Annotated in this window: 39 protein-coding genes and 2 pseudogenes (1 of these 41 only partly in view); 21 read left to right on the top strand and 20 right to left on the bottom strand. The window is 60.8% G+C overall.

The features are described from left to right. The 3 genes from AOA59_RS22330 to AOA59_RS22320 form a co-directional block, all read right to left on the bottom strand. Positions 1-5,544 (bottom strand): amino acid adenylation domain-containing protein (locus AOA59_RS22330; RefSeq protein ID WP_371919081.1); only part of this gene is annotated, 5,544 nt, incomplete at its 3' end. Further along, the gene (locus AOA59_RS22325) at positions 5,541-15,200 is read right to left on the bottom strand and encodes a non-ribosomal peptide synthetase (protein ID WP_143522801.1); all 9,660 of its coding nucleotides are present in this window, start codon (positions 15,198-15,200) and stop codon (positions 5,541-5,543) included. The genes AOA59_RS22325 and AOA59_RS22330, both read right to left, overlap by 4 nt. 471 nt (positions 15,201-15,671) lie before the next feature. Beyond that, the gene (locus tag AOA59_RS22320) at positions 15,672-17,369 is read right to left on the bottom strand and encodes a cyclic peptide export ABC transporter (RefSeq protein WP_065931235.1); all 1,698 of its coding nucleotides are present in this window, start codon (positions 17,367-17,369) and stop codon (positions 15,672-15,674) included. 321 nt (positions 17,370-17,690) lie between these two features. On the opposite strand from AOA59_RS22320, the gene AOA59_RS22315 reads away from it, so the two are divergent. The 4 genes from AOA59_RS22315 to AOA59_RS22300 all read left to right on the top strand — a co-directional run bounded on the left by AOA59_RS22315 (position 17,691) and on the right by AOA59_RS22300 (position 20,804). After that, complete coding sequence (locus AOA59_RS22315; RefSeq protein ID WP_065931240.1) at positions 17,691-18,503, top strand: helix-turn-helix transcriptional regulator; 813 nt, start codon at positions 17,691-17,693, stop codon at positions 18,501-18,503. Between the two features lie 54 nt (positions 18,504-18,557). Beyond that, positions 18,558-19,997 (top strand): AdeC/AdeK/OprM family multidrug efflux complex outer membrane factor, encoded by a 1,440-nt coding sequence (adeC, locus tag AOA59_RS22310; protein WP_065931234.1) that lies wholly within the window; start codon positions 18,558-18,560, stop codon positions 19,995-19,997. Next, positions 19,994-20,239 carry a hypothetical protein gene (locus tag AOA59_RS22305; protein ID WP_065931233.1) on the top strand — a complete coding sequence of 82 codons (246 nt, stop codon included), beginning with the start codon at positions 19,994-19,996 and terminating at the stop codon, positions 20,237-20,239. The genes adeC and AOA59_RS22305 overlap by 4 nt, the downstream gene beginning before the upstream one ends. 133 nt (positions 20,240-20,372) lie before the next feature. Further along, entirely contained in the window at positions 20,373-20,804 is a 432-nt protein-coding gene (locus AOA59_RS22300; RefSeq protein ID WP_099489091.1) for a MarR family winged helix-turn-helix transcriptional regulator, read from the top strand. Here the strand turns inward: AOA59_RS22300 and surE are convergent. From surE to AOA59_RS22285, 3 genes are all read right to left on the bottom strand, one after another. Further along, positions 20,780-21,577 (bottom strand): 5'/3'-nucleotidase SurE, encoded by a 798-nt coding sequence (surE, locus tag AOA59_RS22295; RefSeq protein ID WP_099489090.1) that lies wholly within the window; start codon positions 21,575-21,577, stop codon positions 20,780-20,782. The genes AOA59_RS22300 and surE overlap by 25 nt on opposite strands. Positions 21,578-21,676: 99 nt before the next feature. Further along, positions 21,677-22,852, bottom strand: coding sequence for a cell wall metabolism sensor histidine kinase WalK (locus AOA59_RS22290; protein ID WP_065931230.1), 1,176 nt, complete (start codon positions 22,850-22,852; stop codon positions 21,677-21,679). Positions 22,853-22,857: 5 nt separating this feature from the next. Then, positions 22,858-23,547 carry a response regulator gene (locus AOA59_RS22285; RefSeq protein WP_065931229.1) on the bottom strand — a complete coding sequence of 230 codons (690 nt, stop codon included), beginning with the start codon at positions 23,545-23,547 and terminating at the stop codon, positions 22,858-22,860. A gap of 97 nt (positions 23,548-23,644) precedes the next feature. Between AOA59_RS22285 and AOA59_RS22280 the strand changes: the two genes are divergently transcribed. The 6 genes from AOA59_RS22280 to AOA59_RS22255 all read left to right on the top strand — a co-directional run bounded on the left by AOA59_RS22280 (position 23,645) and on the right by AOA59_RS22255 (position 32,382). Beyond that, positions 23,645-25,126, top strand: a complete 1,482-nt coding sequence (locus AOA59_RS22280) for an efflux transporter outer membrane subunit (protein WP_099489089.1) — start codon at positions 23,645-23,647, stop codon at positions 25,124-25,126. Next, positions 25,123-25,932 carry a MipA/OmpV family protein gene (locus tag AOA59_RS22275; protein ID WP_099489088.1) on the top strand — a complete coding sequence of 270 codons (810 nt, stop codon included), beginning with the start codon at positions 25,123-25,125 and terminating at the stop codon, positions 25,930-25,932. Before AOA59_RS22280 ends, AOA59_RS22275 begins: the two co-directional genes overlap by 4 nt. A 16-nt stretch (positions 25,933-25,948) precedes the next feature. Continuing rightward, a complete protein-coding gene (locus AOA59_RS22270; protein ID WP_099489087.1) occupies positions 25,949-27,067 on the top strand; it encodes an efflux RND transporter periplasmic adaptor subunit in 1,119 nt (372 codons plus the stop codon). After that, positions 27,064-30,132 (top strand): efflux RND transporter permease subunit, encoded by a 3,069-nt coding sequence (locus AOA59_RS22265; RefSeq protein WP_065931225.1) that lies wholly within the window; start codon positions 27,064-27,066, stop codon positions 30,130-30,132. Before AOA59_RS22270 ends, AOA59_RS22265 begins: the two co-directional genes overlap by 4 nt. Continuing rightward, positions 30,129-31,358, top strand: coding sequence for an alginate lyase family protein (locus tag AOA59_RS22260; protein WP_099489086.1), 1,230 nt, complete (start codon positions 30,129-30,131; stop codon positions 31,356-31,358). The genes AOA59_RS22265 and AOA59_RS22260 overlap by 4 nt, the downstream gene beginning before the upstream one ends. Before the next feature lie 304 nt (positions 31,359-31,662). Further along, positions 31,663-32,382 carry a type 1 glutamine amidotransferase gene (locus AOA59_RS22255; protein ID WP_099489085.1) on the top strand — a complete coding sequence of 240 codons (720 nt, stop codon included), beginning with the start codon at positions 31,663-31,665 and terminating at the stop codon, positions 32,380-32,382. Between the two features lie 211 nt (positions 32,383-32,593). Here the strand turns inward: AOA59_RS22255 and AOA59_RS22250 are convergent, their stop codons facing one another. Genes AOA59_RS22250 through AOA59_RS22220 form a run of 7 tightly spaced genes read right to left on the bottom strand, consistent with a single transcriptional unit; the run spans position 32,594 to position 40,348 of the window. Continuing rightward, positions 32,594-34,567 carry an SDR family NAD(P)-dependent oxidoreductase gene (locus AOA59_RS22250; protein ID WP_099489084.1) on the bottom strand — a complete coding sequence of 658 codons (1,974 nt, stop codon included), beginning with the start codon at positions 34,565-34,567 and terminating at the stop codon, positions 32,594-32,596. Positions 34,568-34,591: 24 nt separating this feature from the next. Next, complete coding sequence (locus tag AOA59_RS22245) at positions 34,592-35,212, bottom strand: hypothetical protein (protein ID WP_099489083.1); 621 nt, start codon at positions 35,210-35,212, stop codon at positions 34,592-34,594. Between the two features lie 10 nt (positions 35,213-35,222). Then, positions 35,223-36,704: an aspartate aminotransferase family protein gene (locus AOA59_RS22240; RefSeq protein ID WP_065931221.1), complete on the bottom strand. Its 1,482-nt coding sequence runs from the start codon at positions 36,702-36,704 to the stop codon at positions 35,223-35,225. Further along, positions 36,701-37,378: a class II aldolase/adducin family protein gene (locus tag AOA59_RS22235; RefSeq protein WP_099489082.1), complete on the bottom strand. Its 678-nt coding sequence runs from the start codon at positions 37,376-37,378 to the stop codon at positions 36,701-36,703. Before AOA59_RS22235 ends, AOA59_RS22240 begins: the two co-directional genes overlap by 4 nt. After that, positions 37,375-39,003, bottom strand: coding sequence for an FGGY-family carbohydrate kinase (locus AOA59_RS22230; protein ID WP_099489081.1), 1,629 nt, complete (start codon positions 39,001-39,003; stop codon positions 37,375-37,377). The genes AOA59_RS22235 and AOA59_RS22230 overlap by 4 nt, the downstream gene beginning before the upstream one ends. A 10-nt stretch (positions 39,004-39,013) precedes the next feature. Further along, positions 39,014-39,895, bottom strand: a complete 882-nt coding sequence (locus AOA59_RS22225; RefSeq protein ID WP_069787444.1) for a TorF family putative porin — start codon at positions 39,893-39,895, stop codon at positions 39,014-39,016. A gap of 27 nt (positions 39,896-39,922) precedes the next feature. Then, positions 39,923-40,348 carry a DUF2147 domain-containing protein gene (locus AOA59_RS22220; RefSeq protein ID WP_099489080.1) on the bottom strand — a complete coding sequence of 142 codons (426 nt, stop codon included), beginning with the start codon at positions 40,346-40,348 and terminating at the stop codon, positions 39,923-39,925. Positions 40,349-40,510: 162 nt separating this feature from the next. On the opposite strand from AOA59_RS22220, the gene AOA59_RS22215 reads away from it, so the two are divergent. The 3 genes from AOA59_RS22215 (at position 40,511) to AOA59_RS22205 (ending at position 44,204) form a co-directional block, all read left to right on the top strand. Beyond that, positions 40,511-41,188 (top strand): TetR/AcrR family transcriptional regulator, encoded by a 678-nt coding sequence (locus AOA59_RS22215; protein ID WP_065931216.1) that lies wholly within the window; start codon positions 40,511-40,513, stop codon positions 41,186-41,188. A gap of 182 nt (positions 41,189-41,370) precedes the next feature. Continuing rightward, on the top strand, positions 41,371-42,624 hold the full coding sequence (locus AOA59_RS22210; protein WP_178076281.1) for a pectate lyase: 1,254 nt from the start codon (positions 41,371-41,373) through the stop codon (positions 42,622-42,624). Further along, on the top strand, positions 42,624-44,204 hold the full coding sequence (locus tag AOA59_RS22205; protein ID WP_099489079.1) for a rhamnogalacturonan lyase B N-terminal domain-containing protein: 1,581 nt from the start codon (positions 42,624-42,626) through the stop codon (positions 44,202-44,204). Before AOA59_RS22210 ends, AOA59_RS22205 begins: the two co-directional genes overlap by 1 nt. Before the next feature lie 112 nt (positions 44,205-44,316). Here the strand turns inward: AOA59_RS22205 and AOA59_RS22200 are convergent, their stop codons facing one another. Further along, positions 44,317-45,027 (bottom strand): glycosyltransferase family 2 protein, encoded by a 711-nt coding sequence (locus AOA59_RS22200; RefSeq protein WP_099489078.1) that lies wholly within the window; start codon positions 45,025-45,027, stop codon positions 44,317-44,319. A gap of 191 nt (positions 45,028-45,218) precedes the next feature. Here AOA59_RS22200 and AOA59_RS33185 point away from each other — a divergent pair, with 191 nt between their 5' ends. Together AOA59_RS33185 and AOA59_RS22190 are read left to right on the top strand one after the other, a co-directional pair. Next, complete coding sequence (locus AOA59_RS33185) at positions 45,219-45,473, top strand: hypothetical protein (protein WP_083221786.1); 255 nt, start codon at positions 45,219-45,221, stop codon at positions 45,471-45,473. Between the two features lie 15 nt (positions 45,474-45,488). Beyond that, positions 45,489-45,767 carry a hypothetical protein gene (locus AOA59_RS22190; RefSeq protein ID WP_099489077.1) on the top strand — a complete coding sequence of 93 codons (279 nt, stop codon included), beginning with the start codon at positions 45,489-45,491 and terminating at the stop codon, positions 45,765-45,767. Positions 45,768-46,005: 238 nt separating this feature from the next. Here AOA59_RS22190 and AOA59_RS22185 read toward each other — a convergent pair. After that, a pseudogene (locus tag AOA59_RS22185) lies at positions 46,006-46,191 on the bottom strand (CinA family protein); the annotation flags it as partial. Between the two features lie 187 nt (positions 46,192-46,378). Between AOA59_RS22185 and AOA59_RS22180 the strand changes: the two are divergent. From AOA59_RS22180 to AOA59_RS22160, 5 genes and pseudogenes are all read left to right on the top strand, one after another. Beyond that, positions 46,379-47,140 (top strand): OBAP family protein, encoded by a 762-nt coding sequence (locus tag AOA59_RS22180; protein WP_099489076.1) that lies wholly within the window; start codon positions 46,379-46,381, stop codon positions 47,138-47,140. A gap of 151 nt (positions 47,141-47,291) precedes the next feature. Further along, positions 47,292-47,573, top strand: coding sequence for a hypothetical protein (locus tag AOA59_RS22175; RefSeq protein WP_074854553.1), 282 nt, complete (start codon positions 47,292-47,294; stop codon positions 47,571-47,573). Between the two features lie 100 nt (positions 47,574-47,673). Continuing rightward, entirely contained in the window at positions 47,674-47,928 is a 255-nt protein-coding gene (locus tag AOA59_RS22170; RefSeq protein WP_099489075.1) for a DUF6555 family protein, read from the top strand. Continuing rightward, the gene (locus tag AOA59_RS22165; protein ID WP_069787438.1) at positions 47,928-48,167 is read left to right on the top strand and encodes a hypothetical protein; all 240 of its coding nucleotides are present in this window, start codon (positions 47,928-47,930) and stop codon (positions 48,165-48,167) included. The genes AOA59_RS22170 and AOA59_RS22165 overlap by 1 nt, the downstream gene beginning before the upstream one ends. Positions 48,168-48,182: 15 nt before the next feature. Beyond that, positions 48,183-48,536, top strand: a pseudogene (locus AOA59_RS22160) (transposase); the annotation flags it as partial. 62 nt (positions 48,537-48,598) lie between these two features. Here the strand turns inward: AOA59_RS22160 and AOA59_RS22155 are convergent. Both AOA59_RS22155 and AOA59_RS22150 read right to left on the bottom strand, forming a co-directional pair. After that, complete coding sequence (locus tag AOA59_RS22155; RefSeq protein ID WP_099489074.1) at positions 48,599-49,543, bottom strand: DMT family transporter; 945 nt, start codon at positions 49,541-49,543, stop codon at positions 48,599-48,601. Between the two features lie 79 nt (positions 49,544-49,622). Beyond that, positions 49,623-50,351, bottom strand: coding sequence for an AraC family transcriptional regulator (locus tag AOA59_RS22150; protein WP_099489073.1), 729 nt, complete (start codon positions 50,349-50,351; stop codon positions 49,623-49,625). Between the two features lie 491 nt (positions 50,352-50,842). Between AOA59_RS22150 and AOA59_RS22145 the strand changes: the two genes are divergently transcribed. After that, the gene (locus AOA59_RS22145; RefSeq protein WP_099489072.1) at positions 50,843-51,616 is read left to right on the top strand and encodes an alpha/beta fold hydrolase; all 774 of its coding nucleotides are present in this window, start codon (positions 50,843-50,845) and stop codon (positions 51,614-51,616) included. Between the two features lie 272 nt (positions 51,617-51,888). Here the strand turns inward: AOA59_RS22145 and AOA59_RS22140 are convergent, their stop codons facing one another. The 3 genes from AOA59_RS22140 to AOA59_RS22130 all read right to left on the bottom strand — a co-directional run. Then, positions 51,889-52,650 (bottom strand): SDR family NAD(P)-dependent oxidoreductase, encoded by a 762-nt coding sequence (locus AOA59_RS22140; RefSeq protein WP_074854555.1) that lies wholly within the window; start codon positions 52,648-52,650, stop codon positions 51,889-51,891. A gap of 419 nt (positions 52,651-53,069) precedes the next feature. Continuing rightward, a complete protein-coding gene (locus tag AOA59_RS22135) occupies positions 53,070-54,164 on the bottom strand; it encodes an alkene reductase (protein ID WP_099489102.1) in 1,095 nt (364 codons plus the stop codon). Between the two features lie 41 nt (positions 54,165-54,205). Continuing rightward, positions 54,206-55,167, bottom strand: the 3' portion of a protein-coding gene (locus tag AOA59_RS22130) for an NAD-dependent succinate-semialdehyde dehydrogenase (RefSeq protein ID WP_099489071.1). It continues 448 nt past the right edge of the window; the window shows 962 of its 1,410 coding nt (coding positions 449-1,410); its start codon lies off the right edge, out of view; its stop codon occupies positions 54,206-54,208.

Below are 55,167 nucleotides of genomic sequence, written 5' to 3'. Positions count from 1 at the left end.
GGCCCGGGACAACAGCGTGTCCTGGTCGACCACCACCACCGCGCCGCCGTTGAGCAAGGGCGCCCACACGTCGAGGGTGCTGGCATCGAACGCCGGGTTGGAGGCAAAGGCCACACGGTCGTGCTGATTGAAATCGGCGTAACCGTTGTTGATCACCAAGCGCGTAATTGCCCGGTGCGGCACCAATACGCCTTTTGGCGTGCCGGTGGAGCCGGAGGTATACATGATGTACGCCGCTGTCTCGGCCGATTGCTCCAGCGCCGGGTTGCAGTCGGGGGTGTCAGTGAAATCGAGGCGGTCCAGGTCCAGACGACGGGCGCCCTCGGGCACCTCGATCGACGCCAACGTGAGCAGCCACTGTGAACTGCTGTCCGCAACCATAAAGCCCTGACGGTCCAGCGGCGCGTTGATGTCCAGCGGGACATACACCGCGGCGCACTTGCTGATGGCCAACTGGCTCACCAGCAGGTCCAGCGAGCGCTCCAGCAGGATCGCCACGCGCTCGCCGGGTGCCACACCCAGGCCGAGCAAATGGTGGGCCAGTTGGTTGGCACGCCGGTTCAACTGCGCATAGTTCAATGACTGCTCGCCCTGCACCGCTGCCAGTGCCAGCGGCTGCGCAGCAGCATGCTCTTGGAACCGCGCATGCAGGGTCTGCGTGCGCGGGTAGTCCCTGGCAGTGGCATTGAACCCCTGTAGCACTTGCTCACGCTCGGCCCCAGGCAGCATGGAAATGCGGTTCAGTGGCGTGAACGGCGAGTGTTCCAGGGCGTCGACCAAGCGCTCGATGACCGTATTGAAGTAACCACAGATTTTCTCTGCACCGATCTCGGCCACTGCCAATGCACTCAGGCTGAACTGCTCGCCCAGGTCATTGACGCTGACACTCAACGGGTAATTGGTGCGCTCATGCACGTCAATTACCTCTATCCCACGCCAAGCATGTTGGTATTCGGCCAGCGCGGCCGCTGATGGCTCGGCGCTGTGCCGGTAGTTGAGCAAGGCACTGAATAACGGCGTGGAGTGCGCGACACTGCTGCAGCGCTGCGCCAGGGCCAATGAGGCATGCTCATGGCTAAGCAAGCCACTGAGGCTGGCGTGGGTGGCCTTGACCGCCGCTTGCACCGCTTGCGCGTCAATATCGACGCGCAACGGCAGTGTATTGATAAACATGCCCAGTGCCCGGTCGGCGCCGTCACCGCCCTGCAGGCGGCCCATCATCACTGTACCGAACACCACGCGGTCGTTCTGCGCGACCACGCTCAATACCCGCGCCCAGGCCAGGTGGAACACGCTGGCCGGGCTGACGCCCAGTTGCCGCGCACGCGTGCGCAAGCGCTGACTCACCGTCGCGTCGAGGGTCAGGCTGGCTTCTTCAATGGCCTCCCCGTCCCCCTCGACAGTGTGCAGGCCAAACGGCAGGGTCGGCTCGTCGATGTCCGCCAACATCGCGCAAAAAAACGCCTCGTGTTCCTGCTCACTGACCCCCAGGCGCGCCTGGGCCACATAGTTGCGATACGGCACCGCCGCTCCCAGGCGGTCGGCGTGCCCGAGCAGATAGGCTTGCATTTCATGCTGCACCACCTCCACGGCGGTGTGATCAAGCACCAGGTGGTGGAACAGAAAGAACGCGACGACTTTTGCGTTCGCCGAGTCGTCGGCGTAGACCACGCGCATCAGCGGCGCCTGGTTCAAATCGAGGCGGGTATAACGGCGCTGCACATCCGCGCGCAACTGCTCGACGACCGGCACGTCGCCAAGGGTTGGCTTGAACGCCTCAACTGCCAGCTGGGCGTGACGCAACACCACCTGCATCGGCTGCTCGAGGCCCTCCCAGAGTACGGCCGTACGCAGGATGTCATGGCGCTCGATGACCTGTTGCAATGCTTGGCAAAACGCCTGCAAGCGCGCGAGGTCATCGAAGACGAACAGCGATTTGAGCAGGTAGGGATCACGGTGCGCAGCCGACAAGTGCAGGTAGAGAATGCCTTCCTGCAAGGGTGCCAGGGGGTAGATGTCTTGCACGTTGGCCACGCCACCGGGCACGGCTGCAACGATCAAGTCGATGTTGGCCTGGCTGAGCTGCGCCAGCGGCAACAGGTCCGGGGTGATGTGGCGCAGGCCCGGTACCAGCAGGTTGGCCGGCACCTGCACTTCGTGGCCACTGCCCACTGCCGCCGCGAGCGCTGCCAGGGTGGGTTGGCTGAACAGCACGCGTACGTCGGCATTGAGGCCGGCCTGACGCATGCGCTCCACCAGGTTGACGGCCAACAGCGAATGCCCGCCCAGCTCGAAGAAATGGTCATGGCGCCCTACTTGCTCGACCTTGAGCACCTGCGCCCAAATCTGCGCGAGGATGGTCTCCACCTCACCCTCGGGTGCGGCATAACCCCGATTGAGCATCGACTCCAGACCCGGCTCCGGCAGGGCCTTGCGGTCAAGCTTGCCGTTCGCGGTCAGCGGCAGGCTGTCCAGGCGCACATAAGCGCTCGGCACCATGTACTCCGGCAACTGTGCCTGCAACGCGCTGCGCAGGGTTTCGATGTCCACGGGTGATGGTTGAGTGGCGTATTCAGTGAAATACGCCACCAGCCGACCGTCGCGCGCCAATACGACCGCTTCGCGGATCTGCGCCTGCTCAGCCAGTCGGCTTTCGATTTCACCCAGTTCAATGCGCACGCCGCGGATTTTCACCTGGTCGTCATTACGCCCCAGGTACTCCAGGGTGCCGTCCTCGCACCAGCGTACCAGGTCGCCGGTGCGGTACATGCGTGCCTGCGGGTCGCGGCTGAACGGGTCCTTGAGGAAGCGTTCGGCAGTCATTTGCACGCGATTCAGGTACCCGCGTGCCACCCCGGCACCGGCCACATACAGCTCACCGGCCACCCCTTGGGGCAGCAGTTGCAGTTGCGCATCCAGCACGTAGACCTGCGCGTTGGCCACCGGTTTGCCGATGTGCAGGGTCTTGCCGGCTTCGATCAGGCCAGAGGTCGCGACCACCGTCGCTTCGGTCGGACCGTAGTTGTTGATCAGCTTGAAGCGCCGTGGCGTATTGAACTGGCGCAAACGATCGCCGCCGATCAGCAGGGTCTTGAGGGTCGGGTGTTCCAGTGACTGGCTGAAAGCGTACTCGGCCACCGGGGTCGGCAAGAAGCTGACGTCCAGCGGCTGATCCAGCCACCATTGCAGCAGCGCATCAAGGTCTTCCTGGGCGTGATGGGCGGGAGGCAGGTGCAGGGTCGCGCCGGCGCACAAGGCCGGCCACACCTCCCAGGCCATCGCGTCAAAACCGAAGCCGGCGACGCTGGAGGTATGGCTGCCGACGTGCAGGTCAAACGCATCGCAATGCCAGTTCACCAGGTTTTCCAGGGTCTGGTGTTCGACCATCACGCCTTTGGGTTGGCCGGTGGAGCCGGAGGTGTAGATCACATAAGCCAAGTGCGCCGGGGTCAGGCCGGGCACCTGGGGGTTGTCGGTGCAGGCGGCAAGCCAGGCCGGGGCGTCAAGGTCGATGATCGGTACCGAAAGCCCGGCGACGCACGCGGCGGTGGCCGACTGCACCAGCACCGCCACGGGGGCGCTGTCCTGCAACAGATAGGCAATACGTTCCAATGGGTGTGCCGGGTCCACCGGCACATAGGCGGCGCCAGCCTTGAGGATCGCCACCAGGCCCACCAGGGTGTCGACGCTGCGTCGAGCACAGATGGCGACGCGGTCATCAGGGCCGACACCCAGGTTGATCAAGTGATGGGCCAGTTGGTTGGCCCGCGCGTTAAGGTGCTGGTAACTCAGTCGCTGCTCGCCCTGGCACACCGCCAACGCGTGGGGCAGCGCCAACGCGCGGGCCTCGATCAAGGCGTGAATGGTCTGGCCGCGCGGGTAATTCCTGGCGCTGCGATTGAAACCCGTCACCTGGCGGGCACGCTCATCGTCGGGCACGATCGGCAACGCCTGCATGGATGTGGCATGGCCCTGTTCCAAGGCGTCAACCAGCGTGTGCAACGCGGTGAGCAAATAGCCGAGGATGCGCGGTAACGGCATGCTGGCCACACCTTGCAGCGTCAGGTTGAAGTCTTCACCGACGTCATCCACCGACAGCACCAGGGGATAGTTGCTGCGCCCCTCGCCGCCGAGCAACTCGATACCGTCCCATTGCGCCACGTTCGCCGTCGGCGCCAGGCTCTGGCGGTAGTTGATCAAGGCGCTGAACAACGGTGTAGGCGCGGCCACGCGACTGCAGCGCTGGGCCAGCGCCAACGGTGCGTGCTCGTGCCCCAGCAGGCGCGTCAAGCGCGCATGGGCAGCCTTGGTCGCGGCCTGTACGTCCAGCGCCCCGACATCCAGCCGCAGCGGCAAGGTATTGATAAACAGACCCAGCCCGCGCTCACTGCCTTCACTGCCGCCCATGCGCCCCATCAGCACGGTGCCGAACACCACGTCGTCGCGCCCACTGATCCGCCCCAGCACCTGTGCCCAGGCCAAATGATGCAGGCTGGCGACGCTGACCACCTGTTGCCGGGCCTGGGCCCGCAGGCGTCGGCTTAAGCCCGCGTCCAACACGTGAGCCAGCTCATGCACGTGCGCATCGCCCTGGACATCCTGATGGCCGAACGGCAGGGTCGGCTCATCCAGGTCGCCGAGCATGTCGCGAAAGAACCCTTCGTGCTCTTGCACCGTCGTGCCCAGGCGTGCCTGGGCCACATAGTTGCGGTAGGGCACCGGCGCGCCGAGTTGCTCGGCACGGCCGTACAGACAAGCGTGGATCTCCTCGTACACCACCTGCATGGCCACGTGGTCAATGGCGATGTGATGGAACAACAGCATCGCCACCCAGCGCTGGTTGCTCGGGTCTTCGCTGAAAACCACGCGCAGCAGCGGCGCGCGGTCCAAGTGCATGTGCATGGCGCGGGCGTCGAAGCGCTGGTACAACTGCTCGGTAACCGGCCCGTCGGCCGGGTCGAGCGCCACCTCGTCGATCACCAGTTGCGCCTGGCGCCAGACCACTTGCACCGGCTCATCCAGGCCCTCCCAGACAATACTGGTGCGCAGGATATCGTGACGATTGATCACCTGCTGCAAAGCCTGGGCAAACGCCTCCAGGCGTGGCCGCGTGGTGATCGCAAACTGTGAGCGCATCAGGTAAAGGTCACCTTGGCGCGCCGTCACGTGGTGATAGAAGATCCCTTCCTGCAGTGCCGCCAGCGGGTAGATATCCTGCACATTCGCCACGCCGCCGGGGACCTGGGCGACGATATGGTCGATGCTCGCCTGGCTCAGGTTCACCAGGGGCAGCATCGCCGGGCGAATATGGGTGCAATCGATAGCAATGGCATTGGCCGGCACGTCGATCTGCCCGGCGCGCTGCGCCGAGTAGTCGCCGGCCTTGATCAAGGCGATCAGCGCAGCCTTGTGTTCACGCAGCGAAGCCAGCACGCCCGGCTCGCTCAAGGCCAGCTTGTTGCCCTGCAACACCAGTTGGTCGCCTTTGACGGACAACTGCACGTCCTTTTCTTTCAGTGTCGCCAACAGTTCGATAACACTCACAGGACCATCTCCATTCTTTCCGTAATTGCGGCGTATTCCCACAGCGTGGAGTGTTCGAACAGCGCCTTGACGTTGGCTTCGATGCCTTCCTGGCGTAAGCGTCCGATCAGGCTGACCGCCAGCAATGAATGCCCGCCCAGTTCAAGGAAGTTGTCATGGCGACCGACGCGCTCGACGTTCAACAACTCCGTCCAGAGCCGGGCCAGGGTAGTTTCGATTTCGCCCTCGGGCGCTTCGTAGGCATGGCTGCGTAGCGCGCCCATGTCCGGCGCCGCCAGGGCCTTGCGGTCGAGCTTGCCGTTGGGGCTCAGCGGCAGCGCGTCGAGGTGCACGAACACCTGTGGCACCATGAACTCCGGCAATTGCTCCAATAAATGCGCACGCAAGGCCTCCGTGGCGGCCGGCACGCCGGTGTAATAGGCCACCAGGCGCTTGTCGCCCGGCACGTCCTCGCGGGCCAGCACCGTGGCCTCCTGGATGCCCGGGAATTGGCCCAGGCGTGCCTGGATTTCGCCCAGTTCGATGCGCACACCGCGGATCTTCACTTGGTCATCATTGCGGCCCAGGTACTCAATGTTGCCGTCCGGCAAATAACGCGCAACGTCACCAGTGCGGTAGATCCGCCCGGCGCTGTGCGGGTCCTTGAGGAAACGTTCGGCGTTCAGCTCGGGGCGGTTCAGGTAGCCACGGGCGACCTGCACGCCGCCAATGAACAGTTCACCGCTGACCCCCAGGGGCACCGGCTGCAAGTGCGCGTCGAGAACGTACATGCGCACGTTGCCTATGGGCTTGCCGATCGGGGTGTTGTCCGGCGTGACGGCGCCGTTGCAATCCCAGGCCGTGACTTCCACTGCGGCTTCGGTCGGGCCGTAGTGATTGAACAACGCACTGCCCGGCAATTGCGCCTTGAAGCGCCGCACCAGGTGGCCTGGCAACGCTTCGCCGCTGCACATGACCCGCACCAACCTGGCCGCCTGGCTGACGTCGCCATGGGCCAGAAATACATCGAGCATCGACGGCACGAAGTGCACCGTGGTGATCTGTTCGGCCTCGATCACCTCACACAGATACGCCGGGTCCTTGTGCCCGCCCGGGCGGGCCATCACCAGGCGCGCACCGGTGAACAGCGGCCAGAAGAACTCCCACACCGACACGTCAAAGCTGAAAGGGGTTTTCTGCAGCAGGGCATCCGAGCTGTCCAGGCGATAGGTGTCCTGCATGCACAGCAAGCGGTTGACCACCGGGCTGTGCTCGTTGATGACGCCCTTGGGCTTGCCGGTGGAGCCGGAGGTGTAGATCACGTAGGCCTGGTGTTGCGGGGTCAGCTCGGCAATCAACGGGTTGCCGGCAGGCTGGTGTTGCCAGGTGACGCGTTCCAGGTCAATCACCGGCACGTCGATGTCACCCAGCAAGGCGCGGGTGGCGCCCTGGACCAGGACCACGGCCGGCGCGCTGTCTTCCAGCATGTAGGCCAGGCGGTCCAGCGGATAAGCAGGGTCCAGCGGCACGTAACCGCCACCGGCCTTGAGGATCGCCAGCAACCCGATGACCATCTCGGCGCTGCGTTCGACGCAGATGCCCACACGCGACTCCAGCACCACACCCTGCTCGCGCAGATGATGGGCCAGGCGATTGGCGCGCTCGTTCAGCTCGCGGTAGGACAGGCGCTGGGCATCCGCCAGCAACGCAACGGCGTCCGGTGTGCGTTGCACCTGGGCTTCGAACAGGCCGTGAATTGTCTGCTGCAGCGGGTGATGCTTGACGGTGTCGTTGAAGTGCTCCAGCAGGGTTTCACGCTCCGCCGCCGGCAGCACCGAGAGTTGCTCAACGGCGGTGTGCGGCGCGGTCTCCAGCGCCTCCACCAAGTGTTGCAAGGCGGTCTGCATATAGGCCGCCACACGCTGGGCATCCACGCCGCAGGTTTGCACGCTGAGCAGAAAGCCTTCGCCTTGGTCGTCCACCGACAGCATGCACGGATAGTTGGTGCGCTCGCGCACCTCCAGCACTTGGGCACCGGACCAATACTGCGGCCCTTCACTGTCCTGCAACGGGCTGTGACGGTAGTTGAGGATTGAACTGAACAACGGCGACGCCGCCGGCACGGCGCTGCACCGCTGGGCGACCACCAGCGGTGCATGCTCGTGGCCCAGCAGCGCGGAGAGCCGGGCGTGCACGGCGCGTACCCCGGCCCGCACGCCTTGTTCGCCCACGCTGACTCGCAGCGGCAAGGTATTGATGAACATGCCCAAGGCACGGTCGGCGCCATCGCCACTTTGCATGCGGCCGAGCAACACGGTGCCGAACACCACCTCATCACGCCCACTGACGCTGGCCAGCACCCGCGCCCAAGCCAGGTGGTGCAGGCTCGCGGCACTGACGCCCAAATGGCGCGCCTGCGCCCGCAGGCGCCGACACAGCGGCGCATCCAGTTGGAGCTTGGCCTCCTCGGCCGACAGCCCATCGCCTTGCACTTGCTGCAAGCCAAACGGCAGGGTCGGCTCATCGATGTCAATGAGCATCTCGCGGAAGAACTGTTCGTGGTCAGCCTGGCTGACGCCCAACAACGCCTGCGCCACGTAATTGCGGTACGGCATCGCCGCGTCCAATTGCGCGAAACCACCGCTGCGGTAGGCGAGCACTTCTTCGCTGATCACATCGAGTGCGGTGTGGTCCATGGCAATGTGGTGGAACAGCAACATTGCCAGCCAGCGCTGGTTGGCTTCATCGTGCACATACGCCAGATGCAGCAGCGGCGCCTTGCTCAACACTAGGCGCGCCTGGCGCGGATCGAAGCGTGCGTGCAACTGCTCCAGCATACTGCCCTGGGCGGGGTCGAACTGCAGGGCTTCGCGGGGCAGTTCGGCGCGGCGCAGCACGACCTGCACCGGCTGTTCGAGGTCGTCCCAGAGGATCGCCGTGCGGGTGATGTCATGGCGATCAATCACCGCTTGCAGGGCCTGGGCGAAGCTGTCGAGTTGCGCGCGGGTTTCCAGACTGAACGTGGCCTGCAACAAGTAGGGGTCACCCTGCTCGCTGGTGATGTGGTGATACAAAATGCCTTGCTGCAACGGCGCCAGCGGGTAGATGTCCTGCACATTGCGCGCGCCGCCCGGCACCCGTGCGACGATGCGGTCGAGAGTCTCCTGGCTGAGGTCGATCAGGCTGAGCATGTCGGCACGAATGTGCGCGCAGTCAGCCGGGATACGGTTGGCCGGCACCTGGACTTCACTGCCACCGCCCACGGCTGCGGCCAGGGCCGCCAGAGTCGGCTGGCCGAACAGCACGCGTACATCGGCGCTCAGGCCCAATTGACGCATACGCTCGATCAGCTTGACCGCCAGCAGCGAGTGACCGCCCAGTTCGAAGAAGTTGTCCTGGCGCCCTACCCTGGCCACGCCCAACACCTGGCTCCACAACTCGGCCAGGGTGGTTTCGATGGCATTGTGCGGTGCTTCGTATTCACGGCTGGCAAAGGCCTCGACATCCGGCACCGGCAATGCGCGGCGCTCGAGTTTGCCGTTGGGCGACAGCGGCAGCGCGTTCAGTTGCACATAGGCCGCCGGGATCATGTAGTCGGGCAGCAGCGCTTGCAAATGCGCGCGCAGTTCGTCGGCCCCGCTGGGCGCCGCCCCGGCGTGAGCGGTGAAATAGGCCACCAGGCGCTTGTCGCCAGGGCTGTCTTCGCGCACCAGTACCGCCGCATCGCGTATACCCGGGTGCTGAGCCAGGCGCGCTTCGATTTCGCCCAGCTCCACGCGAAAGCCGCGGATCTTGATCTGGCCATCGTTGCGGCCCAGGTAATCGATCTCGCCGTTGCGTTGGTAGCGGCCCAGGTCACCGGTTTTATACAGGCGGCCCTGAGGTACAAACGGATCGGCCAGGAAGCGTTCGGCGGTCAGGTCATCGCGGTGCAAATAGCCACGGGCCACGCAGGCGCCGCCAATGTAGATCTCACCGGCGACACCCAACGGCACCGGCTGCAGGTGTTCGTCGAGCAGGTAGATACGCGTGTTGGCCACAGGCACGCCAATCGATGGCAACACCGGCCAGGACGCCGCATCGCCGTCCAGGGTCAAGGCGGTGGTGACGTGGGATTCGGTCGGCCCATAGTGGTTGTGCAGGCGGCAGTCAGGCAGGCGTTGGAACAGCTCACGCATCGGTTCGCTGATACGCAGTTGCTCACCCGCGGTGATCACATCGCTCAGCGCGCAGGGCAAACGCCAGAGCTCAGGCGTCTGGGCCACGGCTTCGGCCAAGGCTTGCAGGGCGATGCACGGCAGGAACAGACGCTGCACGCCGCGTTCGCAGATATGCCGGAACAGTTCGCGGAAATTGAGCCGCAGGTCGCCCGGAATCAACGACAGTTCACCACCGGCGCACAGGGTGCTGAAGACTTCCTGGAAGGCCACGTCAAAGCCCAGTGCGGCGAACTGCAAGGTGCGTTGGGCCGGGCGGCCATCGGCCAGGGTTTGCGCAATCTGCCAGTGCATCAGGTTAACCAGCGGCCCATGGGGCATGGCGACGCCCTTGGGCTGGCCGGTGGAACCGGAGGTGTAGATCACGTAGGCCAGGGCTTCGGCGCCCAGATCACTCACGTGCGGGTTGTGTGCAGGGTAACCATCGCCAACGTTGGCGGCATCGAGCAGCAAGATCGACACGGCGGACAGGCTGAAGCGCTGCACCAGGCGCTGCTGGGTCAGCAGGGCCTTGGGCGCGCTGTCTTGCAGCATGTACGCCAGGCGCTCATCCGGATAAGCCGGGTCCAGGGGCACGTAGCCGGCGCCAGCCTTGAGTATCGCCAGCAGGCCGGCGACCATTTCCACGCTGCGTTCGGCGCAGATGGCCACACGGTCATTGGCACCAATGCCATCGGCAATCAGGCGGTGGGCAATCCGGTTGGCCAGGGTGTTCAACTCGCCATAGCTCAGGGATTGGCCTTCATAGGTGACGGCAACCGCGTCAGGCTGACGCTGCGCCTGCGCTTCGAAGAGCGCGTGCACCGTCGCAGTGGCCGGGTAGTCGACCGCGAAGGCGTTGAAGTGGGCGAGCACTTCCTGGCGCTCGGCATCCGGCAGGATCGCGAGGTGCTGCAGAGGTTGTTCCGGCTGGTGCTCCAAAGCTTCGGCAATGGCTTCCAGCACACGGTGCATGTAGCCGCAGACGCGCTGCGGATCGACACCGGCCACGGCCTGCACGCTCAGGCCAAATGCGTCACCGAGGTCGTCCACCGACAACATCAGCGGGAAGTTGGTGCGCTCTTCGCCACCGGTCATTTCCACCCCGGCCCAGGTCAGCGCCTTGCCGGCATCCTGCGCCGATTGTGCACCGACCGCGGCATGGCGATAGTTGAGCAATGCGCTGAACAACGGTGTGGGCGCTGCCACACCGCTGCAACGTTGGGCCAAAGACAGCGGCGCATGTTCATGGCCGAGCAAGGCGGCCAACCGTGCATGGGTGGTCTTCAGTGCGTTTTCGACGCCTTGGTCGCCCGCTTCCACCCGCAGCGGCAAGGTATTGATGAACATGCCGAAGGCACGGTCAGCGTCCTCGCCACTGCTCAGGCGGCCCATCAGCACGGTGCCGAACACCACGTCGCGACGCGCGGCCAGATGCCCGACCACCTGGCCCCAGGCCAAGTGATACAGGCTGGCATTGCTCACCCCCAGGCGTCGGGCCTGGGCACGCAGGCGCTGACCGAGCAGTGGCGCCACGGGCAGGCTGGCTTGCGTGACACCCAGCCCGTCACCCTGCACATCCTGCAGGCCAAACGGCAAACTCGGCTCGTCAACATCGCCGAGCATCTCGCGGAAGAACGTCTCGTGAGCGGCCTGGCTGATGCCCAAGCGGGTCTGTGCCACGTAGTTGCGGTACGGCACCGATGGCGCCAGCTGATCACCACGACCTTGCGCCAGCGCCTCGATTTCCTGGCCCAACAGCGCCAGTGAGGTGGCGTCATCAATCAGGTGATGGAACTGCAGCACTGCCACCCAGCCTGCGCCCGGCTGGTCTTCGGCAAAATGCAGGGCCATCAGCGGTGCGCGTGTCAGGTCCATGCGCGTGTGACGCGGGTCCAAGCGTGTGCAGAGTTGCGCGGCAACATCACCCAGTGCCGGGTCGAACTGCATGTGCTGCACCGGTAGCCTTGCTTCGCGCCAGACCACTTGCACAGGTTCGTCCAGCCCCTGCCAAGCCATTGAGGTGCGCAAGATATCGTGGCGGTCGATGACCTGCTGCAGGGCGTCGGCAAAGCCCTGCACGTGCTCGCGACTGTGCATGCGCAACACCACCTGTAGCAGGTAGGGATCGCCTTCGGTGCTGGTCTGGTGATGGAACAGGATGCCTTCCTGCAACGGCACCAGCGCGTAGATGTCCTGTACGTTGGCGACACCGCCGGGGATGCCGGCGACGACGCGGTCGAGCTGTTCCTGTGGCAACTGCGCCAGGGGCAGCATGGCCGGAGTAATCCGCGTGCAACCGGCCGGGATCGCATTGGCAGGCACGTGCACCTGGTGTCGGCTGCCGGCGGCGGCGGCCAACGCCACCAGGGTCGGCTGACCGAACAGTACGCCCACATCCGCGTTCAGGCCGACCTGGCGCATGCGCTCGATCAGCTTGACCGCCAACAGCGAATGACCGCCGAGTTCAAAGAACTGGTCGTGGCGCCCTACCCGCTCGACACCCAGCAGTTCGCTCCAGAGGCGTGCCAGGGTGGTTTCCAGCTCACCCTGCGGCGCTGCATACTCGCGCCGCGCATAGGCCTCGGTATCGGGCGCCGGCAAAGCCTTGCGATCCAGCTTGCCGTTGGTGGTCAGCGGCAAGCTCTCCAGCACCACGAACGCGCTGGGCACCATATAGTCGGCCAGCGACGCCAACAACTGCGTGCGTAACTCGCCAGCCGAAGGTTCGGCACCCTCGCAGGCAATGAGGTAGGCCACCAGGCGCTTGTCACCGGGTGCGTCTTCGCGGGCAATCACCACCGCCTCGCGCACGCCGTCACAGGCAGCCAGGCGCGCTTCGATCTCACCCAGTTCGATGCGGAAACCCCGGATCTTCACTTGGTCGTCATTGCGCCCCAGGTAGTCGATGCTGCCGTCTGCCAGCCAGCGGCCAAGGTCACCGGTGCGGTACATGCGCGCACCCGCAGTGCCATCGAACGGGTCGTTGAGGAAACGCTCGGCATTCAATTCAGGCCGGTTCAGGTAACCGCGAGCCACCCCTGCCCCGCCCACATACAACTCACCTTCCACGCCGTGCGGGACGGGCTGGCCCTGGGCATCGAGGATGTACACGCGCAGGTCCGGAATTCGCCCGCCAATCAGGCTGGTACCGACCCGGCAGGCGTCTGCGGCGGCCAGCGCGCGATAGGTCACGTGCACGGTGGTTTCGGTGATGCCGTACATGTTCACCAGTTGCGTGCCGGCGTTGGCCATGCGCGCATACCAGGGTTTCAGAATGCCCGGCTCCAAGGCTTCGCCACCGAAGATCACCTGACGCAGGGAGTGCTTGAGCTCGCTCTGGCCCTGGGCCGCGATCAACGAACGAAAGGCACTCGGCGTCTGGTTGAGGACGGTGACGCCGGCGCTGCACAGCAGCGCATAACAGGCGTCCGGCGCACGGCTGGTGAGCTGCGGCACTATCAGCAACTGCCCGCCATGGATCAGCGCACCCCAGATTTCCCATACGGAGAAGTCGAAGGCAAACGAGTGGAACAGCGCCCACACGTCCTGATCATTGAAATCGAACCAGGCCTCAGTGGCGCTGAACAAGCGCACCACGTTGCGATGCTCAATCATCACGCCCTTGGGCTGGCCGGTGGAGCCAGAGGTGTAGATCACGTACGCCAGGCTCGCCGAGGTCAGGCCGGGCACCTGTGGGTTCATCACTGACTCGACTTGCAAGCCCGCCGAATCCAGGTCGATCACCGGCACCGACAACTCGGCCACCAGGGCGTGGGTCGCCTGCTGCACCAGCACCGCCACCGGTGCGCTGTCTTGCAGGGTGTAGCTGATGCGTTCCAGCGGATAGGCCGGGTCAATCGGTACATAACCGGCCCCGGCCTTAAGGATGCCCAGTAAACCAACGATCATTTCCAGGCCACGTTCGACGCAGATCGCCACGCGATCATCCGGGCGCACACCCAGGCTCAACAGGCGATGCGCAACCTGGTTGGCGCGCCGGTTCAGGTCGCCGTAGCTCAGGCGCAGACCTTCGAACATGAGTGCCGTCGCATCGGGGCGCGAAGCCGCCTGGGCCTCAAACAGCGCATGAATCGTCTCATGGCTGGGGTACGTGCCTGCGCCCGCATTCCAGTGCTGCATCAGCGCGTGGTCCGTCTCGGTGATCAACGAGAACTCACTCACCGTACGCTCGGCGTTCTCCAGCGCTTGCTCCAGCACATAGGTAAAGCGCTCGGCCAGGGCCTCGATTTCATCGGCGTCGAAATACGCTTCGTTATAGACGTAGTGCGCCCACGCCTTGTCCTTGTGGTTGCTCGCCCGCAGGTGAAACGCCAGGGGCATCTGCTCGTGGTTGTTGGTGACTTTGACTGTGTGGCCACGCTGCTCGGCAAACTGGTACAGATGATCGTCCTGTTCGTAGGACAGCGTCAGGTCGAACAGTGAACCCGCTTCGGCGCGCAGGTTCATGCCGCTCAGCGGGAAACGCTGATGGCGGTAGTCCTGCTTGAGCGCATCGCGCACGGCACCGACCAGGGCGCTGAAGGTCAGCTCGCGACCGAGGCTGAAGCGCACGGCGCTGACCTGGGTGAACATGCCCAGGGTGGACTTGAACTTGGCCGAGCGGTTGAGCAACGGCAGGCCCACCACCCACTCATCGCGCTGGGTCACGCGGGTGAAGTAGACATACATCGCCGCCAGCAACACATGAAACGTCGAGGCTTGGCAGGCTTTCGCCAGTTCGCCCATGCGATCGTGCAACACCACCGGGAACGGCCGAATGTAATGCCGGCCAGGGGCCTTGCCGTTGGCGTGCTGGTCCTGGTGACGCGGGGCAAACAGGCGCTCGGGCAGCGTTTGGTACTTGTGCTGCCAGTATTCGCGGTCCTTTTCATAACGGGCCGACTCGCGGTAGCGCGCGTCGTCATGGATGAAGTCGACGTAGGAGCTGGTCTCCATTTCGGGCTGCCGACCTTCAGCCAGGTCGCTGTAGATGTCGCCCAGCGATTGCAGCATTTCGCCGAAGGCCCAGCCGTCGAGAATCAGGTGATGGGCCTGGTTGGCGAAGTAGTAATGCGCCTCGCCCAGCTTGATCAGGAAAAAGCGAAACAGCGGCGCCTGGGTCAGGGAAAACGCCCGGCCCATGTGCTCATCCATCAATGCCAACGCCGCGCCGACAGGGTCGGCCTGTTCAGACACATCAAACAGCGGCACCGCCGTCGGCACGGTAGGCGCGATGCATTGCAGGGGGACGCCATCGGCATCGGTAGCGTCCAGCAGCGTGAGGCGCAAGGCATCATGCTTGGCCACCAGTACTTCGACAGCACGGTGCATCCGCTCCGGGCTCACCGGACCGTTAAGTTCAAGGTAGGTGCCGATGTTGTACAGCGGCGAATCACCCTGGCTGATCTGGTCCAGCCAGATCGCTTTCTGCGCGGCGGTCAGGGGGAAGGTCTGCGGTGGCTGCAGGGACGAATTCATGCGGTCACCTGCGCGACAAAACCGATTAAGGCAAGGTTGCATGACGGGATTTTTTTCGCGACAAAGTCGCCCATGGCCACTGCAGAAAAACGTTTCATAAATGCCTTCTCAGAGTTTTGTCAGTGCCGCCTGGGTCACAGCGCAGCAGCGAGGGAAGTTGAGGCGAACAAGATCAGGAAGTGTGGAAAAGGCCAGACTTAAAATTAATTAAAGTCCCGCACCCGACAGTTTAATTCCGATAAAAACAGCCGCCCACCCGTCACCTGACGACCTTATTGGCAAATTTAAGCACTGGCACTTTGGACTGTATGTCACCTGAAACCCGGACAATCGGCGGACATTGAATTATTTCGCAATTAAAAATTTAACTATCTGTTTTATATGATTTTTTTAAGATAAAAAAAGCACGAAACCGACAACCAAAAAGGTTGCCGGCGGCGTGCTTGGGGACAGGTTACGGCGATGCCAGGATCAGGCGCGACGGTCTTGGGCGACCAGGTTTACATCGGAGACAATATGGCCATCGACCAACTTCACAACGCGATCAGCCAATTGGAAGTATTGATCATCATGCGTAATGATCAGCACGGTCTTGCCACGACGTTTTAGTTCCGGCAGCAACTCCTCGTAGAAGAAACGCTTGAACGGTGGGTCTTGATCCGCCGCCCATTCATCGAGGACATACACCGGGCGGTCTTCCATGTAGGCACACACCAGCGCCAGGCGTTTTTGTTGACCGTAGGACAGCTCTTTGGTGGTGGAATACCCCAACCCCTCGATCTTGATTTTGTCGGCCAACCCCAAGGCGGCGAGGTACTTCTGAGCCAGTTCCGGATTAACCTCCTCGCCTTCCGGACCAATGAGCCGGTTGAACAAATGGAAGTCGCTGAACACGGCAGAAAACAGGTCGCGGTAATCACTGCGGGTCTCATCGTTGACGGCGACGCCATCGAGCAGGATCTGCCCGGCCTGGGGCACATATAGACCGCACAGCGCCTTGACCAGGGTGCTTTTGCCGCAACCGTTGCCACCGATGATGTAGATCAACTCACCGCTATTGATGGTCAGGTCGACTGGCCCCAGCGCAAAACCGCTCTCGGCATCCGCGCCGCGATAGTTCATCACTACGCCTTTGAGCGCGATCTGGTGCCAGTGCTTCTTGTGTTCCAGGCGCAGCACATTGGTGTTATCCGACTCGCCCTGCTCGGCATGGTGCTCGTTGATAAAGAAGCCAAACTCGGCGAGACGGTTGATCGCCACCCGGCCTTGCGCCATGACCGGCATGGTGCTGATCAACAAGCCCAGCGGTCCGAGGATGTACATGACGGTCAAGACGCTGGCGGTCAGCACCTGGCTGCTGGTGACCATCAACAATGGCAAAACGAAAACCAGGCTGCCAATCAGCAATGACTGGGTGACCAGCCCCATGTTCTCGGCACCGAGGTACCACATGTGCTCGATAAAGTTGAAGCGTGCGACCCGCGTGGACGACTCTTTGATGGCGGAGCGGCCAAACCAGCGCCGGCGAATGCCGTTGAGTTTGAGCTCCTTGAGGCCGAACACCAGGCCGTGGGTGTGCTCGTTGAACGCGGTGAACTCATCACGCACGCGGCCGGTGAACTTGACGCCGCCAAGGAACAGGAAGACGTACAGCATCGCGCCGACCGCCAGCAGTGCCAGGGTCAGCGCAAACACCGTCCATGACAGGTAAGCCAGGTAGGCCAGGCCGAACATGAACACTGTGGACTCCACCAGCATCACCGGCATTACCAGCAGCGTTGCATTGAGCTGCGGAATGTCGGTGGTCAACAGCGTCAGCACGTTGGGCGGGCCGCGCCGATCAACTTCTTCGAGGGGCGACGAGAGGATTTTCTGGCACAACGCAATGCGCAAGCGTGTCATCAACTTCATGTTGGCGTAGGCGGGAAACAAGGTCGCCCCGTTACGGAACGCCAGCGCCACCACACTCAAACCGACGAACCAATACAACAAGTGCACCCTCGACCCTTGCTCGTAGATCGCCAAGTTGATTACGTTGACCACCGCAATCGCCGCCACGCCGCTGATGATGCCAGTGACCAGTGAAAAGAAGGCCAGCCAGGGATGGTTTTGCCAAAGCAGGCGCAAGACCGAGCCCGGCTTGGGCGGCTTCTCATGCTCTTTGTTCATGGATTAACTCCTCAAATACACTCAAGACCGGGTCTGGCCCGTCAGGCAAAACACTGCATCCGGCCGGGGTGCCGGAGCCGCCAAGTGTACGGATTGCCCGCAAATCGGCTGTCCCAGAAAGCCTGTACAAAACACTGACCGAGGCAAATACGCGGTCGCCACGCCGGCGTGGCCTGAATGTCCCCGCTTTCCATTACAGACCGGCACACAATGAATGGGCCTAATACGGACCCGAGCCAGGCCCTTCAGGAGTGAACGATGGCAGCGCTGATCGCTCACCCCCCAACTTATAAAAACGTGGCTATCAAGGATGATTGCACTATGGATTTAAGCAGCATTCGAAATGCGGAAAGCCCGCACTTCTACTTCATCCTCGGTGAGCTGATTTCCAGCACCGATCAGGATCACTTTGCACTCAACATGCTTAAGCTGATCGACAAGCTTGTGCCGGTCACGGCGTTGACGCTCAGCGAATGGACCTTTGATAAGTCAAATACTCACCTGATCGATATCAAGGCCCTGGGCAGCGCCGGCGACCCTGCCGACATTCCCGCGCCCGACGCTTTGCGCCCCACCGCCAACGACTCGCTGCTCAAGGAGATGCTGGACATGGAAGGCTCGCTGCTGATCCGTCAGAAAACACGCACCAGAGGCGCGGCAAGCAAGGCCTCGCGGAATGCCACGCACCAGTGTGCGCTGGTGTCACGCGACGGCAACCGGCGCTGCGTGGTGAACCTGTATCGATCGCACACGCATAAAGACTATTCCCTGAGCCAATTGTCGCAACTCAAGAATCTCTCCGATGCCCTGCTGCCGCTGATTGAAAGTTATGCCCAGTTCAGTCGTCAGAGCACGCTGCGCAAAATGGGCAGTTGGATGGCGACCCCGATTGCCGATCAGGAACCGACGCACATTCAACGCGAGTTTCAAAAGCGCCTGGCCCTCTGCGACATCACGTTGTCGACCCGCGAACAGGAAGTTTGCCTGGGCTTGCTCAACGGCGGAACGGTGCCGGAAATAGCGCAAAAACTGCACCTCAAAAACAGCTCTATCGAAACCTATCTCAAGCGTGCAACCGCAAAGCTTGGGGTGAGCGGCCGACACGGATTGACCAAATGGATGGTCGGCGCCTAGCACCACTCAAGAAACGGGTTGTAACCCGTGCTCCCCTTCAAATGAGGCTGGCCAATGAACAAGTTTGCTTTCTCCCTGGTGACGGTTGCAGTGACGTTGGGGGGATGCTCGCTCATCCCCGATTACCACCAGCCTGCGGCGCCGGTCGCGTCTGAGTACCCACAAGGCCCAGCCTATGCCGCTGGCGCAGGCGCGGTCGGTCAAGACGCTGCCCGCCAGGATTGGCGCGCGTTGTTTCACGACCCGGCGTTGCAGCAACTGATTCAGACTGCCCTGACGCAGAACCGCGACCTGCGTGTGGCGGCCCTGAACGTCGAGGCGTACCGCGCGCAATACCAGATTCAGCGTGCAGATCTGTTCCCGGCTATTTCTGCGAATGGCAGCGGAAACCGTCAGCGGGTACCGGCGAGCATCACAAAGACAGGCAAGCCGGCGATAACCTCTACCTACTCGGCAACGCTGGGCATCAGTTCGTATGAACTGGATTTCTTCGGGCGCGTGCGCAGCCTCAGTGAACAGGCAATGCAGGAATACCTGGCCACTGAGCAAGCGCAGCGCAGTGCGCAACTGAGCCTGGTGGCCAGCGTCGCCAACGCCTACCTGACCTGGCGTGCCGACCAGGAACTACTGGAACTGACGCGCCAGACCCTGGCCTCCTACGAGGAAAGCCTGCGCCTGACCACGCGCAGCCTGGATCAGGGCGTGGCGTCCTCGCTGGACGCTGCGCAGGCGCAGACCAGCGTCGAGAGTGCCCGTTCCAACATGGCCCGCTATGAACGCCAAGTCGCACAGGACCGCAACAGCTTGACGCTGCTGGTCGGCACCGCGTTGCCCGAGTCCCTGCCGGTCCGGCCGCTGGCCGGCGACCTGATCGCCCAAGTGCCTGCGGGCCTGCCGTCGGATCTACTGCAGCGCCGACCCGATATCCTGCAAGCCGAATATCGGCTCAAAGCCGCCAACGCCAATATCGGCGCCGCCCGCGCGGCGTTTTTCCCCAGTGTCAGCCTGACCGCCAATGCCGGTGCGTCCAGCGCTCAACTGTCCAGCCTGTTCAAGGGCGGCTCGGGCAGTTGGACGTTCCAGCCGCAAATCAACCTGCCGATTTTCAACGCCGGCAGCCTGCGCGCGAGCCTCAACTACGCCAAGCTGCAAAAGGACATCGGCGTCGCCCAGTATGAAAAAGCCATCCAGACGGCGTTCCAGGAAGTGGCCGATGGCCTGGCGGCTCGCCAGACCTATAACGACCAACTGCGCGCGCAGTCTGATCTGGTGCGGGCAAACCAGACATATTACGACCTTGCGCAACGCCGTTATCGTATCGGCGTGGACAGCAACCTGGTATTTCTCGATGCACAACGCTCGTTGTTCTCCTCCAAACAGGCGCTGATCACTGATCGCTTGGCGCAGTTGATAACGGACGTCAATCTGTACACCGCCCTGGGCGGCGCATGGGGAAACCCGACGCAACTGGCCGTTGCCGAGACGCACCCGTGAGCACCTTCGAGCCTGGGCAATATGTGCGCCTGCGCTCGGGGGGCAAGAGAATGCTGGTCAAACCTGCACTGGACACCTCGCAATTGCCAAACACCGAGCTAGTGCTCTGCGAGTACGAAGAGAAAAAACGTAGGGTCCAGGGGTTCTATATCGCCGCGAACCTGACGTTGGTGAATGCTGCGCCGAACGCTCAAAATGCTGAACGCGAAGCGTCGCTGCGGAGCAAGATTGCGCGAGGGTGACCTTAAAATGAGTATGACCCTTGCGCTTCTCATCAAAGCCCTCGACGCGTCTAACCGGGCACGCGAAGGCAACCGCAGCGCACCGCGCCCGATTTGGTTACAATCTCATAGGTTTTTTCCACGGTACCGCAGCATGGATATTTCACTGTTTCGCGGGCGCTTGACGCGCTTGAACAAGCGTCTGCGCCAAGAGGCGCAGAATCATCCCGAGACCTGGTCGCAGATGCTGGTGCTGAGCGCGATAGATCAAATGGACGGCACGGCAACGCCGTCAAAAATTTCCGAGGCAGAAAACATTCGTTCGTCCAATCTTGCGGCGCTGTTGAAGGACTTGGAAGCACGAAACCTGATTACTCGCACGCCAGATACCGAAGATCGCAGGCGCACCTGGATCGGGCTGTCGGAACAAGGCCAGACCGTTTTGCAGGCAAGCCGTCAGCGCCGGGATGAGTGGCTGGCTGAAGCAGCGAACGCATGCCTGACGAGCGCGGAACGCAAGCAATTGGACGCGGCCGGGCTGCTGATGGACAAGCTCAGCCACTATGGCCGCGACGAGGAGCGCTGAAGCGTTTTTTCAGATACCACGCTTGCGATCGCGTGCGTGCGCTCAAACTGCAAAGGCGTTGCTGTAATGTGCCCCGCAAGATTTTCCGCCGTTTCGGTGCCTGGCTCATCAGCCCGCTGATGCCGCTCCAATTGAAGCCAATGGCATTCCAGGCCGCGCGGGTCATCTCCCGAGCGCACGGACACTCCCTCCAAGCGCCCCCTGCCCTGGCGCGTGATCTTAAGCGGCAGTACGGCACCGGGTGCACAGCTGGGAAAATTAACGTTCAGACAAACGTCCTGCGGCCATTCCATCGCCATGAGTTGCTCAATGACGGACGCGCCGTGGGTCAGCGCGTTTCCCCAAGGCACAGCGGTGCGGTCGGTAAACGCCTGGCTCAGCGCGAGGGAGGGAATCCCCGACAGTAACCCGGTCATCGCGGCGCCGACGGTGCCCGAAAACACCGTTTCCGTGCCCAGGTTCGCCCCGCGATTCACACCGGATAAAATCAGGTCCGGCTTGTCATGACTGAGCAGATGCCCGAGCGCTACGGCAATGCAGTCACTGGGTGTGCCGGTGACCGCAAACCGGCGTGTTCCGTGATAGCTCAAGCGCAGGGGGGCGTGCAGGCTCAACGAATGAGAGGTGCCGCTTTGATCAAGCAAGGGCGCGACGACCCAGACCTCATTCGCCAGTTGGCACGCGATACGCTCCAGCACCTTGAGCCCGGGGGCATCGATGCCGTCGTCATTGGTCAGGAGGATTCGCTCGAATCGATGATCACCGTTCGCCATGGCAATACTCCGTCAATGCAGGCGCTCGGATGACCGCCATTAACGGCATAATTACCTATATTTAAATAGTTATCCAGAAATAGCTATAAACCCGAAAAACTACAGCGGAAACTCCGCCCGGATCAGCGTGCCCCCTTCGGCGCGGTTGCTGGCGGTAACGGCCCCGCCATGGGCCTGGCAGATTGCACGAGCGATGGACAAGCCCAGCCCGCTGCCGCCCGAATAACGCGCCCTCGAGCGCTCCGCCCGCCAGAAGCGGTCAAATACGCTGTCCAGGTGCTGTGCCTCGATCCCTGGGCCACGGTCACCGATCTCTATCACTACACGGTCTTCGACGCGACGCGCCAGCACACTCAATTCGCCTCCCCCGGCCGCGTAGCGCAGCAGGTTATCCACCAGGATATTGATCACCTGGCCCAGGCGATCGCGATCGGCATGCAGACGAAACCCGTCGGCAATACTGATCTGGGTGCGCACGCCGGCCTCATCCAGCTGCGGCTGGAACCAGGCCAGGCGCTCGGCGACCAGGGCCGCCAGGGAAAAATCGCTGCGCTCCAGCACCAAACGGCCGGCCCGCGCCATCGACAACAAGTGCAGGTCATCCACCAGTTTGCGCAGTTGATCGAGCTGCCGTTTGACCATGCCCAACTGCGCGGCATCGCTGGGGAACACCTCATCGAGCATGCCCTGCACGCGGCCCATGGCGGCGTTCAATGGCGTGCGCAGTTCATGGGCGATGACCGCGCTGGACTCGCGTACATCACGCTCATAGCGCTGCAGTTGCGTGGTCATGCTGTTGAAGTCACTGATCAGGCGCTGCAGCTCATCGGGTGCGTCGCGGTGAACCGGCAGGCGCGTCAGGAAATCACCGCCGGCGACCCGCCGTGCGCCCTGGGCAATCGCCGAGAACTGGCTGGACAAGGGTCGCGAAAACCACAAGCCACAGACGATGATGATCGGAATAGCCGCCAGCACCAGGCACGCCAGAATCAGCCAGTCTCGGTTGGCCATGTCCGGTTGGAAGAATTCCACCGGATAATATTCGGCAACCAGTTGACGCAGACGTTTTTCGTTTAGCTGCGGTTCGGCGCGCAGCTGCAGCAATTCCTCGCGCGCCGCTGGCGGCAGGTGCTGCAAAAAATACCGGTCCGACAGCCTGAAGTTGATCCACATGCAAATGGCGATCACCACCACCGCGCCAATCGCCAGCAGGCTCATGCGCATGCCGACCCAGCGCCACAAGGGTTTGTCGTTGACCCGTGAGTTCTCAAGCATAGTGTTCACCTGAACCGATAGCCGATGGAGCGCACTGTCACCAGTACCCCGGCGATGCCATGGGTTTCGAGCTTGCGCCGCAGGTTGTGCACATGGGTGTCGACGACGCGAGCCAGGGCTTCGCTTTCCGGCAGGCAGATTTCCAGCAGCTCATCACGGGTGAACGCCTTGGAGGGTGTCTTCAGCAAGGTGACTAACAATTTGAACTCCGTGGGCGTCAGGTCCAGCAGTTGCGAGGGTGCATCGCGATGTTCAATGGCCGCGGTAAAGGCGACGAGGTCCACTCGCAGGTTTTCATGGCGCAACAGCTGTTCCACCGGCTGGCTGCCCATGGTGCGCCGCAACACCGCGTGCACCCGCGCCACCACCTCGCGCGGGCTGTAGGGCTTGACCACATAGTCGTCGGCGCCATAGCGCAAGGCGCCGAGTTTTTCCGGCTCGTCGCCCATGGCCGTGACCATGATCACGGGCGTGTCACTGCTGCGCCTCACCGCAGACAACACCTCAGTGCCACTCAAGCGCGGCAGCATCACGTCCAGCAGGATCAGATCGGGCCGCCAACTTTTGTGCAGGTCCAGACCGCGCTGGCCGTCTTCGGCCAGGGCCACCTCAAAACCGTCCCGCAGCAGATAGGCTTCGAGAATGTTGGCGCTGTCAGCGTCGTCTTCGACGATGAGGATACGTTTTCCTGACACAAAGAAGCCTCTTGATGAAACCTTGATAATTCGCGAACGGTTTATTGAGAGTCCACGGGCAGTATTGCCCTACGCCCGACTTTCGCGAACCGATCCTATGCCGACCACCGCCCCGCTGTCCAAGCCTATCCAGCCGCCCGAACGCCTCGGCGCGGTTTTGCTGCTGGTCGGCATGCTGACCGGCTGTTCGCTGGCGCCGATGTACCAGACGCCCGCGTTGCCGGTGCCGGACAACCTGCAACGCACACGGGTAACGGGCACCCCCTCCTCCACGATCAACAGCGTAGAAGCGCTTAGCGAAGAGGAAAAACAACTGCTGGCCGGCCTGGACCCATCGGCGCAGTTGCAGGTGATGGTTGAACAAGCCTTGGACTACAACCGTGACCTGCGCCTGGCGTTGCTGCGTGTAGAGCAAGCCCGCGCCCGGTACCGCATTTCCCGCGCCGATCGCCTGCCCACCGTGGCCCTGGGGCTGCAACGCAACCGCCAGCACTTACACGACAAGGCTGCCGACGAGCGTTATGGGCAGGACATCGCGGTGGCCTCCGTAGGCATCTCTGACTTCGAGCTGGATTTTTTCGGCCGGGTGCGCAGCCTGTCCGAAGCGGCGCAGCATGACTACCTGGCCACGCGCTACGGCGCCCTCGCCGCGCGCAATGCGCTGATCGTTGAAGTGGCGCGCCTGTATTTGCAGGAGCGCTTGCAGGCAGGCGTGCAGGCGGACACGCAGTCCATGCTCGACAATCAGAACCAGTTGCTGAGCGTTTTCGTCGGCCAGCAAACGCAGGGCCTCATCGCCCAGGACATGGTCGACAGCCAGCGCATGGAAGTTCGGCGTGCCACCCAGCAATGGCAGAACGCAAGCGCCGATCACGCCAGTGCACGACAGGCGTTGGCGTGGGTCAGCGGCTATCAGGCCGCGCCTTCGACCGCTACCGCGACAGACCCCGCAATTGACTTGGAGACTCCGCCCTGGCTGATCGAGCTCTCGTCCCAGCGGCTGTTGCAGCGCTTTGATGTGCGCCAGTGCGAACAAGCGCTGCGCGCCGCGAACGCCAACATCGGCGCCGCGCGTGCGGCGTTCTTCCCCTCGATTACCTTGAGCACCGGCGCGGGCATCGCCAGCCCGCGCTTGAACACCTTGTTTTCATCCGGCAGCGGCGCCTGGCTGTTCACCCCGCAACTGAACCTGCCGCTGTTCGACGGTGGCCGCAACCTGGCCAACCTGGACCTCGCCACCGCGCGCCAACAGTCCGCCGTCGCCCAATACGAAAAGACCGTGCAGGACGCCTTCCGCGAAATCGCCGACCTGTTGACTCAACGTCAGCAAGCGTTGGCCAACGCCACCACGCAGATCGATCTGGCGGCATTGAGCGCATTGAAGACCAAGCGTCTTGACCAACAGATTGCCGCCGGTGCGGCGGCACGGTCGGAGCACCCGGCGGCGGCCATTCGCCTGACTGAATCGGCTATCGAATTACGCAAGGCCACCTACCAGTTGTTGTTCAACCGCCTGGCGCTGTATCGCGCGCTGTCCGGCGCACCGTTATTTTCCTCCGTTGAAAGGGCTTCACCATGAACTTGACCACTCCCCCTACCCGCACCCTGCTGTGGGGCGCCGTCTTGATGGCCTGCACGCTGGCGGCCCCGGCACAGGCGGCCGACGCCAGCCCGGCAGCCGACAAGACCACCGCCACCCTGGGCCTAGGCATGGGTGTCACGCCGCGCTACATGGGTGCCGACCGTTACCGCGCGCTTGTGCTGCCGATGTTCAGCATCCAGCACGGCGTGTTGTTCGCCGACACCACCCGTGGTGTGGGCCTGCAATTTCAATCCGACAGCGGCTTTGGCGCCAGCGCGGCGATCAACTACGACCTGGGCCGTAAGGAAAAGGACAGTACCAGCCGCCCGGGCGACCGCGAACTGAACGGCATGGGCGATGTCAACGGCGCCACCGTCGCCGACTTCACCCTCAGCCAGCAACTGCTTGACTGGCTGTCGGTCAGTGGCGAAGCCGAACTGCGCATGGCCGGCGAACATCGCGGCAACCGCTACCGATTCGGCCTGGAAGGCATTTTATTCCACACAGGCAGCGACACCCTGGCCCTGGACATCGACGCCCATGCCGGTGATGGCCGCTACAACCAGACCTTCTTTGGCGTCACCCAGGCGCAGAGCCAACGTTCACTCTACGGGCGCTACGACGCCGATGCCGGGATTTACGCCTACTCCGCCGCCTTGAACTGGCAGCACAGCCTGGACGCGCATTGGTCGACGCTGGCCAGCCTGACGCTGACCCAGTACGCCGACCAGGCGCGTAACAGCCCGCTGGTCCGACGTGAAAGCGCCGGCCTGGGCATGTTCGCCATCAACTACACCTTCTGATAACGAGGCGCCAGGCATGCAGGGTTTTGCTCAGTTGTTCCGTCCTTGGGGCCGTCCCCTGTTGCTTGGCGTTGCCTGCCTGATGGTGGCGGCCTGTTCGCGCGAGGAACCGATGCCGGAGCCGGCCGTAAGGTCGGTGAAAGTCACCAGCGTGCATGCGGCAGAGGCCGACGTTGCGCCGTTGACCGGTGTGGTGCGCCAACGCCAACGCGCGGCCCTGGCCTTCGAAGGCGCGGGCCGCCTGGTGGCGCTGAACGTCGACGTCGGCGATAGCGTAAAACAAGGCCAGGTGCTGGCAAGCCTGGACACGGCAGCCGTGCGGTTACGTCTGAAACAAGCGCAAGCGGCCTTGTTCGCCAGCGTGGCGCAAACCGGCGAGCGCAAACGCAACAAGGTCCGCCAGCAACAGCTATTCGCCCAGGGCAGCGTCGCGGCCAGCGCCGTGGAGCAAGCCGACGCTGCGTGGCAGGCCGCCGTTGCACAGCAGACCGCCGATGAAGCGGCGCTGGACCTGGTACGACGCGATCAACGCCAGGGCCAACTCGTCGCGCCGTTTGATGGCCGCGTCGTGGCCAGACCCGCGCAGTTGTACAGCGAGTTGTCGCCCGGCCAGGTGGTGATGGAACTGGAGGCCGGCGGCGCGTTACAAGTCATCGTGCAAATCCCGGTGGAACAGGCCGCCGGCCTCAAGCCTGGCGACCACGCGGTCGCCAACGACCCGGCAGCACCCGGCTCAAGCCTGCCGCTGATACTCGAAGGCATATCGACGCGTGCACAGAACGGCCTGTTGCAAAGCGCGCGTTTCCGCCTGAACGCCCGCGACCTCGCGCTCCCCAGCGGCGTGAACCTCAACGTACGGTTGGCGGCCCCCGCCGCGCTCACGCTGTCGATTCCGACCCAGGCGCTGCGCATGGGTGGCGACGCCAGCCAGGTGCAGGTGTTTGTCTATGACCCGGCCCAGGGCAAGGTCGCCCTGCGTGAGATCAGGATCGGCCTGATCGACCAGGGCCGTGTCGCCATCGACAACGGCCTCAAGGACAGCGAGCAAGTGGTCGTCACCGGCGTGGCGTTCCTCACCGACGGCCAGCCCGTCAACCTGCTCTCGCCCTCCAGCCGTTTGAGCACACCCGAATGATCAACCTGACCCGTCACGCCCTGGGCGCGAGCCGCCTGACCTTATTCACTGCCTTGTTGATCCTGCTCGCAGGCGTGGCCACATTCCTGAGTTTCCCGACTCAGGAAGAACCCTCGGTAACGATCCGCGATGCGCTGGTGAGTATCCAGTTCCCCGGTCTGCCCAGCGAACGCGCCGAGGAGTTGCTGGCCCGCCCCACCGAAGAAAAACTGCGCGAGCTGTCGCAGATCAAAAACATCGTGACCACCGTCCACCCTGGCAGCGTGATCATCCAGGTGACGGCCCGCGATGAAATCAAGGACCTGGGCGTGCTGTGGCAGCAAGTACGCAATAAAGTCGCCGAGGCCGGCGCCAGCTTTCCAGCGGGCACCCAGGGGCCGTTCGTCGACGATAATTTCGGGCGTGTCGCCGTCGCGTCCATCGCGATTACCGCGCCCGGCTACAGCATGAGCGAGATGCGCGGACCGCTCAAACGCCTGCGCGACCAGTTGGGCGGGTTACCGGGCATCGGCCAGGTGACGCTGCACGGCGTGCAGGACCAGCAGGTGTCAATCGACTTCAACCCGCAGCGCCTGGCGGGGCTGGGCTTGTCCCCGCAGCAGTTGTTCCAGCAATTGCAGCAACAGAACGTGCTGGCGCCCGGCGGTATCGCCGACATTGGCGGGCAGATCACCACCCTGACCGTGACCGGCGAAGTGCTCAACGTGGAGCAACTGCGCCAGTTGCCGATCCAACTGCCCGGCGCCGACGGCACCGCGCAATCGGTAGCACTCGGCGCCATCGCGCAGATCTCGGTCATGGCTACCGACCCGCCCCAGACCGCTGCGGTGTATCAAGGCCAGGACGCCGTGGTGCTGGCAGTGTCCATGGCGCCAGGACAGAACGTTCATCAATTCGGCGTAGCCTTGCGCGAGCGCTTGGCCCAGCTGGAGCAGCAACTGCCGTTGGGTTTCAGCACCCATAGGGTGACGTTCCAGGCGGATGTGGTCGATCAGCAAATGGCCAAGATGAAGCATGTGATGATCGAAACCGTGGTCATCGTCATGGCCGTGGTCATGCTGTTCCTGGGCTGGCGCACCGGGTTGGTGGTGGGCGCGATTGTGCCGCTGACCATCCTCGGTACGTTGATCGCCATGCGCATGCTCGGGGTCGAGCTGCAAACCGTGTCGATCGCCGCAATCATCCTCGCGCTCGGCTTGCTGGTGGACAACGGCATTGTGATCGCCGAGGACATCGAACGCCGGCTGCACGCCGGTGAGGATCGGCGCCAGGCCTGTGAGGACGCCGGGCGCACCCTGGCGATTCCATTGCTGACCTCGTCGCTGGTGATTGTGCTGGCGTTCTCGCCGTTCTTCCTCGGCCAGACCAGCACCAATGAATACCTGCGTTCATTGGCCGTCGTATTGGCCCTGACCCTGCTCGGCTCGTGGCTGTTGAGCATCACCGTCACGCCGCTGCTGTGCCTGTATTTTGCCAAGCCCCCACGCCATAAGGCCGCAGAGGACAGCTACGACAGCGGTTTTTACCGAGGTTATCGGGCGGTCATTCGCCGGGTGTTGCAACACAAGGTGCTGTTTCTGATTGCCATGTTGGTGTTACTGGGCGCCGCGATCTTCGAACTGATGCGCGTGCCCTATGACTTTCTGCCTCAGTCGGACCGCTTGCAGTTCCAGGTGCCCATCACCCTGGAGCCCGGCAGCGGTTCGCGCAAGACCTTGCAGAGCGTGCGCGAGATCAGCCTGTGGCTGAGCAAGGAACCCCAGGTGGCCGACAGCATCGGCTACGTCGGCGATGGCGGGCCGCGTATCGTGCTGGGCCTCAACCCGCCTTTGCCGGCACCGGAAACCGCGTACTTTACCGTCAGCGTCAAAAGCGGTACGGATATCGATGCGGTGATTGCTAACACGCGCCGCTATCTGCTCGAGCAACACCCGGAACTGCGCGCCGAGCCCAAGCGTTTTTCCCTGGGCACCACCGAGGCCGGTGTCGCGATCTATCGCGTGCTGGGCCCGGACGAACAGGTACTGCGCAACCTCGCCGGCCAGATCGAAAAAGCCCTGCGTAACGTGCCAGGCACACTGGATGTGCGCAATGACTGGAGCACCCGCCTGACGCGCTATACCGTCGAGGTCGACCAGCACAGCGCGCGCCGCGCCGGGGTCGACACCCAAGCCATTGCCCAGGCGTTGCAACTGCATTTCGGCGGCCAGCAGGTGTCGTCGTTGCAGGACAACCAGACCCGCGTCCCGCTGGTGGTGCGCGAGCCGTCGACCACAACCGATGCCTCCCCCGATCTGCGCGGCATCCTGGTCTATCCGGCCGACGGTTCACCGCCCGTGCCGTTGGCGGCCGTTGCCCGCATCGTCGCGTCGAGCGAACCTTCGACGCTGATGCGGCGCAATCAGGAACGCGCCATTACCGTGGTCGGACATAACCCTTCTTTGACGGCGACTTCCATCGTCGAGCAGTTGGCACCACAGGTGGCGGCATTGCCCCTGCCGCCGGGCTACCGCATTGAACTGGGCGGCGAGATCGAAGACTCGGCGGATGCCAACCAGGCGTTGCTGCAATACCTGCCCCACGCGCTGATCGCCATGCTATTGCTGTTCGTCTGGCAGTTCAATTCGTTTCGCAAGCTGCTGATTGTGGTCTCGGCGATCCCCTTCGTCCTGATTGGCGTGGCTGTTGCGCTGCTGATCACCGGCTACCCGTTCGGCTTCATGGCCACCTTCGGGCTGTTGTCCCTGGCGGGTATCATCGTGAACAACGCCGTGTTGCTGCTCGAGCGTATCGAGGCCGAACTCCACGAGGGCCTGCCGGTGTACGAAGCGGTGGTGAATGCCGCCGTGAAACGCCTGCGCCCCATCATCATGACCAAACTGACCTGCATTATCGGGCTGGTGCCGCTGATGCTGTTTGCCGGGCCACTGTGGGAAGGCATGGCGATCACGCTGATGGGCGGCCTGGCACTGGGCACGTTGGTCACTCTGGGGTTGATCCCCGTGCTGTACGTATTGCTGTTCACACCGCGTAAACATTCACACATCAAGGCGAACACACCATGATTTTTTCGTTGAAGGCAAAGCGCACTATCCAGCGCATAAGCCTCGGAGCCGTGCTGCTTGGCGCGCTGTCGATGAGTATCGGCGCTCAAGCCTCCGCGTTCGTCCACCCAGGCCTGTTGCAGACCGAACAGGACTTCATACGCATCCGCGAAAAACTGGCCAACCATAACCAACCGTGGCTGGCCGGTTGGCAGAAGCTGACCGCCAACCGGCACACATCACTGGCCTGGAACCCGAGCCCCGTCGCGGTGGTGTATCGGGGCGCGGATGGTCAGCATCCGGAAAACTATGCCAGGTTATTCAACGACGCCGCCGCCGCGTACGCATTGGCCCTGCGCTGGCAGCTTTCGGGCGACCCCGCGTATGCCGACAAAGCCGTGGCGTTGTTGAACCAGTGGTCCACCACCCTCACGGCCATTGAGGGCACCTCGGACCGATTCCTGGCATCTGGCCTGTACGGTTACCAACTCGCCAATGCCGCAGAATTATTGCGCGGTTATTCGAAGTGGAAGGCTGCGGACTTTCGTCAGTTCCAGCACATGATGCTCACGGTCTTCTACCCGATGAACCATGACTTCCTGGTGCATCACAATAACGCGTTGGTCGACCACTATTGGGCGAACTGGGACCTGGCCAACATGAACGCGATGCTGGCAATTGGCGTGCTGACCGACCGCCGCGATATCTATGATGAAGCGGTCAACTACTTCAAACATGGCGCCGGCAACGGTTCCATTGAACACGTGGTGTGGAAGCTCTACGGCAATGGTCTCGGCCAGGTCCAGGAAAGCGGGCGTGACCAGGCGCACACCCTGCTCGATATTGCCTTGCTCGGCAGTTTCTGCCAAATGGCCTGGAGCCAGGGCGATGATCTGTTCGGTTATCAGAACAACCGCGTACTGCAAGGCGCCGAGTATGTGGCCAAATACAACCTGGGCCAGGACGTGCCGTTTACACCCTTTATCAACAGCAGTTTCCAGCAAAGCGTTATTTCGGCAGAGCATCGTGGCGAAATCCGTCCGATCTGGGAACTGCTCTACAACCACTACGTGGTGTTTAAAGGCCTGACGGCGCCGAACGTGAAAGCCTTCGCGCATAAAGTTCAGGTGGAAGGCGGTGGTGGGGATTACGGTCCAAACAGTGGTGGATATGACCAACTGGGTTATGGAACATTGCTCTACTCGTTGGGCGAATACGGTCTGTCACCCAGTGAACTGGTGCCCTGAAAATCCATCAACGCGCCGTTACGGCAACCACGACTGCGGCTCAATACGGCACTGCCAGCCTGAGTTGATGTTTTCCAGTGGGACAAGACATGACTCTCCCAGGTGGTCCTTGAAGGCAGCGTGGCCGAATGAGCGCGGCCCGTTGCTCCAGGGTTATTTCCAGCTTCTTGCGCACAATTCTCAGTTGTACCGCCATCGACCTTGAAAGTCATGACACTTGACTTGCATATGACACCAAGTGTCATTAAGATCACCCTGTGTTCTGAAGTCACCTTGAACCTATCTGGAACCTGAGGGTAAACCGTTGAAAGTCCATTTTGTGATGCACGAGTCCTTCGAAGCACCGGGTGCGTTCGAGGACTGGGTAAACGCCCGGGGTTATCAAGCAACCTATTCACGCGTATACGAATATGCCGTCCTCCCGGACGACGCCGCCTCATTCGACCTATTGGTTGTGCTAGGCGGGCCCCAGGACCCTGGCACATCGCTTGAGCAATGCGCCCATTTCAACGCATTGGCCGAGCGCGAACTCATCAACAAAGCCATCACAAGCGGTCGGGCGGTCGTCGGTGTTTGCCTGGGTTCGCAACTGATCGGCGAAGCGCTGAATGCGCCTTTCGCACACAGCCCCGAGAAAGAAATCGGCAAATTCCCTATTCACCTGACCGAGGAAGGCTTGGCGAATCCAAAGTTTTCCCATTTCGGCAAGACGCTGGATGTCGGTCATTGGCACAACGACATGCCTGGCCTCACCGGGAATGCCAGGATCATTGCGTACAGTGAAGGCTGCCCGCGTCAGATCGTTGAGTACAGCAACTTGGTATATGGCTTTCAGTGCCATATGGAACTCACCCAAGACGTCGTGGACTTGTTGATCCAAGCCTCTGAAACGGAACTGGCGACATTGACTGACCGCAGGTTTGTCCAACAGCCAGCAGCATTGCGGCAGAACAACTACGACGAGATGAACCAGAAGCTGTTCATATTTTTGGACAAGCTCGTTGCGGATTACCTGGCCCAATAGGGCTTAAATAAAACGAGTAAAACTCTCCACGGTTTTTACAGGGTGTCGTGCGCATCGTCTTGGCCCATTGTCGGTGTGGGTAACGGCAATCAAATTGCCCGATTCAAGGTGCTGCACCTGTAAAACCCTCGGCAAGGCGATGTGCTACAGGCTTGAGCATCCTATAGCCAACTGCTTGCCGAGCGAGCGGCGCCAGCGCTGGCGCTGAGGATCAAACGGTTTTATTCAGCGACACGGCCGGCTCATAACGCCTGTCAACCGCCTGCGCGCCTGGCAATTCCTTACGCAACACCCACAACGTGACCGACTTGGGCAGCACCCTGGCCAGGCGGATCACCCACCTCATCGGCCAGGGAAACAAATAATCCCATCGGCGGCTGCGCATGGCGTACAGCATATGGTCGACCGCCACGGCCTCGGATATTTCCAGCGGTGCGGGCATACCATCGTTGGCGGTTTGCGCGGTGGCGACAAACCCTGGGTAGAGCGATAGAAAACGAATGCCACGGCCACCGAACTCGATGCGGCACGTATCGATCAACAAGCGCAGTGCGCCCTTGGCGGCGCTGTACGGACCCTGCAACGTCACACCGAGAAAACCCGCGAGTGAATTGGTGTGCACCACAAAACCATGCCCCTGGCGGCTCATCTGCTCCAGGGCCGGGAACAGGTAGTTGACCACCACATCGTAGTTCGAGCGCATATACGCCGTGACATCTGCGGCTTTCATCTCGCGCATATCCAGCGCGGGCGCTCCGCCGGCATTGAGCACGACCACGTCGAGGCGACCATACAGCTTGACGATTTCATCCACCAGGCCGGCCGCCGCCTGCTCATCCAGGGCATCCACCGCCGAGACAAGGCATTTGCCGCCCTGGAGTGTGATTTCCTGTTGCAGGTCATTGAGCAGCTCCTTTCGCCGCGCCGTGGCCACCACCCAGGCCCCCTCCTGCGCCAGACGCACCGCCAGGCCCCGGCCCATGCCGGAGGACGCGCCTACCACCAGCACCACTTTGCGCGCAAAGCTTGCGGGCTTGCTCGCGGGGCATCGGCGCAGCAAACCGACCAGAGTCAGTGCAATCAGCGAGAATGTGGCACTGACCAGCAACACGTACTCGGCGTTCTCTCCCACTACCCACTGCGAGGACATCAAAGGGCCGAAGGCGCAGCCCAGCAGTTGCATGCCTGGAACCAGCGCCGCTATCCGCCCCGAGCGATCAAGTTGCAACGCGATACGCACCTGGAACGGCGTCAACATCAGCCAGATCAAGCCAAACGCGCCGCACAACACCAGGAATACCTTGACGCCCAGATCAGCCGAAAAATACATCCCCAGCGCGATGCCACCCAACAGCGAAGCGGCGACTGCCAGCATTGAATAGTCCGAGACTCGACGCACCAGGATAATCCCCAGGCACCCGCCCAACACCTGCATCAGTAACGTGCCAGAAACGAGCAATTGTGCGCTTTGCGCATCCATTCCCACGTATTTGCTCAATGGCTCCAGGTAAGCCCAGAGCCCACCTATGGCGCTGAGCTGCATAAAGGCCAGCCCCAGCAGCAGCACGTGGTTAAGGCCCCAACCGAACTTGGTACTTTCCGCGTGCTCTGCCTGCTGATTCGTCAGTCGACTGGGTTGCCAGCGGACTAAGAGCAACGAAGCGGCCGTCAGCACTCCCAGAAACACAAAACCGTAAGACGATGTGCTCTGAATCGGCAGTACCCAATATGCCAACACGGCGGCTACCGCCGCCTGACCCAGTGTCTGCACCACCATGAACACACCCGCCACACGATCAGGCGCGGGCCCCTGGACGATCAGGTTGACGGTGCCCCATAACAGCAGGCCTTCGGCCAATCCGGCCAGGGCCCGGGTCAGTGCCAGGGCGCCATCGCCAGTGGTATTGGCCGTGATCAGGTCCATCCCCGATGCTGCCAGGATGGCGACGACCGTGATCACTCGCAGACTGAACACCGACCGCAGCAAATCGCCCAGTACTACGCCCAACCCCAACGACAGAATTTCACCCATGGCGACCAAGCCGACACCCTCAAGTGAGAGGCGGTTTTGCGCCAGCAACTCTCCCAGCAACAAGGGTTGCAGCCCCACCATCAGCACGGCGATAGAGCCCAACGCCAAGGCGACACTCAGTTGTTTACGGGAAACAGCGGACGGCATGTGCATGGCGTTACACCTCTTGAAGGGTTTTCAGTAACCACGGTTTTCGGGCGGAATCTCGCCTCGGGCAAAACATTGCGTCGCGCGTTTTTCATCTTTCATCAGTCGGCCGTTGGCGACGAGCACCACCCACCAGGGCAACAGCGTCATCTTGGCGCCAGACGCTTTGGCGAGGGTGAAGGCCTTGGCGCACTTTTCAAACAGCTGCGCATTCATCGCCATCCGGGTACCGGTGGTGCCCAGGGTCGCGGGCACGCCCTTGATCAACACGGCATTGCCACCCCGCTGCAAGGCGCCGGGAATGTCGTTGACTGACGCCGCCGGCGCCCCCATATGGCCAATATGCCGTGCCTGCTCATCAAATAGAATGGGCATGACCCCGCCAAAGTCTGCCAGGCGCTGGGCGAAGTCCCCTCCGCCCAGCAAAATGGCGCCGACGTCACTCCGGGCACGGTAGATCGCCTGGTGGGTCTGGCTGTCACCCAGCACATGCACCGGCCAATCGACGTGAGTGGGGGCCAAGTCATCCAACTGGCCCCACCATATGCTTTGCTCGCCCGGTATGCGCAAGGAAAAACTGCTCCCCTCCTGCACCAGACCCACCAGCCGTTGCCGGATTTCCAGCCATTGTTGCCGAAGTACATCCTGCATCACGCTCACCTCACACCAGTTGAAAAACGGCGTCGAATCGCTCGAGCGCGTCGTCGATGACGTCGTCGGTATCCGCCAGGCTGGTATAGATCCGACTGCCGGCCAGCGTGATCACCCCGTGGGCCGTATAAGCAGCCCCCATCTCTTCCATCATGTGCTTGCGCGACTTGGCTTCGTTACGTGCACGCAGCAACTTGAGCGGGTTGCTGGTATCGAGCAACAACACGCCTGAGGTTTGCAGGTGCACGATCGAGCCCATGTTATAGGCCACATAGGGTAAGCCACGGCGGTTAATGATTTCGTCCAACCCCTTGCGCATTCGGTCACCCGCGCGTCCCGCCAGCGCCGGCGCATTCAGTTTGCGCGCCTCGATCAAGGCGTAGTAACCCGCGACGCAGGACAACGGGTTGGCCGATAACGTGCCGCCGACAAATGCGCGCCGTGCACTGGTGCCGATGCCACCGGCGAGCAATTGCATCACGTCCCTGCGCCCACCGATCGCACCCGCCATCGGGTAGCCGCCGGTCAGGCATTTGCCCAGTACGGTGATGTCCGGCATCACGTTGAAATACCCTTGCGCGCCCCCCAAGCCGGCGCGGAAGCCGGTGACCACTTCATCGAAAATCAGTAGCGTGTCGAACTCATCGCACAGCTTGCGCAGTTGGCGGTTGAAGTCCGGGTGCACCGGACGCGTGCCACTTTCCGGGCCGAAGGGCTCCACCATGATCGCCGCCGTGCCGCCGCGCAGGCGGTTGATTTGCAAGCGCCGACGCAACGCGTCCAGGTTATTCGGTGGGCTTTCCTGGGTGTGGGCCGTGGCGCCGCGCGGAATGCCGACGGCCTCCATACGGCCGGTGCCCGGCAACCGCATGCCGTATACCAACTGGTCACTCCAGCCGTGATACGCCCCACCGATCTTGATCACCCATTTCTTGCGGGTATAGGCACGCGCCAAACGCACCGCCGCCATGACCGCCTCGGTGCCGGAGCCGAGCAGGCGCACCATGTCGACCCCGGGCATCACTTCGCAGACCAACTGCGCCAGCTTCACCTCGTATTCATGCAGCAGGCCGGTGACCGGCCCGCAGTCGTCGAGGATCCGGTTGACCTGCTCACGAATCGCCGGATGGTTGGAGCCCAGCAAAGTCGGACCGCCGGCCTGGAGAAAATCGATATAGCGGTTGCCGTCCACATCGGTCAGGTGCGCGCCCTTGGCCTGGGCGATGGCGAGTGGGAACGGGTGATTGAACGCGAGGTTATGCTGCACGCCCCCCGGTATGAATTTCTTGGCCTCCTCGGCAAGCCGCCTCGAACCCTGGCAGCGCTCGTCGAAGTAGCCCATGACCTTGTTCAGCGCCTCACGTTTCAAGGGGCGAATCGGCTGCTTGACCAGCGCATCGAAACGCCGATACAGCGAGTCGACATCAGGCCATTGCGAAACCGCTGAATCTGCCGGTGCAGGCAATGTGACGGGATCAAGGGGTTTGTTCATGATGGGGTCTCGGAAGATGAGTGGGCTTGGGCAGCGCTGGAACGCACCAGTGCGTCGACCAGGCGTGCGACGGCGGCGGGTGACTGTGATTTATGCCGGGACTGTTCGGTGATTTGGCGTAACAGGTAGTCACGGCAAAAGGTCTCGAGGTCCTCAAGGCGCGACAGGGTTGTCTCGACATCCGGCCCACAGCACAACACCCCGTGGTTGCGCATCAGGTACGCGTTGTAATCCCAACGAATGGCCCGGCCGAACTTGCCGGCCAGCCAGTTGGAGCCTGAAGGTGCGTACCCGACCAGGGGAATATGTTTACCCAAGGAATCCCACAGTTCAGGGTTGGGCACATCCATCGGTTCGCCGAGCAAGGTGCAAGCACTGGCTACGGGTTGATGCGTGTGGATGCTGCACTGCACGTCCGGGCGCGCCCGCAGGATTTTTGCATGCAGCCCGCTTTCAACCGTGGGTGCACGTTCACCGCAGAGCTGCGCCAGATCCTTGAGGCGCAGCACGCAGACATCCTCGGGGCGCATGGTGAAATAGTCAGTGGCCGACGGCGTGACGGCGATGTGCTGCGCATCGATGCGCAGCGCGAGATTGCCGCCGGTGGCCGCAAAAAAACCGCGGTGACACAAATGCTGCGAGAGCTCGATAATTTGCTCTTGGACATGACTCATGAGGCAGTCTCCTGTGGAGGGTTCAGGCGTCGGTAAAGGGGCGCGAGGCGTTTGCGAACCTCCTGAAACGTGGCGAATTGATCGTCGTACAGCGCGCGAGTGGCACGGGATGGTTCAAACAGGCGGTGCGGGCGTTTGAGACTAGGTAGGTCGTGAAACTGCAGCTTGCCCAACGCCACCGCCGCAATGAACGCCGCACCGCGTGCATTGGTCTGGATCGCGTTCTGCGGCTGCTGGATAACGCGCCCACAGACGTCAGCCATGATCTGGCACCACACGTCCGATTGGGCACCGCCACCGGTGGCCACGATCACATCGCTGGGCTGGCCGAGAAAGCGCGCGAACGGTTCGAACATCCAGCGCGTATTGAGCGCGACCCCTTCCATGAAGGCGCGAATGATGTCTTCCCGTGAGTGCTCCAGTTTCAGGTTGAACAAACCGGCACGCAGGCTCGGATCACTGATCGGCGAGCGCTCGCCACACAACCAGGGTGTGTAAATCAACCCTCTGGAACCTGGCGGCACCCGCGCGGCGATGCGGTCGAGCAAGGCGTAGACGTCCGGTTGCTGTTCATCACTGAGCAGCTCATCCGGGTGGTACAGCACCTTGTCACGCAGGAATGAAAGGTTAGCGCCCGCCGCCGACTGCATGGCCATCGCCAGGTAGCGACCGTTGACAGCACTGGGTACCGCCGCAATGTGGTGACGCACGCTGGTTTTTTTGAACGGGACGTGTGCGCCCACCCACGACGAGGTGCCCAGATACAGGTGTGGGGCAAAGTCGCTGACAGTGGCGCCAACGGCCACCGCCGAGGTGTCGACGGCGCCCGCTACCACTTGCGTGGTACGCGCAAGACCAAGGCTCTCGGCAAGCTCAGGACGTAACGTGCCAATGACATCCGTGGAGCGGACCAACTCGGGCAGCTTGCCAGCCTCAATTCCCAGTGCCTTGACCAGACCATCGTCATAGCGGATGCGATGAGGATCGCGGTTATCGGTGATCCAGGCGGTCAGCATCGAGTCGCTGGTGGCGCAATAGCGACCCGATAGGCGCAAGTTCATGTAGTCGAGCACGTTGAGAAACTTGTGGGTTCGCTCATAGCGCTGCGGCTCGTGATCGTGGATGTAGGCCATGTGCCCGGCCGAATCCATGCCGGACAAAGACGCCACGCCACCGGTCAAGCGCAGCGAACGCCAGAGTTTGAGCGGCCCGTACCCGGCCAGGCTGAACCGCCCTCCTCCCATGCGTTTTTTAACCGCACCGGCGCCGCGTTTATCCAGCCACAACATCGCGCGCCCAATGGCCACGCCGTCCCCATCCACGCACACCGTGCCTTCGCTCTGTGTCGAACAACACACCGCGATCACTTGGCGGCGCCTGACAGGGTCGGCGCCCAACAGTTCGTTGGCGCCGTGCAGGAAGGCATCCCACCAGTCCTGCGGCGCCTGCTCGACGCTCAACCCGTTCACATGCAGCGGCACGCTGTGAAACGCCCATGCGCGAATATCGCCTTCCAGTGAAACCAGAGCGCACTTGCAACCGGAGGTGCCGAGGTCCACCGCGAGGACGAGTTGCTCCAGACCGGTGGCCGCCTGAGGCGTCCGGGATAAGAAAAGCGAAGTCATAAAGGTCTACTCAGAAAGTACGCGAAATCGACGCCACCCAACGGTTTTCATCCGTGGCGCGCACATGGCCGTCGTCCTCGGCCATGTACAACTCGCGCGCGCGCGTCTTGGCGGTGACAAAGTCCAGCCCCCAATCGAAGCCCCACAAGTGATGGATCAGGCCGATGTCGTAGTCCGCTGCGTTCGCTTCGGAGAAATTGACGATTTGCTGATAGCCCGCATGCAGCTTCAGCGTGGTGTTCATGCCGAGTGCGTATTTGTAGTCCAGGTCATAGAGCATGCTGCCACGGGAGTTGCGGTCGCCCTTGGCGTAACATTCCAGGCCCTTGGTGGGATCGTCGCGGAACTGCAACTGGGCCCCGCACACGCCGCCGGTGTTGGCACCACGGTAGGTTTTTGACAAGACCCGCGCGACCCGACCTTCAAGCGCGCCGTAACCGATTTCCAACACGGCGAACTGGCTGTTGTAGTTGGTCGTACGCTCATCGGTCGGAGTGAAAGTGTCGAAGTCGAATTTGTTCGGTGCCTTAAACTGCGCACCGGGGAACATTTCTGCCGCCAAACCCACGCCGTAATGCCACGCCTCCGGGTCGCCGAAGCGATAACCGCCGGCGAGCAGGACGCCAAGACCATCACCTTCAGGAAATTGCTTTTTGTTGACGGTGGTGAATTCGGCCAGTGCCACCAGCCCTGATTCATGGGCGACTTGAATGGTGACTCGGGCACCCGGCCGGTTCAACGAATCCGACACGCCCCGGGTCCTGACATCGGATACGGCCTTGGCCGTGACATCGATTGCATAGCTGGCCATCTCGTCGGCGAACGCCAGGGATGGGCTGACAACGGGCCACAGCAAGGCAGCCATCAGATAATGGTGTGTTGTTGCACGCATGGGGCTCTCCTACAAGAAAGGTCGGATTTACAAAGCGCAAACCGGTGCAGGAGGCAGTGAGGCAATGCGTTCGAATTGCTCTGTCTTGCCGAGAATCTCGGTGCCGACAAAAGCCCGGACATTGAGGATTCCCTCTTTAACCCGAACGACGCCTTTGTATTTTTTATGATCACGGGGGTCGAACACCCAGCCATCGCGCCACGCTTGCTGGTCGAAACGCTCCAGTTGCATGATCTGTACGCCGCAATCGCTGGTGGTGGAGGCCACGTCCTTGACCCAGACCACCTTCCCACACAGCGCGCCGGGCTTGTCGGCGCAATCGTCAACCTTGACCACCGCATCCTTTTCCGACGTGAGCCACAGGCCCTTGGCCTCCTGTGGGCCCGCCGCCGCATAACCGCTGGAACAGCACATCAGTGCCAGTGAAAGGAACAGCCATTGCCGAGCGTTCATAGTCATCACCTGTATTTTTTGTTTTAAGAGACCGTCACACTAGCGACGCATCGGTTATGATAGTCATCGCTACACGATAGTTATAACTACCATTATCTGGCTCAGCAACATTTTTTTTCATTTTGATAAGCTGACTCTTCAACCTTTTTTTGCTAGGTGCCTATGGCCAAGCCCAACACTGCCAGCGCCCGTGCCGCTACCACCGCCGGGAAAACTCAAGAACATAAGAAACCACCTGCACAACAGCGCAGCACTGAAACATACGAGCGGATTCTGGTCGCAACCGCACAAACCCTTTGCGATGTGGGAATAGAGCGACTGTCCACCAACCTGGTCTGCGAATGTGCCGGGCTCACCCCGCCGGCGCTTTACCGCTACTTTCCGAACAAATACGCACTGCTGTCGGTACTGGGTGAGCGTTTGCTGGAAAAACAGAACGCACTGATCGATAACTGGATCACGCCGCAGCTGTTGTCCGGACCGCCCGAGGCTCTGGAGTCGGCGCTGGCCGATCTGATCCTGGACACCTACCGGGTCACCCAGGCGACGCTGGGCGGCATGTGGATTCTCAAGGGCTTGCGCGCCGTACCGGCACTGGAGCACGTGCGGCTCAACTCCCACCGCAAGGTGTCCGCCGCACAGGCGCAGATCCTCGCAGCGATATTTCCACAGGTCGATCCTCAACAGCTGAACACCGCTGCCCGTGTCGCGGTGGAGATGATTCACGCCACGATCGAACTGCTGTTTGACGAGTCCATGGACCCCAAGAGCGTCTGCGCTATGGTCGCGTCGATGATTGTCAGCCATCTGGACCGGTTGGCGCCTGCTCCAAGCGCATGAGGTGAGAGCGAGCATGGCCGGCGCGAACCCGCTGTTCCCTGCCTGCGGACAGCGCGCGCCTGAACCTCAGCTGAAGACAATGACTGTCGGGCTAAAACCGTTTGATAAATACCCGCGCCTATTCAGATCATGGCGGGCCTGTTTGACAAGGTTTGGCCGCCAGTATTGAACCACTCAGGAATATGCCGTTGACGTTCCCGTCGCCCCAGTGTCTTTCAGCCCTCGTGTTAGCTGCCGCTGCGCTGGTGGCGCAACCGGCTCTGGCGGCAAGCCATGCCGAAGGTTTTGCCAAAGACGTGACCGGCGGTGGCCAAATTGCGGCCGTGCGCCCCAGCACACCGGCCGAACTGAAAACAGCCCTGTGTGCCAGCTTCGACACACGCGGCAACTGCACCGATGACACACCGCGAGTCATCGCCCTGGACCATACCTTTGATTTTCGCGGTTCGGTTGTATCCGACGGCAGCGCCCAAGTAACAGAAGCCGGATGCATGGCCAACGCCTGTGCCCATGGCGGTGGACAATGGGCGATCGACGGTGCCAACCATTTCTGCCAGTCAAAACCACCGGCCACGGTGACGTATGACAAGGCCGGGTTGCAGCGCCTGAAGATCGGTTCGAACAAGACCCTGCTGGGCGTGGGCGCTCATGCCGGTATACAGGGCATGGGGCTGTTTATCGGGAGCGGCGCGCACAATGTCATCGTGCGTAACCTGACCCTGTCGGACATCAACCCCCGTGTGGTCTGGGGCGGCGATGCACTCACGCTCGACGATGCCGATGGCGTTTGGATCGACCACAACACCTTTGCGCGTATCGGCCGGCAGATGATCGTGACCGGCTGGGGCAGCGCGACCCATGTGACAATTTCCAGCAACGAATTCGACGGCCGCACGCCCTACTCCGCAACGTGCGATGGTCACCATTACTGGGTGTGGTTATTTCTGGGCCATCACGACACCCTGACCCTGCTCAACAACTATGTGCATGACACCTCGGGACGTGCGCCCCATTCCGGCGGCATGGGCAATGCCGAAGTGCGCGCGCAACTGGTCAATAACCTGTTTGTTCATCTGACATACCAGGGCGCGGTCATGTCGCGTACCGCCAGCGCCTATCTACTGGTGGAAGGCAATGACTTCGAAGACGTATCCCACCCGCTGTTCAACGATACCCAGCAACCTGGCAGCGCGTATGCCCTCTTCACGCCCCTCCCGCCGTCGGCCGACGATACCTGCCAGGCTGCGCTGGGCAGGCCCTGTGTCGCCAACCGGCAGCGCCAGAGTGGCGATGATTATCGTCCCCAGGATGCTTCGGTGTTGGAGGCCTTCAAGGCCTACCGTCAATACCTTGTTGCGCCGCAGCCGGCCGACATTGCGCGAACGGGCGTGCTGCGCGATGCCGGTGCGGGCCACCTCCCTTCAGGAAACCACTGATGCGACGTTTCCTGCTGCTAATGCTCTGCTCACTGGCGACGCCTGCCTTCGCCGGTTTCGGCTTCACGCGCACCGACTCCCGCATCGTCGTCGACACCGATGCACAGTTGCTGTTCAGCGTGGACACCCGCAATGGCGACTTGGTGTCCCTGCGTTATCGCGGCAGTGAATTGCAGACCACCGAACCCAAGGCCTCGCAGATCGCCTCCGGGCTGGGCAGTGCACAGGTCGAGGCGCATACAGTGGGTGATGTGATCGTCATCAGCGCGCGGGCGGGTGATTTGATCCACTACTACCTGGCCAAAAAAGGCCGCACGGCCATTTACATGGCGACCTATGCGCCCACCTTGCTGCCTGTGGGCGAGCTGCGCTTCGTGGCGCGGCTCAACGCCAACAAGCTGCCCAAGGCCGACCGTGGTACCGACTCCAACGTCGGCACAGCGATCGAGGGCAATGATGTGTTTTTGCTCCCCGACGGGCGCACCAGCTCCAAGTTCTATTCGGCACAACCGATGATCGACGACCCACTGCACGCGGTCAAAGGCCCCGGTGTGGCGGTTTACATGCTGATGGGCAGTCGTGAACTCAGCTCTGGAGGTGCGTTCTTCAAAGATATTGCCACCCAGAAAACCCCGACCACCCATGAGCTTTACAACTACATGTACTCCAACCACACCCAAACCGAGCCCTATCGTGGCGGCTTGCACGGGGTTTACGGGCTGTTATTTACCGACGGTGGCGGCCCTGACGCTGCCTTGATCGACGTGGGTTTCGTCAATAACAGCCTGGGCCTTGTGGGGTTCGTGGACAGCGCTGGGCGCGGTGCGGTAGTCGGTCACGTTTGCGGCGTGACCAACGCACTGCCGATGGTAGTGGGTTTGAGTAATGCCAACGCCGAATACTGGGCGCGCACCGATGGCAGCGCAAGGTTCCACTTGACCGCGGTACGCCCGGGGCAATACCGGATGACGCTCTATCAGAATGAATTGGAAGTCGCGCAGCGCACGGTTGATGTCAAAGCCGGCACCACCAGCCAGGCGAGCTTGCAGGCGCAACCGCTTCCAGGCCAGGTGAAATGGCAAATTGGTGTGCCCGATGGCACTCCAGCTGGTTTTCTCAACGCGCACCTGGTGCTAACGGCACATCCCAGCGATTCACGCATGGCGTCATGGGGCCCCGTCACCTACACCGTCGGAACCAGCACTCCTGATGAATTCCCGGCGGTGCAATGGCGCGACGTTAACAGCCCCACGCGCATCCAGTTCGTATTGGCCGCCAACGAGCTGAGGGCTTACCGGCTACGCCTGTTTATTTCGCTGGCCCAAGCCGGGGGGCGCCCAGCAGTGATCGTCAATCAGCACTGGACCGCGCCAGTGCCATCCGCGTCGAAGCAGCCCGACAGCCGTGGCATCACTCGAGGCACTTATCGCGGCAACAACAGCGTGTTCGAGGTCAGTATTCCGGCCACAGCGCTGCAGGTAGGCGTTAACTTACTGGAGATCGGCGTGGCGTCAGGTAAAACGGGAAAAGGCTTTCTTAGCCCGGGCTTTGTGTTCGATAGCGTGCAGTGGGTGCAGTAATGATCACGGGCACTCGATCGGCTCACTCACCATCGACAAGCACACCGAAATGATAGCCCGCGAGTGGCTGACAGGGGCCGGCCATTGCACCCAATCAATCAGTTCCATAAGGTCACCCAACCCCAAGACCAGAATCTGAACCTATGGACGGCTCCACACCTTTGTCAGTATTGGGAGGCATAAGGGAAGCCAGATAATCTCCAAATCCACCCTGGCACTTGTAGTCCCGGCGCGCGCTGGTGGCGACAGGGTTGGTGGCTGTCCAGACAATACGTGCTCCAATCCTCTGGAGGTCTGCAACCAGTTGAACATCCTCGTGTGCTGCCAAATGCTGGAATCCACCAGCGCTCTGATAAGCCTCGGCACTCAAGCCCAGATTGGCCCCATGAATATGGCGATGGTTCTCGATGAAGTTGTACAACGAGAGGTACTGAGTGCGGACTACCTCTCCATATTCCCTCCAGCTGTCGACCTCAACTGTTCCACACACCGCGTCAGCGTCAAACTCAATCTGACGCGCCAGCCAATCGGGCGGTACAACGGTATCGGCATCCGTGAAAGCAAGCCACCGTGCACCAGCTTTCAGCAAATGCTCAGCCCCTACAGCTCGTGTCTTACCCACGTTTTGAAAGGCGACATCAATCGACTTTACGCCCATCGCCGCGACTAATGCCTGCGTACTATCTGAGCAGTCATCCAAGACGACGAGTACCTCGACCGGCTGACTGTTTAGTGACGGGTGTTCAACGGCGAGGAGTACGGACTCAAGGCAATTGCTGATATAGCGTTCTTCGTTATGAGCAGGTATCACGATCCCTATCATCTTCTATCCCTTTCCTCGCGAAGTGTCCCCAGGAATCGACACCGCCCTGATAAGGAAGGTTTAAAGAATCTATCGTTACGAGAACAGTTACCTCTAAAGGTACGTCGCGCAACGCCATTATCTTGCCAGCATTTACGCCGCGGCATTTTGAACTAGCCTTGTCGTGTTCGGGCTTTTAATCCGGTGAACTGATGGACACGCTAACCAAAGTGGAGGTTGAAACAGCCCTTTGCGCTCGCCTTCCTAACTGCGAAGTTAACTGTGCGTTCAATCCCGACGGCAGCCTTTCGGTGACCGTGACGGCGCACGACGCTGATCAGTTCACCATCGCAAATATCAATCGCGCCCACTATCACGGGGAACCAGGAATCAATAGGCTCATACGGGAAATACTGGAAGAAATGGTCATGTCGAGACAGTCTTCCAGGCGTTCATCCGTGGGGTAATAAACAGGAATTCACATGCCGGACTCTACTGAAGCGCCGATGCAATCAATCAAAATTGCTTACCTGATGGACACGCTGTTCGGCGTGAACCCACTCGCGAGCGAATGCAGAGCACGCATAGTGCGCACAGCGTCTGGATTTCAGCTGCAACTCGCGCGGCCGTGGCCTAGCCAGCTACAACAGGCTCACACACTGACCTTCGAATGGGAGGGCGGCACCTGCTGTGGGGTGGTGCGCCACACTGAAAAACTGCCCGGCGGAGAACTGCTGCTGGACGTCGACCCACAACCCTAGTGGTGATGGCGAGGAAATTGCGCCTGCCGCTGCTGTTACGCTTAGGGAGCCTGCTGCACGCCACTCGTCGAGGGATATGCACAGCGTTAAAACTTTATTTCATGTTGCCCTCTCCCACTCTTTGAGGAGAAAAGTATTTGCTCCTGGATATAACCGGATTTCAAATGGCCCATCCCCTATGAACGGCTTTAAGAATGGTACAGCTGCGCCAATACCGCTTATGTTTAAGCGCAGTGATACGGTGCCCAAATAGTCGGTGTGTCGCTTCTGGCGAATAGACAACATCGCCACTCTCAATACATGCCCCTCCGCCGTCGACCTCCGAAAGCAGTGTGATAATTTTTCCCGCGGTACAGGACTCGGCTGTCGCAATGACCGGTCGATTGCGTTTGAAGTACTCCACGATAGAAGCGGCGACAAACATGATAATTGCTCCTGCGCACGAGCGATTGCGCTATCACCCTGTTCCAAAGACCACCTTTCAGATCAATCAATGTTCAAGCGAAAGTGTTTTGAACGTGCACGGCGTCAGGTTTTCCAACGTCGACAGAGATTGAACCTGACTTTCCCCAGTCAGCTTGAGAGAAAGCAAGAGGATGGAACCTATGACAATGATTATCAAGACAGCCCGCATGGCCAAGTCATGTTCCCTGGCAGCAACCTTTACCCTGCTAAGCGCCTGCGCTGGCAATGATTCCCCCTCGAATGTGGGGGCACCCGGCGAACCCACTACTGCATCTACCCGAACCCTGGAAGCCGGTGCAGCCCTGCTCCAATCTCGTGCGCCTATTGATGCATTGAACGCCTATCTGGACGGTTTTCACTTTTATAACGGCCATCCTGAGGTACAGATGGAAGCGCATCATTACTGCGCGATTCTCAACGAGGAGGTGATTCAATGCGTGATCTACGACGGTAATCGCAAGGATGCAAAGCTGATGGGCGTGGAATACATCATCAGCGAACAGTTATTCAACACGCTGCCAGCCCCTGAAAAGGCGCTTTGGCACAGCCACGTGCATGAAGTGAAATCAGGACAACTTATCGCGCCGGGAATCCCCGAAGTGGCCGAGCACGCCCTGATGGAAAAACTGGTACATACCTACGGTAAGACCTGGCATACCTGGCATACCGATCTCCACAAACGTCTGCCGCTGGGTGCGCCGCAACTGATGATGGGGTTTACCACCGATGGCCAGGCCGACCCTGGGATGGTCGCCGAGCGAGATCAGCGAATGGGTATCGACAGCACCGAAAAGAAGCAGACTCGCATCGATATAGTTGCGCCACCCATCGCACCCGGTGCGGACGCATGGCAACAGGGCACCGTTATTCAGATCACCGATCCGACGATAACGGCCCATCAGCACTGAACGCACCACTCAGTCATTTGGATTGAACGATCATTTGCGAGCCCTTCTCTATCGCAAGACCAGATTCAAAACCGTGCACGCATTCCCACAAGCAACACGCCGCATAACTGAAATCGGAGGCAGCCGCCCCGTTTAGATGAGGTAAATCAGCATGTCTTACGACTTCCAAGGTATTGCCAGTGTGATGACTGCATCGCGCCATTTGGGGACACCATCAGATGAACGCTTGAATGATCCAGTAAACATCCGAATGAGCAGTAGAGGCAAGCCGACCATTGCGCGTTTGGATTTCGACACGCCACTGGATTGGCCGGGCAATCCTAACTTTGTCGCGGTCAATTTACCCGGTGGCGCCACCGTCAGTGGCGTCATCGTCGATATAGAGCGACCCACGAATGCGGCCGGGTGGGTCACTTTTACAGTAGATGATTGAGGTGTGATAAGCGCCGGCGCTCACCCATCGAATTGTCGGACAATTCTTTGAATTTTTTTTGACGTCAAATATCTGTAATTCATGAGCATAGGGAGGCCTCATGAAAGATAACAATCTATTTACCATCGAGTATCAACTTCACGGCGAACCGAAGTCGTTCATCCTGCGCGCATCGCAAATGAACAATGCCGAGGCTTGGCATTGGGCCAGTTGCGATGCAGGTGTCGCCGTCATACCCAAATTTGGCCAACACACCCTCAAGCGTGTTTCCAAACCGATGGCGGAAAAATACGGCATCACACAGGTGCGCTGGAGCGCCGCGACGCAGGTGCAATGGGCGGAGGGTCTCGCATGATGAACAGCCAGACGCTTGGTTATACGATGAGACAAGCACGCGATGATGAGGTCGCGCGAAATAACCAGATGTTTTTCGAAGCCGACCGGCTCGATGCGCAAGCGTACAAAATCATCGAGTCCTACAGCGGCGATGCCCAGACGTGGGCACGCTTCATCGAAGCGAAGAAAGTCGCAGATGCGCAACGCACCGCCGCTTACCAAGAGTGGATGCGCATTCACCGCGCCAAGCGAAGGTAGCTGATGAACATCCACCATGCCAGGATGAGCGCCCAGCGCGATCTGCTGCCCGAAGGCTCAGCCATCAGCAGAGCACTCGATTACAGCCTGAAACGCTGGGCAGCGCTATCACGCTACATCGATGACGGGGCAGTACCCATTGACAACCATTGGGCCGAAAACCAAATCAGGCCATGGGCTCTTGGGCGCGAAAACTGGCTCTTCGCTGGATCACTGCGCAGCGGCAAACGGGCGGCGGCAATCATGACCTTGATCCCGTCTGCGCGGCTGAATGGTCATGATCCATATGCGTATCTGAAGGATGTTCTCACGCGCCTACCGACGCACCGGGCGAGTGAGATCGATCAGTTGTTACCGCATAGTGGGTGACCAATTAATCACAACTGGTAAGGGTAGTCAGTACTCCTGTCGCTATAGCATCTCTGTACGAGTTAAACAGCCGGAGAGTGACGGGGAGTACGATGACAATTCAGACACCACACGACACCGGTGACCAGAAGCGCAATCGCCGCAATTTCATGTGAGTCGGGCAGCCGATGCTCCCATAGAAATCCAAAAACCAGCGCCGCTAACGTCTCAATCACGAGCACTTGTCCGCTTAGTGCCAGTGGTAGAAGTCGGCTCGCCTGATTCCAGCACGCATTACCCACAACCGAAGATAAAAACGCTACGCCACCGGCTACCATGACAAAGTGTAGCCATTCGGAGTTGTCATGCGTTCCGACCTGCCAGCCCAGGACAGGTACCGCCAAAAGCAGTGACTGAGCGCCAGTCATGACCCCTGTCAGCAGTGCCCAGTCATGGGCGGAAACGCTGGCTACCTGAACCAGCCGCCGAGCGTTGCTCACTGCGAACCAACTCCATGTCACTAACGCGCCCGCTGCGCATAGAATTCCGGCGAGGTTTGTCAGTATATCTGGCTTGTCGCCGTTGATCAGTGCGTGCCAGCTGATGAGTACGACCCCGCCCACAGCGCAGAACAGCGAGGGAGTGAGCTTGCGCAAAGAAATAGCGTTGACGTCATGACGACCTGCCAGCGTGACGAACACCGGAATGAGTCCGACGATCAGAGACGTTGTGGCAATGCCAACCAACTGCACACCGGTGCCCACCAGCGTGTAGTAAATGAGGTTTCCAATCAGGCTAAGCCAGAAGAGTGACTTCCAGTCGGCGATGGTGAGATTGGCGCAAACGCGCCTCCAGCGGGGCATAAGCAAGGCCACCGAAATCGCGCCGTAGCAGAGAAATCTCAGAACGGCGAATTGCACCCCGCTCAGCCCCGGGGTGAGCTGGGGGCCGAGGAAGATCACTCCCCAACACAGGCCCGCGCAAACTCCGTAGACAATGCCCTTTAGCAGTAATCGATCAGCAAACATTTCATCCGCGCTCCAAAGCGTTATGGGTAAAGTCTGGAGCAACTGATGCGGGGAGTATTGTCGGTAACTACGGGATTTTTTACCCAGACTGTTTTTGCGTTTTACGATAAACCGCCGGGGTCGTGGCCCTCACGCGCTGCATGGCACGGGTCAGCGATGCCTGGTCGCAAAAGCCGGCACGCAAGGCAATCTCGGATATGGTCAATGAGGTTCCACGCAACCATCGTTGAGCTTCTTGCAGGCGTAAATCAGTCAACCAAGCTTGCGGACTCATCTCGAACATTAGCCGGAAACGTTGGTGCATCTGACTCATGCTCATTTGTGCTACTTGAGCCATGCTTTCATTGCTCCAGTTCGCTCCAGGATCCGCCTGAACACGAGCGATCAACTGCTTCATGGGGTCTGGAAAGCGGGAAATATCCGGATTTAGAGACGACAAAAGCAGAGGCCCCAATTGGGAGGCCGCGATGGACAATTGCGCATTGCCGATTAGCTCAGCGAACTCTATAAGCCGACGAGTAGCGGGGGAAATGGGCACATATATTTTCTGAGCAAGACGCTCGATCTGGAGCGTTTCCATAATCGTCGGCGCACAGTCCAAAACTAAAAAACGGCTATCGAGGTGAGTTTGCTGCGAATGGATCGAGCCAGGTGTCACAAGCGCTGCCAATGACTGATCAATGCAGCCGCCGCGACCGTTTACGTCAATTTCCATTTCGCCACGAATCGGCAGTACCAATTGAGCATGCTCGTGGTGGTGGTGACGGTCTTCCCTCTCATAGCTGCGAACTTCAAGACTAAGAAACATTACTGCACCTTCCGGCCCGTCTGGTTATCCAAGGTTGACGTCCCAAAACGCCCAATGCGCGCCCGCGTTAGGTCAGACTTGCCACTGATTCTAACATCTACGGATCAGACCGTTGATCGCACAGGCTGTATTGGCCATACGCTTACGTTTTCCCTTCGATTCACCTTAGCTTCGATTGCACTGCCAGGATATGCCTATCTGCTTGCCCCCCGAACTTTCCGCAGATGATCTTGGTTTCCGTCGAGCCTATGACCCGTACTCATAGGATAACAACACTCCTTGTTGGGATTTTTGAGCCTACCTAGAGTGGCATCCATCGCAGCGCAATAAGCGCTTGACGATCGACACACGAGCCTCGAACGCGGTCTGGTTATCGACTTCCCAATTACTCGTGGCGCTCCTGGCGCTGGCGATAGTGCTCAAGAAACCAACGACGCTCAGTTTGACGACTCAATGCTGACCCTAATCAAACTTGCACAAGGAATAAAAAGATGAAATCCAAAACGAGAATTGCCGCTCTCATCTCATCTCTGACGCTGGCTGCGCTTACCACTGCGGCTGCTGCACAGGAAAATCCCGCCGCTGTACAGGCCGCCAAAACGGTCGTACTCGTACACGGCGCGTTCGCTGACGGTTCATCGTGGAACAAAGTGATTCCATTACTTGAGAACGCTGGACTGAAGGTGGTCGCGGTGCAGAATTCGCTGGACTCACTGGACAGCGACGTCGCCGCTACCAACCGCGCGATCACCGATGCGCAAGGGCCTGTGGTTCTGGTTGGGCACTCATGGGCGGGCGCTGTTATCAGCGACGCCGGCGTCAACGACAAGGTCAAATCCTTGGTGTATGTGGCGGCTTACGCACCCGATGACGGCCAATCTGTGTACGACTCAGCTAAAGGCTACCCGCAAATGCCAGGGCTGGCGTCTTTCGTAAAAGATCACGATGGCTACCTAAAGGTCAGCGACGCAGGCGTCGCCAAGTTTTTCGCACCTGACCTTTCGCCGTCGGAACAAAAACTGATTGCAGCAACTCAAGGCGCGTTGAACAGCAAAGCACTGGGTCAACCAGTTCCCCATGCTGCCTGGCACAAGGTGCCTTCGTTCGCAGTTGTAGCCGCTAATGACCTGATCATTTCGCCGCAGCAGCAACGCGATCAGGCAAAGCGCATGCACGCCACTTCTATAGAAGTGCCTTCAAGCCACGTCGCAATGCTCGCTTATCCGAAAGCAGTCGCGGATCTGATTATCAAAGCCGCGCAATGATTCGAAGGTGGACGATCATTGTAATGCCGCAATTTCTCTAACAACTCTGGCACGTGAGATGACTGTCATGAACTGGTAAATAACTGAATATGCTCCACCAGGCCCGACTTAATGTCGGGCTTTTCCGTTGATGCCACCAAGTTTTTAGCGAACTGTAGCCGACCGGAGAATTTCGCTCGCCCTGAAACACTACGGGATCCGTCCGGCGTTTAAGCGAGTCGGCGAAACAGCGTGACTTGCATTTTCGCCTGCTCCGCAGGAGCACGCTAAACCTAGGTCAGGTTCAACCCCCCGTCTGACAGGAGCACCTCGCCGGTCAAATAGTCCGACTCGACCAGCATGGCAACAGCTTTTGCGATGTCGTCCGGGCTGGCGGCCCTGCGCATAGGAGCGCGAGTTCGCCACAGCTCCTGGGCCTCTGTCCACTCTGCTGTCAATGGCGTATCGACCAAGCCAGGCGCCACAGCGTTTACGCGAATTTCTGGCCCAAGCGATACCGCGAGCAAGCGGGTCATGTGATTCAGCGCAGCTTTGCTTACCGCATAGGGGATCGATGCGCCTTTAGGACGGATACCGGCATGCGAACTGATGTTCACGACGCAGCCTGCTCGACGGTAACGGGCAGCATCGCGCAATGCCGACTCGGTCAAAACGACCAGGTGAAACGGCGCCACGACATTGACCTCGTTAAGTTCGTGCCACACCGCCGAACTTGCAGACGCAAGGTCCCCGTGCGCAATGACTCTGCTAATACCAGCGTTATTGACCAATACGTCGAGCTGCCCCCACGCGGCAATAGCCTCGTCAACAAGCCTGACCCTGTCAGCTTCGACAGCAAGATCAGCTTGCACGTAAACAGTCTGCTTCATTTCGGCAACCATGGCGCGTCCCGTCTCTGCAGAATTTCGCGAATGAAGCACCACCGCATAGCCTGCACGGCTGAGTACACGTGCAATGGCTGCGCCGATACCGGAAGTCGATCCTGTCACCAATGCGACGCGTAATCCGTTGTCGATTGTCGGATTGGGTTTCATAGGGATATCTCGAATGAGTTTCCAGAGCGTAAGCAGCCAGCGTACACAACTTGCGCAGATCAGTCAGGCATTCACCGATGCGCAAGCAGAGGCTTGATCTCACTGGCTCGCTGCGCAGCGACCTGACGAATAACTCGTTCGAACCCAAGCGCGCGGCTGGGCATGTCGCTCGACTTCGTACAGCCCGACAATAGAGTGGAGCGCCTGCTTCGCTAACGGGTTTGGCTACATGCAGGCAGAACAACGGGCGGCGCGCATGGGCCACGGCACGACTCGGTACGTCACGCCCCGACGCCCTATAGACGTGAATCAGCTTTAAGCTGTGCCAATCCTTGGGAACGAAGTCTTTATATTCGGGCATGGAAAAGCCGTCGACTGGCGACGGCTTTGAGGGGGGGGACTTCAGCTCGACGAAGGGTTTATCCCATTGCAGGCCAGTCCGAGTAACCCGTCGAATCGCCACCGTACCAATAGACCTTAGGCGCTTGCGCCAAAGGCGCTCCGCTGCCCAAGCGATAAATCAGGTCGGGGTTGGCGATAAACGGGCGGCCAATGCTAAAGAAGTCCGCTTCCCCTGCCGCCAGAGTCTGCTCGGCCAGATCCAGCGTGTACTGGTTGTTGGCGACATAGGCTCCGCTGAAGCGCTGCCGCAATTGTTTAAAGTCAACGCCGTTGACCTCTTCGCGACTTAACTGAGTGACACCCTCGATCTCATGGATATACAGCACCCCCAAGTCCGACAGCGCGGCAACATAGGCACCGAAGGTGGCCATGGTATTGCTGTCCAGTGGCGTTTCGCCGGGCGTTGTAGTCACTGGAGAGATGCGGATGCCAACACGGTCGGGGCCCCAAACGTCAATGACGGCCTTGACCACATCCAGAGGAAAGCGCAGGCGATTTTCCAGCGAACCGCCGTAACGGTCTGTGCGAACATTGGTGCTGTCGCGAATGAACTGCTCAAGCAGATAGTTGTTCGCAGAATGCACTTCTACACCGTCAAAACCGGCAATCCGGGCGCTTTGGGCGGCCCGGCGATAATCCTCTACGATCAGGGGAATCTCATCGGTTTCAAGTGCCCGCGGCGTAACGAAATCTTTCATTCCTTCATGAACCCGGATCTGCCCATGAGGCTTGATCGCCGATGGCGCTACAGGAAGGCCGCCGTTGTGCATGTCAGGGTGCGACATGCGTCCTGTGTGCCAGAGTTGCAGGAAGATTTTGCCGTCATGACGGTGCACTGCCTCGGTCACACGCTTCCACGCAACGATTTGCGCCTCAGTCCAGATCCCCGGGGTTCGCGAGTAGCCCCGGGCCTGGGCCGAAATATTGGTCGCTTCAGTCACAATCAGTCCGGTGCTTGCCCGCTGGCCGTAATAATCAGCTACGTAGTCAGGTTGAACACCGACATCGTCCGCGCGGCTGCGGGTCATCGGCGCCATCACAATACGGTTCTTCAGTTGCAGCTCGCCCAGTTTGGCGGGCTGCAGGACAGGGCTTGCGAAACGATCACTCATGATGTTTTTCTCTCTGCAAGTCAGGGCAATTGTGGATGCGCTCAGCCAATGGTCTTGGCCCATACGGCCTGCGCATTGGTGAATTCCCGCAAGCCGAAATGCGAGAGCTCGCGGCCGTAACCGCTCTTTTTCACGCCACCCACCGGAATACGCGCATTGGTTGCAGGGAAGCCATTGATGAAGACCCCACCGGTTTCCAGGCGACGAGAGATGCGTTGCGCCCGCGCCATGTCCTGTGTCCACAGGCTGCCGCCCAATCCGTAGTCACTGGTGTTGGTCAGGACGATGGCATGCTCGACATTGCTGGCGATGGTAATGGCGGCGACGGGGCCAAACGTTTCTTCATCGAACGCGGCCATGCCGGGCTGGACGTTGGCCAGCACAGTTGGCTCGTAGAAATTGCCTGGGCCTTCGATCTTCTTGCCACCGAGCAGCAAAGTCGCGCCGGCGGCAAGGGTGCGTTGGACTTGGCCATCAAGCTCTTCGCGCAGATCGCCGCGTGCCATGGGCCCGACGTTGTTGGCGCTATCCAGGGGGTTGCCGACCTTCAATTGTTTTACCGCGGCCACGAACTTTCGGGTGAACTCTTCGGCAATCGGTTGCTCGAGGATAAAGCGCTTGGCCGCGAGACATACCTGACCTGCGTTCTGGAAACGGGCCTCGACAGCGGCCTTGACCGCCAGGTCGATATCGGCATCGGCCAGCACGATGAAAGCGTCGGAGCCGCCCAGCTCAAGAAGGCTCTTTTTCAGTGCCTTGCCAGCGGTGGCCGCCACTGCCGAACCTGCGCGCATGCTGCCCGTCAGGGTCACTGCGGCGATGCGTGGGTCTTCGATGGTGCGAGCCACGGTTTCATTGTCGGCGATGAGATTGACGAACAATCCTTTCGGGAAGCCCGCTGCTTCATAGGCGTCCTGCAGCGCGTAGGCAGAGCCCATGACATTCGGGGCATGTTTGAGCATGAACCCGTTGCCCGACAGCATGATCGGCCCTGACGCGCGAA

Source organism: Pseudomonas sp. 2822-15 (genome assembly GCF_002742515.1).
GTDB lineage: Bacteria > Pseudomonadota > Gammaproteobacteria > Pseudomonadales > Pseudomonadaceae > Aquipseudomonas > Aquipseudomonas salomonii.
Note: the sequence above shows the minus strand (reverse complement) of the source record. Positions and strands in the feature narration are given on the sequence as shown.

Excerpts from the sequence above, each read along its gene's own strand:
- AOA59_RS22325 (WP_143522801.1), bottom strand. The coding sequence starts at position 15,200 with ATGAATTCGTCCCTGCAGCCACCGCAGACCTTCCCCCTGACCGCCGCG.
- AOA59_RS22275 (WP_099489088.1), top strand. The coding sequence starts at position 25,123 with ATGAACTTGACCACTCCCCCTACCCGCACCCTGCTGTGGGGCGCCGTC.
- AOA59_RS22170 (WP_099489075.1), top strand. The coding sequence starts at position 47,674 with ATGAAAGATAACAATCTATTTACCATCGAGTATCAACTTCACGGCGAA.
- AOA59_RS22240 (WP_065931221.1), bottom strand. The coding sequence starts at position 36,704 with ATGAACAAACCCCTTGATCCCGTCACATTGCCTGCACCGGCAGATTCA.
- AOA59_RS22150 (WP_099489073.1), bottom strand. The coding sequence starts at position 50,351 with ATGTTTCTTAGTCTTGAAGTTCGCAGCTATGAGAGGGAAGACCGTCAC.
- AOA59_RS33185 (WP_083221786.1), top strand. The coding sequence starts at position 45,219 with ATGGACACGCTAACCAAAGTGGAGGTTGAAACAGCCCTTTGCGCTCGC.
- AOA59_RS22145 (WP_099489072.1), top strand. The coding sequence starts at position 50,843 with ATGAAATCCAAAACGAGAATTGCCGCTCTCATCTCATCTCTGACGCTG.
- AOA59_RS22290 (WP_065931230.1), bottom strand. The coding sequence starts at position 22,852 with ATGCTTGAGAACTCACGGGTCAACGACAAACCCTTGTGGCGCTGGGTC.
- AOA59_RS22250 (WP_099489084.1), bottom strand. The coding sequence starts at position 34,567 with ATGCACATGCCGTCCGCTGTTTCCCGTAAACAACTGAGTGTCGCCTTG.
- AOA59_RS22210 (WP_178076281.1), top strand. The coding sequence starts at position 41,371 with ATGCCGTTGACGTTCCCGTCGCCCCAGTGTCTTTCAGCCCTCGTGTTA.
- AOA59_RS22270 (WP_099489087.1), top strand. The coding sequence starts at position 25,949 with ATGCAGGGTTTTGCTCAGTTGTTCCGTCCTTGGGGCCGTCCCCTGTTG.
- AOA59_RS22220 (WP_099489080.1), bottom strand. The coding sequence starts at position 40,348 with ATGAACGCTCGGCAATGGCTGTTCCTTTCACTGGCACTGATGTGCTGT.
- AOA59_RS22260 (WP_099489086.1), top strand. The coding sequence starts at position 30,129 with ATGATTTTTTCGTTGAAGGCAAAGCGCACTATCCAGCGCATAAGCCTC.
- AOA59_RS22300 (WP_099489091.1), top strand. The coding sequence starts at position 20,373 with ATGGATATTTCACTGTTTCGCGGGCGCTTGACGCGCTTGAACAAGCGT.
- adeC (WP_065931234.1), top strand. The coding sequence starts at position 18,558 with ATGAACAAGTTTGCTTTCTCCCTGGTGACGGTTGCAGTGACGTTGGGG.
- AOA59_RS22265 (WP_065931225.1), top strand. The coding sequence starts at position 27,064 with ATGATCAACCTGACCCGTCACGCCCTGGGCGCGAGCCGCCTGACCTTA.
- AOA59_RS22280 (WP_099489089.1), top strand. The coding sequence starts at position 23,645 with ATGCCGACCACCGCCCCGCTGTCCAAGCCTATCCAGCCGCCCGAACGC.
- AOA59_RS22165 (WP_069787438.1), top strand. The coding sequence starts at position 47,928 with ATGAACAGCCAGACGCTTGGTTATACGATGAGACAAGCACGCGATGAT.
- AOA59_RS22135 (WP_099489102.1), bottom strand. The coding sequence starts at position 54,164 with ATGAGTGATCGTTTCGCAAGCCCTGTCCTGCAGCCCGCCAAACTGGGC.
- surE (WP_099489090.1), bottom strand. The coding sequence starts at position 21,577 with ATGGCGAACGGTGATCATCGATTCGAGCGAATCCTCCTGACCAATGAC.
- AOA59_RS22320 (WP_065931235.1), bottom strand. The coding sequence starts at position 17,369 with ATGAACAAAGAGCATGAGAAGCCGCCCAAGCCGGGCTCGGTCTTGCGC.
- AOA59_RS22205 (WP_099489079.1), top strand. The coding sequence starts at position 42,624 with ATGCGACGTTTCCTGCTGCTAATGCTCTGCTCACTGGCGACGCCTGCC.
- AOA59_RS22215 (WP_065931216.1), top strand. The coding sequence starts at position 40,511 with ATGGCCAAGCCCAACACTGCCAGCGCCCGTGCCGCTACCACCGCCGGG.
- AOA59_RS22225 (WP_069787444.1), bottom strand. The coding sequence starts at position 39,895 with ATGCGTGCAACAACACACCATTATCTGATGGCTGCCTTGCTGTGGCCC.
- AOA59_RS22190 (WP_099489077.1), top strand. The coding sequence starts at position 45,489 with ATGCCGGACTCTACTGAAGCGCCGATGCAATCAATCAAAATTGCTTAC.
- AOA59_RS22200 (WP_099489078.1), bottom strand. The coding sequence starts at position 45,027 with ATGATAGGGATCGTGATACCTGCTCATAACGAAGAACGCTATATCAGC.
- AOA59_RS22230 (WP_099489081.1), bottom strand. The coding sequence starts at position 39,003 with ATGACTTCGCTTTTCTTATCCCGGACGCCTCAGGCGGCCACCGGTCTG.
- AOA59_RS22155 (WP_099489074.1), bottom strand. The coding sequence starts at position 49,543 with ATGTTTGCTGATCGATTACTGCTAAAGGGCATTGTCTACGGAGTTTGC.
- AOA59_RS22245 (WP_099489083.1), bottom strand. The coding sequence starts at position 35,212 with ATGCAGGATGTACTTCGGCAACAATGGCTGGAAATCCGGCAACGGCTG.
- AOA59_RS22315 (WP_065931240.1), top strand. The coding sequence starts at position 17,691 with ATGGATTTAAGCAGCATTCGAAATGCGGAAAGCCCGCACTTCTACTTC.
- AOA59_RS22140 (WP_074854555.1), bottom strand. The coding sequence starts at position 52,650 with ATGAAACCCAATCCGACAATCGACAACGGATTACGCGTCGCATTGGTG.
- AOA59_RS22180 (WP_099489076.1), top strand. The coding sequence starts at position 46,379 with ATGATTATCAAGACAGCCCGCATGGCCAAGTCATGTTCCCTGGCAGCA.
- AOA59_RS22235 (WP_099489082.1), bottom strand. The coding sequence starts at position 37,378 with ATGAGTCATGTCCAAGAGCAAATTATCGAGCTCTCGCAGCATTTGTGT.
- AOA59_RS22175 (WP_074854553.1), top strand. The coding sequence starts at position 47,292 with ATGTCTTACGACTTCCAAGGTATTGCCAGTGTGATGACTGCATCGCGC.